Genomic DNA, 57,671 nt, shown 5'->3' on the forward strand with positions numbered 1-57,671 from the left:
CCCTACGCTTCAGAACGTCCGGAGGAACCAGAAGAACCAAGCCCCCAATCGGTCAAATACCCTCACGTTCGTGGCAGGGGTCCGGTGGATGCGTCCGTCGCCTGCTTCCAAATGCTAGCTGAATACTGGGGAATGCCGTTCAAGCGAGATGTCATCAAACGTGCCTTGGTCAACAACTTTCAGCGCACGGGTGGCATTTCCATTCAACTGTGCGGTGCGCTCTCCGAACTGATGGGACTCACCTCTCAACTGGTACAAGTTCCAGCCCTCAGTGTCAGTCGCCTACCAGTACCAGCACTCCTCCCCTGGCAGGACAGTTTCGCCATTCTCTACAAAGCCACTTCTAAAGAATTGGTTTTAGCAATACCAGAACAGGGCATTAGACGTTTAAACCCCACAGCATTTGCCGATATTTGGGGAGACGAAGGTCAAGCTTTACTGCTGCAACCTACAAAAGAAACGCCCAAAAGCCGCTTTGGTTTGAGTTGGTTTCTTCCTGCTATCAAAAAGCATCGCACGGTCTTAATTGAAGTCTTTATTGCTTCCTTATTTGTACAACTCTTGGGACTGGCTAACCCCCTCATTACTCAAGTCATTATTGACAAAGTTATTATCCAAAACGGTGTCAATACCCTTCATGTGTTGGGATTTCTATTGATAGCAATGGCTGTGGTGGAAGGGGTTATCACTTGGCTGAGAACCAACCTCTTTGTCGATACCACCAACCGCATCGACTTAAGCTTGGGTTCGGAGGTGATCGACCACCTGTTGCGCTTGCCCCTACGTTATTTCGAGAAGCGCCCTGTCGGTGAAATCTCAAGCCGCATCAACGAACTGGAGAACATCCGCTCCTTCCTTACGGGAACTGCCCTAACCGTAGTTTTGGATGCTATCTTCTCTGTCATCTACATTGCGGTGATGGTCATTTACAGCTGGTTGCTCACAATAGTAGCACTTGCAACAGTACCCTTATTTGCCCTGCTGACATACATCTTTGCTCCCATCATCCGCAGTCAAACCAGAACCAAAGCAGAACGCAATGCCGAAACTCAATCCTACCTAGTAGAAGTGGTTTCTGGCATTCAAACTGTCAAAGCACAGAATATCGAACTCAACTCCCGATGGCAGTGGCAAACCCGTTACGCACGTTACATTAGTGCTTCTTTTGAGAACGTGCTGACGAGCAATACCGCAAGTTCCCTCAGCAACTTCCTTAACAAACTTTCTAGCTTGCTCTTGCTGTGGGTTGGTGCATATCTGGTACTTGAAGGTCAACTTACTTTAGGAGAATTAATCGCATTTCGTATTATTGCAGGTTATGTCACCAGTCCTCTGTTGCGATTGATACAACTGTGGCAGAACTTCCAAGAAACGGCATTATCCCTGGAACGACTTGCTGATATTCTAGATAATCCTACCGAAAGCGAGATAGCTGGGCGTAACAATATTCCAATGCCAGCTATTCAAGGTAATGTCAAATACGAGAATGTGACCTTCAGCTTTAGCAAGAGTCCCAATCCCCAATTGGTCAATATCAATCAAGACATTGGAGCAGGAACGTTTGTTGGAGTGGTGGGACCTAGTGGTGCTGGAAAAAGCACGCTCACCAAACTCATACCCCGCCTGTACGAACTCGATTCCGGTCGGATTAAAATTGACGGCTACGACATCAATAAGGTCGAACTCTACTCCTTACGCCGTCAAATTGGCATGGTGCTGCAAGATACTCTGTTATTTGACACTACAGTACAAGAAAATATTGCCCTGACTATGCCTGACGCTACTCCAGAAGAGATTGTAGAAGCAGCCAAGATTGCTTGTGCTCATGACTTTATCATGAATTTACCCAACGGTTATGAAACCCGTGTTGGAGAGAGAGGTTCTGCCCTATCCGGTGGACAGAGACAACGGATTGCGATAGCTCGTACCGTACTGCAAAACCCACCACTATTGATTCTAGATGAAGCGACCAGTGCTTTGGATTACGATACCGAACGCCAAGTGTGCTTGAATCTAGCACAAGCATTCAAGGGAAGAACAGTATTTTTCATCACCCACCGTCTTGCGACTATCCGTAGTGCCAATGTCACATTGATACCTTGGCAATGAACAAAGGCATTTTGGATAGCGTGACTCCATTGATGCAAGATGGAGCGATTTCCAAAATTCAATACTTCAAACAGCAACAGGAAGTGAGAAACGGTCAGTCTGAAATCGACCAACTCGTTCAGGAACGGGCGCGTTTAAATTCAGCTATTTTCCAAGCACAAGCCAAGCTACAAAATACAATCGCGCTCTCTCGTCAGGATTGGCTACAGCAGATTGCAGATAATAACAAACGCATTGCAGAAATTGATTCTCAGTTGACAAAAGCCATGGTTGAGAATCACAAAAAGATAGCAGAAATTGATTCTCAACTGAGTCAAACTCAGATGAATTTGAAATATCAAGAAATCAATTCCCCAGTAGCTGGTACAATTTTTGAACTCAAGGCACACACTCCGGGATTTGTTGTCACTTCTAGCGAACCAATTCTTAAAGTTGTTCCTGATGATGCACTTATTGCTAAGGTATATATCACCAACAAAGATATTGGTTTTGTTAAAGAAGGAATGACAGTGGATGTGCGAATTGACTCGTTCCCCTTTAGCGAATTTGGTGATATCAAAGGTCAGCTCATTTCGATTGGCTCTGATGCTTTGCCACCAGACCAAATTTATCCTTACTACAGATTTCCTGCTAAAGTGCGATTGTCACAACAGTCGCTTTTGGCGAACGGACGCAAAATACAACTGCAATCGGGGATGTCGGTCAGTACCAATATTAAGATTAGGGAGCGCACCGTCATGAGCATTTTTACTGATATGTTTAGCTCTAGTGTGGAGAGCCTCAAAACCGTGCGTTAGCAGTGATTGTCAATAATTGCCCATCGCCAAACGATAGAACAGTGTAGATATAGTCTAATAAAGCACAGTTGCTTACAGAGATATAACAGTTATTTATTAGAGATAGTGCATATTATGGACTCGAGGGGATAGATAGGGCAGCCAAGGATAAAAATTCGATTGAGCTAGCACGGATTAGGATGTTTTGTCCCATAGGTGTAGATTCCATAAGTTCGCTCTACAGTAGCAACTGATATAGCAAATTGCAGACGGCGCTCGCCCAATTGATGCAGGTAATTATGTCACACTACGAATTTGAAAGTTTGAGGATTTGGTGTTAGCGTTAGCGCCGCTTACCGTAGGTATCGCCATCGAAATTTCACACAGTCACATCAACACCTGCGGGGTTCACAGCAGCAAGAACAGTCTTCTGCCTCCCCTGCTTGTCTTAAACCGTCAATTTTGGGTTGACAGAGTACTCTTAACGCTCTTTCATCACTCTAGCCAGAGAATAACAATTGTGTTCCCAATTTATCCAGAGTCGAATCTCATGTAACCACGAAATTGATTCATCATATTCTGTAGTGACAAAAATCCGTTCTCTAAGCCAGGAATCTCAAAAATATCTAACCAAGGCTTGAGTCAATTAAAAAATACACATGGCTGAATAATTAAGCGCAAGTTATTTAAGGTTGACTTCCATCCCAGCATAAAATCCTACCACTCATGCTGACTGTAAATTTCAGGTTCTTTGTCAGATATTGGAGGGCTCTTTTTAGTTTCTGTTTGAGTTTGGTTCGCTACATCTCGTTCAATAGCGTGCCAACTTATCATCAAATACACGCAACAAATAATCTCCCACCCTTCGGGTTCGCCAGTCGCTACAACGGGGGGAACCCCCGCAACGCGCTGGCTCACCATCTTTCTATTTGATGAGAATTAGGTTTCATCTATTACTAACAGAAATTTTTCTCCTTTCAACATTGATAACGTTAGAGATAATCTCCGCTTTTCCAAGATTTTCATATCCCAAGGTGAATCTGTTAAAAAATGATGCAAAGGCTGTTCATTGTCTAAGCCTATAACTTTAGCGTTAGCGAAGCTCCTCCGCCAGGAGGCTCGCCGGGAGCGACTTTCGCTTAATTTCTGACATTATTCCCATCTGAAGATATTTAAACACTCATAACTTCTGACTTCTGGAAAGATATCTTCATACTTCGCACAATAATCGTCCACAAAGCCGACCGTTGCAACGGGTTTTCTGGGCGCTATCATGGCTAAACTCCAGAACTAGGTAATTTTTTGATTATTATACTCTCCCCAGAGTGATGAAAGAGCGTTAATTACCTGAGTTCGGCGTAAGAAAAAGTCTGAAAACTAGACAGAGTAAACTTTACCTGCAAAAAATGGAATAATCACACAATCCATCTTGAGCGATCGTCAAATAAAAATGGAGGTTTTTTGAATTTCTTTAGATAATAGTAAGCGCCCTTTTCAAAAAGATATTGAATTGCCATCTTGGTTTGGCATTCAATATTGGCGTTATCAGTTAAGATCGATTGGATAGATATTAATTGCCTCTAGCGAATATTTGTTCAGCAGCTAGCTGTAACTCTTTGAATGTAGGTGAGATAATACGTTCGCTACCTCGAAATTGAGCAGGTTTTTGGTATCGATTTCCGCTAGATGATAATAGGTAAATTGATATTGTTGGTTGCTTTGGATTGCCAATATAATCTCGACCTCCTAAGCCCAAATAATCCACAATCCAGTATTCTGGGATGCCCAATGTGCTGTAATCTTCGACTTTTCGCGCACAATCATTTTGCCAATTAGTACTAACGACTTCTACCACGAGTTTTACAGAAGTTCCTAAAGTGATAACAGGTTCATCCTGCCATAAAGGTTCGTTAGCAATTGCAGCTTTATCCAACACAACGACATCAGGACGGAAAGCTGTTGTTGTTCCCAGAGGTTTGATTAAACAACGTGTAGGTGTAAACCAACCAACGCTTAACCGATCTATTTCAACATTAACTTTTCTTAAGATAAAAGCAGCTACCTCTTCATGCGGTCCCGTTGGTTCCATATCAATAAGTTCTCCATCAATTAATTCGTAACGTTCATTATCTCCATATTTGGTAATGAAGTCATTAAATGTCAAAAGTTTCGGAACAGCTTTTGTCATCGCGATGGGACCTCCTCATTTGTTTTGTCGTTCGCACTAAGTCTACCAATACCTATCTTCAATACCTAATCTAATAGTTGGGGAAGGACAGCGCCAATTCTGTCTGTTAGAACTGACAGGAACACAACCTTGCGATCGCATTTCCTCTGATGAGATATCTTTGGGTTTGTAAAATAACCAAAAACCTCTTGCATCTGGTCCTGACTCAGCTTGTAACACTATTTCATTGTCAGGTGTGTCCTCATAGGGATCGTAAGGATAATCTTCATCATACCAATCCCTTTCACCATAGCGCTCCTCAGGAGGATATCTATCTGGGTTTCCATCTTCCCTTCCCCATCGAAGCATTCTTGAAGGACAACTCCAATTTGGTCCTGGAGAATTTATGCGAACACAGCGTTGCGATCGCATTTCTTCAGATGATATATCATTAGGTTTGTAAAATAGCCAACGACCTCTTTCATCCGGTCCCGACACTGCTTGTAATGCTTCCTCAGAAAAGACCTCGCCCCTTTCTTTGCGTGAATCTCCACCATCAACCTCTACTCTAATGGTTTGACGGGGACAACGCCAATCAGGTGCGTCAGAACCAACAGGTATATTCGTCGGGACACAACCTTGCGATCGCATGGATTCAGATGAGATATCACCGGGTTTGAAAAACCACCAATCTCCCCTATTCTCCGATCTTGATACAGCAGTCAGTTTTCGTGTAGGGTAGACCTGCTTGTTATAAAAACTTGATGCAACGCTTTCTTGTAAACTATTGATGCCAGGGTTTATTTCCTGCGCCAAGGTACAAGATGCGTGAATATTCCATAAAATAGCAGTAGCTATAAAAGATAAAGTCGTAAATTTATTTTTACCCATACTTATGGTTTAGCAGAAACTTTCAACTTCACGTCTCTAAATAGTAAGCTTAAGGACATTTATATCAATTTTCTGATTCATAGACCACATCTTGTAGGGCGGGTGTCCTTGCCTGCCATATGAGGAGTGTACGGGTGGAGACGCATTACCACAAGAATACTCACTAGAATATGTAGAAATTATAAATAATTTATAAAAAATTTTAAGTACTGTAGGTAGGGTTATGCCGCACAAACGTCTCATGTGATGGGCTGACTTAACTTGCAACTTACAAATTGCTTACTCTCTTTTCGTTCTCAAATTCTCTTCTTGTAGAGTGGGCATTACCGCAGCCTAACGTATCTAATAGCTGCGCGAGGCGGAGCCTCTAGATTTGCATTCCCAGGCTCCGCCTGGGAACGAGAGGAACGATTTAGACATTATTACTCAAGCACAGCCAAGACAGATTTCGGTAACAATTTATCCTTAAACCAAATAATACGAGCAGGTACATCATTTAATTTAACACCTGCTTTTTCCAAATTCAATCGCTCAGAAATAGCCAAAATCAAATTATGAGATTGGGCGCGACGAACCTGTGCAAACTTTTTTTGTAAATACTCCGGTCTCCAATATCCCACAATCTCTAATAAAAACGAACGTCCATCAGGATGAACCAATCTAAAATCTGGAATCATCACACTTCCTGGGATCGGAATCAAGTCAACTTCTCGCTCCAATACCCAATCCGTTTTTAGAGCATCCCACTTATCAGCAAAAGACTGTTCCAACATACTATCATAAGGCTTCCCTGGGGGATAATGCGTCACCAACCCGCAATCAGAATTCAGAGTAAACCGCCCTGTTTTCCAAGTATTCGTGTAAAAATCCCGAATTTGAAGCGTAGCAGAAAGACTCCATTTTGTAACATGAAGTAAAGCAGGTATGAGTTTAGCAATTGCCAAACCATACCGCGTACTAGGAGTAAACAAACTTGTAGGACCATCAATCGTAATTGTAAACCCGTGGTCAGCATCCCCCTCTATATAAGACATTAATTGAAACAATTTAAGATATCGAAACAAAAGCTTGTACTGTCCCGGAACATTTCGATGAGCATTAATTGTTAATTGGCTGGCTTTATAAAATACCCCCTGCACCTGAGATAAATTGTAGCGATGTAACAAACCCTCAGGCTGAGGAGCATCAAAAGCAGTCAAAATTTTATTCTCAGATAGATCGGCATACAACCCATTACGAACTTGTTCCGAAACAACTTCCCGTTCGAGTTCGCGACTTAACTCCAATGCAATCGTTTGCAAAGTTACCTCAGTCAATTCACGACTCGGAACAGACTTAGCCGCCAAAGCAAACACCTTTTCTCGTAACATTTGAGGTTCCAAAGGACTAACCACCTCAAACGTACAAAAACTGCTTTTCAAAATATAAGCCAACCCCCGCTTCACCTTATAATCCGGAGTATCGCCCTCAAACTCCAACAGCTGACGTTCAAGCACCCCCTGAGAACTACTCACCGCCTTCTGAAAAAACCCAATCAACTCCGCCGCCATCCCCAAAGTCTTATCATCAACCTTCAACCTCTTAGGAACAATCTCCTCCCCATTTTGTCTGTGACTGAGCAAATCACCTGGTAACATCTTCTTGATTTTGGATTTTAGATTTTGGATTTTAGATTTTGGATTACTCCCTTTCCGGTCTAAGATTACCTATCTTCTTTTTCTTCTTCCTTCGTGGTCTCCGCGTCTTTGCGGTTCATTAAATTAGGTATTCTTCTAAGGGGAAGGGATTAATCGATTTAAGATTTTGGATTTTCACTATTATAATTCAAATCCAACTGTTCAGCCGCCCTATAACTTTTCTCCTGACCGCTGCCATAAACCACACGCAAATTCCCCTCTCCCTCATTCTTCTCTTCTCTGCGCCCTCCGCGCCTCTGCGGTTCATGTTTCCTATCAACACCGCGCCTGCGAGCCGAAGTACCCTCCTCAGTCGTATTCTCCGCCACCACCTCATACAAAACCGCCTGCTTGTTCCCCTCCTTACCCCTTCTCAAAACCCTTCCCAAACGCTGAATATACTCCCGCGCCGAACCAGTCCCCGACAAAATAATAGCAACAGAAGCAGCAGGCACGTCTACACCCTCATTCAACACGTGAGAAGCCACCAAAGTCCTATAAACCCCCTCCCGAAATTTCGTTAATATCTCATGTCGTTCCTTCACAGGAGTTTGATGAGTAATTGCAGGAATCAACAAGTCTTGAGAAATTCGATAAACCGTTGCATTATCAGCAGTAAAAACCAAAACTCGCTCCGGATAATGCTGTGTTAATAAATCTATCAAAATCCGCAACTTCCCATCAGTTCCCAAAGCAATTTCCTTAGCTTCACGATGTGCTAGCATTGCCCTACGTCCCGCCTGAGAACGAGCACTCATCTGCACAAATTTTTGCCAACCTTCCATACTACCCAAAGAAATCTTTGATTCTTTCAAAAAATCATTGCGAGTTTGAATCAGTTGATTGTACTTTTCCCGTTCTTGTTGTGAAAGTTTGACTTTAATTTGAACAATTTCGTGTTCTGCTAACGCCTTCCCCGCGAGTTCCTCAGCCCTTTTACGATAAACCTCCGGTCCTATTAAGATATTTAAATCCGCATGCTTACCATCAGTCCGTTCCGGTGTAGCAGATAACCCCAAACGATAGGGTGCGATCGCATATTCAGCAATGACCCGGTTAAAATCTGTTGGTAGGTGGTGACATTCATCAAAAATCAGTAAAGCATAGCGATCGCCAAGGGATTCTGCGTGAATAGCAGCACTATCATAAGTTGACACCAGGATAGGTGTTTTATCGCGAGAACCCCCTCCCAACAGTCCCACCTCAGCGTCAGGAAATGCCGCCTTTAAATGAGCATACCACTGGTGCATTAAATCCAGAGTCGGGACAACAATCAGAGTTGTGCGAGGCGTTGATTGCATTGCCATTTGCGCCAAATAAGTCTTTCCGGCTGCTGTTGGTAGTACCACTACCCCCTGTCTTCCCGCCAACTTCCAAGCTGCTAGCGCCTCACTTTGGTGGGGATAAGGCTCCATTTCCAGACTGGAAGCCAACTCAACTGGGTAAAACTCTTTAGCCTCGTCAATAAAACTGGTATTTTCTGCTTGTAGAGCTTCTACCAAAGGACGGTATCGAATGGCTGGAATGCGAAATTTTTCTACCCTGTCATCCCACGTAGCAAAATCCATCCAAGCTTTACCGCGAGGTGGTGGATGCAAAATTAATGTGCCACGATCGAAAGTTAATGTAGGGGTGCGACCCATATAAGTGCTTTTTCCTACTTTTGGGACTGGGAGCTAGGGACTAGAGACTGAGGATTGGGAAACAATCCAGTTACCAGTCTCCTGTACCGAGTTCCTTCATTAAATATTAATAACGTAATTATCCGTATGATAAATCGGAACGGCTTAGATAAAACACAAGTTAATGCGTTTATCAACCAGATCAAATCACATTGGAAAAGACCGCCCAGTCTTTTTGACTCCTACAACGCCCAGCGCCATCGCTTTACCCTCAAGCGGCTGCAGCTACAAGCGCAGGTTATGCTAATTGTTGGTTTAACAGTGATTGCGTTTTTCTTGTGGCTTAACGTACAACCCTCAGGTAAATTGTCCGCCCTCACTCTCGGAGTTTTTATAGAAATAATCATCGGCACTTGTTGGTTTTTATCCAAAACTCAATTCGGTTACCGCCATCCTCACTTTATCTTTTTGACTTTAAGTTGGTCTGTAACTTGTATCAATCAAATTGGAACTGCATTACTTTTCCATGCTGTTGAGCCAAGAATAGGTATTTGGAATTTAATGTTTCTCACTCAAGCAACAATCGTTCCTGTTCTATGGCATCTCCATACGATCTCTCAAATAGGAACTATCATTTGTTACTTGACATTGTACGGGCTGTTTCAGCCTACTTTAAAATATCCATTTTCCTATTATACCGAACAAGGACTGTATTTATTTTGGACTTGCGTTATTTGTAACGTGTCTATTTATTTTTATGATAAGTTACGAAAGGAAGAATTTCACACTCGCAAAGATTTAGAAGTTGCTCGGGAAAAGTCCGAGAAGTTATTACTCAATATTTTGCCAGAAACTATTGCAGCAAGACTCAAGCACCAGCGCACCACAATCGCCGATCATTTCCATGAAGTGACAGTTTTGTTTGCAGATATTGTTGGCTTTACAGAACTTTCAAGTAGTACCTCTCCAACAAAATTAGTCGAGTTACTCAACGAAATTTTTTCCAAATTTGACAAATTAGCAGAACAGCATGGAGTCGAAAAAATTAAAACAATCGGAGATGCTTACATGGCTGTAGCTGGATTACCCATTCCACGTAGCGACCATGCAGTCACAATGGCTAAGATGGCATTAGATATGCAACGTAGCATACAACAGTTTAACAAAGAAAGAGATTTGTCGTTCCGCATCCGAATTGGTATTAGTACCGGACCTGTGGTAGCGGGTGTAATTGGTTTGAAGAAATTTACTTATGACCTTTGGGGAGATACGGTTAATACAGCGAGTCGAATGGAGTCTCACGGAATAGCCGACTGCATTCAAGTTTGTGAAGCAAGTTATGAGCGCTTAAAAGATAAATTCTTGCTCGAAAAGCGGGGTTTAATCCCCGTGAAAGGCAAAGGAAAGATGATGACGTATTTACTGAAAGAAGAAAATAGGGAATGGGGAATAGGGAATGGGGAATAGGGAATGGGGTTGACAACGTACTGAAATTGATTGTTAAGAAATCATTATTTTTTTAAAAGTATTTATAAATATACAACAAAATTCAAGCTAATTTGTCGCTAAAATTTATACAAACTTAATGTTATAACTAGTGGTCCACCGCATAAGTTTTGATGGGCTGTCACCTCGTTCCCAGGCTCCGCCTGGGAATGCCTTACTAGAGGCGGAGCCTCTGCTCCACTACAGAGTGCGAGGCGGAGCCTCCTGTGCTCCACTACAGAGTGCGAGGCGGAGCCTCGCTGTCTGCGTTCCCAGGCGAAGCCTGGGAACGAGAGTCGGGGATCTACCCATCAAAATTAATGTGGTAGACCATTAGAGAGGCAAAAAAAACACAAATGTATAACAAAGTATAAATTCTTGCTTTCCGTTCGTAGTTGCGCTTTAGCGCTAAAGCGCAACTACAAACCAGTAATTATTATCTGCAAAAATTTAAATATGAAAAAGTTAACTTGGCTATCTGCAACAAAGGAGAACCGACATTGAAAGGAACTAAGCCTTATTTGATGACCACCTTGGCTGTAGGTAGCGCTTTAACACTGACATTACTACTACAGTCAATGTTAACGCCAACCTTGTTCCAACTCTTTTTCGCAGCTGTCGCAATTAGTACCAGGTACGGCGGAATGGAATCAGGTGTGTTAGCTACTGTATTGTCAAGCTTAGCTATTGGTTATTTTTTCATCAAACCTATATATTCACTAGATATTTTAACCGTTGACAATCTTTTTCAATTAAGTACGTTTATTCTTGTTTCAATACTGATTAGCTCGCTCAACTTAGAGTTACGTAATGCAAAACAGCACCTTGAGATAAGCGTTCAGAAGTTACGCTCAAGTGAGACAAGGTTTAGACGGCTCGTTGAATCTAATATATTTGGTGTTGCTTTTGGCGATTCGAGTGGCGGTATCCACTATGCCAATGATTATTTTCTAAAAATGGTGGGATATACTTCAGAGGATTTACACTCAGGAAAAGTGCGTTGGGACTCTATGACACCCCCAGAATATAGGCAAACAGATGCAAAAAAAATAGAAGAATCAAAAAAAAATGGAATTGCTACTCCTTACGAGAAGGAATATATTTGTAAAGATGGCAGCCGCGTACCAATTCTTATTGGTGGTGTGATAGTTGAGGAACCAGAGACACATGAAACAGAAATGATAGCATTTGCTCTGGATTTAAGCAATGTCTACGACGAGCTTCGCTTACGCAAACAGGTAGAAGAAGCGCTGCAACAGCGAGAAGAACAGATGCGTCTGATTACAAATGCTGTACCCGCACTCATTTCATACGTTGATGCTCAACAAAGATATCGTTTCAATAATAGAGGCTATGAAGAATGGCACGGAATTTCCGCGTCAGATATTTATGGCAAAACAATTCAAGAAGTTGTGGGTGAGTCAGTTTATGAATCAATTCGTCCGTATGTAGAAGCTGTTTTGTCAGGAGAATACGTAACTTACGAAAGTAAATTACAGTACATAGATGGTGTAAGCCGTTATGTAAACATCTCTTATGTTCCCCAATTCAATTCTCATGAAGTCGTAGGATTTGTTGCCCTGATTCAAAATATTACAGAGCGCAAGCAGGCAGAAATTGCTTTGAAAGAAAGTAAAGAACGGTTTCGCCAACTTGCAGAAAAAGCCGAAGCCACCAACCGGATAAAAGATGAGTTTTTAGCCACACTCTCACACGAACTCCGCACCCCTCTAAACGCCATGCTTGGTTGGACGCAACTTCTTAGAACCCGAAAGTTTGATGAAAATACGACGGCTATTGCTTTAGAAACAATCGATCGCAATACTAAATTATTAGCAACACTGATTGAAGATGTTTTAGATGTATCAAGAATTATTACAGGGAAACTGCGCTTGGAGGTTCGTCCAGTAAAACTTGTACCCGTGGTCCTTTCAGCGATCGACACAGTACGTTCAGCGGCTGTTGCTAAAGACATTACGATCGCATCTTTTTTAGACCCCTCTGTTGGTGTCGTTTTAGGTGATAGCAATCGCTTGCAACAAATTGTCTGGAATTTACTTTCCAACGCTGTTAAGTTTACATCTCGCGGTGGTAAGGTTGAGGTGAAATTATCTTTAGAAGAGAGTCAGTGGGGAAAAACTCAACAATCAGCGCTGATTGAAGTTAAGGATACAGGAGAAGGAATTGCTCCCGAATTTTTACCTTACGTCTTTGAGCGCTTCCGTCAAGCTGATAGCTCAAGTACGCGATCGCATGGGGGACTGGGATTGGGTTTAGCGATCGTTCGCCATCTGGTAGAATTGCATGGTGGTACAGTTCGCGTCGAGAGCCTCGGAATTGGGCAAGGTGCAACATTTATTGTGAGTTTACCTCTGAAAGCAGGGGAAGAAGGGGAGAGTGGGAGAGTAGCGGAAATAGAAAAATTGCTATCCACTCATCCTCCTGTTCCCCAATCACCCCATCCGCTCTATGGTTTGCAGGTTCTAGTCGTGGATGATGAGCCAGATGCGCGTCAGCTAATTACCACAGCATTGGAACAATATAAAGCAACCGTCATGGCAGTAGCAACTGCTACAGAAGCATTTGAGGCGCTGCAACAATTTCAACCAGATGTACTGGTGAGTGATATTTCTATGCCACAAGAAGATGGCTACTCCTTGATTCGTAGAATTAGAGCATTAAGTGAAGAGAGTGGCGGGCGAACTCCTGCAGTAGCGCTAACAGCATATGCTAGAGCAGAAGACTGCGATCGAGCACTGCTTGCAGGTTTTCAACTTCACGTTCCCAAGCCAGTTAACCCAGATGAATTAGCAACAGTTATTGCTAATCTCGTTGGGCAAATGTAATTTTCTTTAATTATGTACAATGGGACTAAAAGTAAAAATATTGTAGTACAAGCTTGTAACCTACTGAATTTTGAGCAAGAGGAAAACATGAGCATTGTCATATCAGATGAAACTTTGCATGCTAGTGGAATGACAGAAGCCGAATTTAAACAGGAAGTTGCACTGTTGCTGTTTGAGTCAGGCAAACTTTCCCTTGGATACGCTAGCAAGTTAGCAGAAATGGATAGAATAAGGTTTCAACAATTGCTTCAAGAGCGCAAAATTCCCTTATATTCTTATGAGATAGAAGATTTTGAACTCGATTTGAAGAATTTACGGGAGTTAGGTAGATTGTGATTGTTATCAGTGATACTTCGCCAATCACCAGTCTTGCTGCTGTTGGTCAATTAGATATACTTCGCCGATTATATACTAGAATCCTAATTCCAGATGCCGTTTATCGAGAACTAACAGATACATCTACAATTGTTCCAGGTGCTACTGAAGTAGAGACGTTGGATTGGATTGAGGTACGACAGGTAACAAACCGTTCTTTGATCGCAACTCTGTTAGAGCAACAATTGGACGAAGGTGAATGTGAAGCCATAGCTTTAGCGATTGAACTTAATGCAGAACTGCTACTTATTGACGAACGGCGAGGAAGATCGCAAGCTGATAGATTAGGATTGCGAATTACTGGGTTGTTAGGCGTTTTGATTGAAGCCAAACAAAAAGGTTTGATTGTAGCTGTTAAACCTGTGATGGATGGGTTGATCGCAATAGCGGGATTTAGAGTTGCAGATGCTTTATATACTCATATTTTACAAATTGTGGGGGAGTCGTTGAGGTGAAAGGAGAACTTTATTAAATTTTTATTAAATAATAAATATGAAAAAATTTTGTAGAAAATGCATTTAATTTAAATTCGTAACCTTCGCTCTGATGCTGCACGATATTCCGATGTCAAAAAGCAAATTGATGACTGGTATGCAACGATTAAGAAGGCTGAGTGGCAAAACTTAGAAGATGTTCGTACAATCTACCGGGAGGCTGAAGCTGTTAGCAATTTTACTATCTTGAATCTTAAAGGAAATGAATAACGCTTGATTGTTGGTATCGACTATGAAAACCAAGTCGTTTACTACAAATATTTTCTAACATATGCTGAGTACAACAAAAACAAGTGGAAAAATGACCCTTACTTTTGACCAAACTGCTTATCGCAATCTATTGGCTGAAGTCGCTTCGGGAGCGATTGAAACAGAAGAAGAATACGAACGTGTTTTGAAAGTAGTGGAGCAGCTAACCTTTAAGAAGAATCGCACGACTGAGGAACAAGCTCTACACAAGCTATTAGTAATACTGATTGAGGCGTATGAGACACAAAACTACCCTATGGATCGATCTGCGCCTCATGAAATTCTCCAACACATTATGGAAGTCAGTGGAATCAGTCAAGCTGACTTAGTCAATATTATTGGTTATAACTGAGATTTTTAAAGTATATGAAAAAAGGTCTTAAGATTAAACACAAAATCTGTTAAATTTCCTTGTCATCTGATTTGTGGTGTCGAAGTCGAAGATACCAGTGGTACAGAAAGAGGAATAGCTTTTTATCCCAGGTTGATTCTAGCATCTGTCTACTGGCGAATTCCTCTGAATTCTGATGGTCAATATCAGAGTGCTATAAGAATTGCTGAAATAATGGCACAATTTCTAGAAATTCCTTATTTTTCTGCAAAATCCAAAGCACGACCTCAAAAAATTGATTTGGGAATGTCATACCAATCCTAAAATTGGCTGTTTTCTTGGCAATATCTTGAGGATAAAATTGAGCGTTTACGGCAACAGTTAAACATAAATCCTCATGATGCAAACACTTAACAAGATTTAGCGATTTCGCTATAATACTTGATTATACGACTACTCAATCGTCGTCTTGGTGAGATTGAAGCCCCAGTTGTTGAGCAAATTCGCAAATTACCTGTTCAACAGTTAGAAGAATTAGTAGAAGCATTGCTGGATTTTTCAACTGTAGCTGATTTAGAACAATGGATACAAAATAGACCAATGGCTATAGAATCACAACCAGGTGAATAGCTTGATGCTTTGTCAGTGATGGGCATTCTACCAAGATGCCCGATTCCTTTTCCCATCAGATAGAATATCATAAAACATGGAATAAATCAGTATTCTGCTATTCTATTGATGGAGAGTACTTTTATGAGTGTTCAAACAGCATACGATGATTGGTCAGACACCTATGACACTGACGAAAATCTAACACGAGATTTGGATCGAACGGTCACTAGAGAAACCTTGATTGGTTTGAATTGTAGATCGGTGGTTGAGATTGGCTGTGGTACAGGTAAAAACACTCTTTTTCTCTCACAAATTGTTGAAAAAGTCCATGCTATCGATTTTTCAGCATCTATGCTTGAAAAAGCTAAAGCGAAAGTGAATTCAGATAATGTGATATTTTCGGTAGGGGACATCACGAAGCAATGGTCTTGTGAGAATGAGTCGGCTGATTTGATAACCTGCAATCTTGTTCTAGAACATATAACAGATCTCTCTTTTGTATTTTCAGAGGCATCCCGTGTATTGGTCAAAGGAGGGTACTTCTTTATATCTGAGCTACATCCCTTTAAACAATATGGAGGGACAAAAGCTAATTTTAAAAGGAATCAAGAAAGAGTTGAAATTTCAGCATTTGTGCATCACATATCAGATTATATTAGTACGGCAAAAGATTGTGGTTTCATTCTTGAGGACTTCAAAGAATGGTGGCACGAGCAAGATCTAGATAAACCACCAAGAATTGCTTCATTCTTATTCAAAAAGTAAAGGCAATGCAAAAAGCGCGATTGCACAATCCAATTTCTACAAATTTCTTTGGAATTTTCAGTTATTGAACGCCCTTAATCTCTTATTGTACTAGTGAATACACTTTACAGTGAAAATGCAAAAAAACATATGGGAACATACAAGCGTATTGGCATTCTTACAAGTGGAGGTGATTGCTCCGGCTTGAATGCGGTCATCAGAGCTGTAGTCCATTGTGCTTGTGGCAAAGGTTGGGAAGTCCTGGGAATTCGGCAAGCAACTCTCGGATTAATGGCGCGTCCCGAACAATTTACAAAACTGGAAATTGACCAAGTAGACCCCCTGTTAACTTCTGGTGGGACAATGTTGGGCACTACCAACAAAGGCGATCCTTTTGCTTTTCCTATGCCAGATGGTAGTGTATGCGATCGCTCGGAAGAAATTATTGCTGGTTACCATCGACTGGGTTTAGACGCTTTGATTGGGATTGGCGGCGATGGTAGCTTGGCTATTCTCCGTCGCTTGGCGCAACAAGGCGGTATTAATTTGGTGGGTATTCCCAAAACCATTGATAATGATATTGGGATTACCGAGCATGCAATTGGTTTTGATACAGCAGTGAATATTGCCACGGAAGCACTCGATAGGTTACATTTTACTGCTGCTTCTCACAGTCGAGTCATGATATTAGAAGTGATGGGTCGTGATGCGGGACATATTGCCATTGCTGCGGGAATTGCTGGAGGCGCAGACGTTATTTTAATTCCAGAAATTCCCTACACCATTGACCACATTTGTCACAAAATTAAACAGCGCCAAGAAAAAGGCAAAAACTATTGTTTAATTATTGTTTCTGAGGCGGTTCGTACTGTTGAAGGTGAAGCTGTCACAATGACAAATCGTTTGGGTCAATCTCGATACGGCGGTATTGGTCAGTACTTAGCCGATCGAATTAGCGAATGCATTCATGCAGAAACCCGAGTCACAGTTTTAGGACACATCCAACGGGGAGGAACTGCTTCACCACTCGATCGACTTGTAGCAGCTGCTTTTGGTGTAGAAGCAGTCAATCTCATCGCCGAAGCAAAATATGACTATATGGTGACATGGCAAAATCGCCAAGTGGTTGCTGTGCCAATTGCTGAGGCGATCGCTCAGTATAGAGCTGTTAACCCAGAAGATACCTTGGTAAGAACAGCTCGCGGTTTGGATATTTATTTGGGAGATTAACCGCAGAATTCGTAATTCGTAATTATTACGAATTACGAATTGTGTTGACAGACTGATGGCGATACAGCTTAAGCCATTATGCTTCGCTTATCGGACCTTGTGGAAAAATTCGGTTCAAGTTCAATAGAGTATCTTCAAATCTAGGTATTGGAATTACCTGGTTAGATAACAAAATTTGCTTGTTGAGATAGCCAAACTTACCCTGAATATTTTGGTATGGTTGACTGTAACACTCAAGTTGCCGCTCCTGCAAATTTACGATCCAGTAGTTAGAAATACCTGCTTCTGCATACAACGACAGCTTTGTTGTCTGGTCGTAATCTAAAGTTTTGTCAGAAATTTCGATAACTAATAAAGTATCTTCGGGATAGGGATGATGGGCGAGATAGTCCTCATCTGTTCCTCGTGCAATGACGACATCCGGTTCAGGCTCACTCTGATTGGGTAGGGTGATGGGATCTTGACCGCGAATGACTGCTCGGTCACCCAAAAGCCGATCTAATTGGCGACACAGAATGGAAGCACAAACTGTATGAGGTGTTCCTTTTGCAGTCATTGAAATCAGTTCTCCTCGAATCAGCTCGATCCTGTCTGTTTCAGTCAGAAATCCGAGTTCAATGAGCCGATGGTATTCATTGATTGTGAATCGCTTTGGTTTTGCAACAGTCATGGCATCCATTAAAATGGAATTGCTTCTATTTTAGATTTTACGTCAATTTTATTAAAAATAAAGCTAAAAAATTTTTCATCCCAATCCGGAATGCTACGAATAGTGCCTGTAGTATGATTCAAGCAAAACGAGAGACACATTCAATGACAAACTGGTTAAAGTCTCACGCTTAGCTGATGTTGTTAAAGGTTTTCCCTCTAATCAACATAGTTTATTTACATCAAGGTTTCAATCACGAGTGTATTTGTGAGTGAACCTGAACTTACCTTACTCAATCACACATCAACATCACAATTTACGGAGAAAATCAAATGGCTATTTACGGTACAAATTACAACGACAACGGTACCTGGCAAAACGGAAAATACTACGCTTCAATTTACGGTACTAACGGTTCTGATGTTATTTATGCCTTAGATGGAAATGATAACGTTTACGCTTTAAATGGAAATGATGACATTTACGGTGGAGATGGTAACGACTACATTGTAGGTGGAGATGGTTACGATTACATTTTAGGTGGTAACGGTCATGACGACATCTACGGTGGAGATCATAGCGACACCATCTATGGTGGAAATGGTAACGACTACATTGTAGGTGGGAATGGAAGTGACTCCCTTTATGGTGAAGCTGGTCATGACATCATTTATGGTGGCGACGGTTATGATTACATCAATGGCGGAACTGGCAATGACTGGCTCTCTGGTGGAGATGGAAACGATACCTTAATAGGTGGTTCTGGGGACGATACCATCTGGGGTGGCGCTGGAGCAGATAAATTCTACTTCTACTCTAAGTTTGAAGGTGTTGATACCATCAAAGACTTCAAATACTCTGAAGGTGACAAAATATACATTGACAAGTCTTCCTTTGGTGCAACTTCTACCAACCAGTTCTTCTACAATTCCAACAATGGTGGGTTATACTTTGATGCTAAAGCTAGTGATGGTACTAGTAGCGTTTATCAAATTGCCATTCTTGAGAACAAACCAGTTGGCTTCTCTACTAACCTAGATATCGTTCTCGTTGCATAACAGTACCGAGCGTAGAGACATTAGTCAAATTGTAGTTGCGATGCATTCGCATACATCGCAACTACGAACTAGTCTATGTGTTTGAGCAAAAACTTATCTTTATAGCAGTTTTCACTTGAATGAAGTCAGTTTTATCCGCGTTCATCTGCGGTTCCATAACTTAGACTGCGCTAACTGAAGTATAAATTGTTGTAAGGGTGCGGCGGTCTTACGCTCCTACTGATGCAATACTGCTTGGATAAGGAAATTATAGGTTGGCATCGCACCCTTCTTTGCCATATCTGTATCTTTTGTTAAGAAGAGCTGCATTAGAGAATAATTTTTAGCCAGTTTGTTTTTTCCTTACTTAATTACCTTTTCCCAAAGGGAGAGAAATTCAATTTCTTCTCCCTTCTCCTCTTGGTATAAGGGTTGGGGATGAGGACAGCTTTTTAGGACGTACTCAAAAAATTTTAATTAACAAATGTGAACTTCTTTAGATTGTTGCGTAATGTCACCTAATAATGTCGATTAATTATATGACGGTTTAATTCAAGTTTTACGTCTCTAAGAAGGTTCATATCAGAGGAAACCCTCTGACAGAACCAGAACTTACCTTAGTACACATCAACTCACACTTTTTTCAAGAGGAGCTGATATACCTAAGAATATAACACATTACTTTATTTAGAAACCTGAGTATTATCCGCATTAAATTGTAATTTTTTAACAAAGCTTGAGTTATTTTGTGCATTTTTTCAATAAATCATACAGTAGCTTGTTAGGAATCAATCACAAACACTTAAGGAGTTTTGCAGGGTATGGCTTATGAGATAGAGATTGCCGATCGCATTATAACTAGCGAAGAACTGATGGCTTTGCTGACTCAGTACAATATAGTGCCACAACTCTTACGAGAGATTGTTATAGATAGAGCGATCGCACAAATAACCTGCACGCCAGAAGAAATTTCCGCAGCTAGCCAGCAATTTTTCAAACAACATCAAATTAGTAATCCTACCGAACATGAAATATGGCTGAAACGTTACAACCTCAACCAAAACCAATTTCAAGCCCTTATCACTCGCAAGTTGAGAATAGAGAAATTTCAGCAAGCGACTTGGGGAAACAAACTAGAGTCTTACTTTCTCCATCGCAAACCACATCTAGATCAAGTTATATACTCTTTGATTCGCACGCAAGAACTAGGCATTGCCAATGAACTGTATTTTCGCATCCTAGCTGGGGAGCAAACCTTTGCCGAAGTTGCGCGGGAATATTCTGTAGGACCGGAAGCAGACAAAAGTGGAATCGTTGGACCTGTTGACCTTGGATCTTTGCACCCTGGTTTGGCAAAGCAACTTCAAGTCAGTCAACCCGGACAACTCTGGCGTCCCGTACCTTTTGGGGAATTGTTCGTCATTATACGCTTAGAAAAACTTCTGCCCGCACAACTCGATAAATTTATGCAACAACGTTTGATAAAAGAATTATTTGAAAGTTGGTTGCAAGAACAAATGAATCAGTTATCAGATACAGATAAAGCTTGGATCGTGGTGACACGCAAACAGCCGCAAGAAAAATCCACTAACGCCGCATAGGGAAAGATGAGAACAATTTGGTGCAGCATATGATGACAAATACTTCTATTGATATTAAAGAATTTTTAACAGGTACATTCCCTTTTTTACACTTATCAGAAAAGACTCTAGAAAATTTACAGAAAAAACTACAATTTTTGCGCTACAGGATGGGTCAAACCATTGCAACACGGGAAGCCATACCCGAACAAATTAGCATTATCTATCAAGGACAAGCCCGTCTTCTAGCATACGAGCCTCGATCGGACAAACCCGACACTCTGATGTTGCTACAACCAGGAGAAGTTATAGGTTGGATAAGTCATGTAAGGGATGTGGCTTGTGAAACTGCGATCGCATCTACAGAAGTGATTTGTCTGAATTTACCCGCTACCGATTTTCTTTCTTTAATCAAACAAGAATCACCCTTCGCTGAAGCATTACAAAATCGAGTTTCCTTAATAGAACTGTATGAATTATTAGGAGAAGAACTCAATCGGCGGGCTGATGGCAATACCGATTTACTCAAACTAACACGAACTGCTTGGGAAACAGCCGTTGTCCAAACATTACCCATGCGACGCTCTTCCTTAACTTTTGGAAAGGGAGAAGATCGTCTGTGGTTAGTCAGCGGTAGTTCTCATGCTGCATTTCCAGTAGGCAGTTGTATAGACTTAGACGCCAACACAAAACTACCCCTTCATGGAAGTCTGCGTTTAGTTGGTGTGCCACAGTATTTGCTACCAGCATCCGTCATTCCTGCAACCACATCTACAAAAACAGATTCCTGGCAATCGGATATTCCCTACGCCGCAGAAATCGTTGCCAAACCAACCACAGCCAAGCAATCCCAAAGAGAAAAATATCCTTACATTCGGGCTAGAGGTCCAATTGATGCAACCCTGGCTTGCTTCCAGATGTTGAGCCAGTATTTTAATATGCCCTTCCGGCGAGATATGCTGCGGCGAGTTTTGAACAAACAACAAGAAAACGCTGGTGGTCTATCCCTGCAATTTTGCGCTGCAGTCGCAGAGTTGATGGGATTGACAACCCAGATAGTCAAAATTCCTGCATCTGCTGTCAGTCGGTTGCAACCTCCTGTGATGATTTCCTGGCAAGATACTTTTGCCGTAATCTACAAAACCAGTCCTCAGGAGTTACTTATTGCCGTTCCTGAAATGGGACTCGTGCGCCGTAAGTCACGAGACTTTGCTGAAACCTGGGGTACGGAAGGGGAAGTTTTACTGCTGCAACCCACAAAACACACACCCAAATCTCGATTTGGTCTTTCTTGGTTTGTCCCCTCCCTGCGACGCTATCGAAAAGTCCTGATTGAAGTCTTGATTGCTTCGATAGTGGTACAGATTTTTGGCTTGGTGAATCCTCTTGCAACACAAGTCGTTATTGATAAAGTGATTGTAGGCAATAGCCCCGATACCCTGGAAGTTTTCGGTATCTTTTTAATAGTAGTCTCAATCGTAGAAGCCATACTTTCTAACGTTCGCACCCATTTATTTGTAGATACGACAAACCGCATAGACTTATCGTTAGGTTCAGAAGTTATTAACCACCTGCTACGGTTACCACTATCTTATTTTGATCGCCGTCCCGTCGGTGAACTAGCAACGCGGGTTAACGAACTCGAACACATCCGTTCCTTCCTGACAGGTACGGCTTTAACAGTGGTGATGGATGCCGTCTTTTCAGTGATTTACATTGCTGTCATGGCGATTTATAGTTGGGTGCTAACCTTGGTGGCTTTAGCGACAGTACCCCTATTTGCGCTATTGAACCTTTTAGTATCACCAATTATGCGGCGACAATTGCATGAAAAAGCCGAACGCAACGCTGAAACTCACTCCTATTTAGTAGAAGTGATGGCGGGAATGCAAACAGTCAAAGCGCAAAATTTAGAATTACGTTCCCGTTGGCAATGGCAAGAACGCTACGCCCGCTACATTAGTGCTGGGTTTAAAACGATTTCTACCCAAACAACTGCTGGATCTCTCAGCAACTTCCTTAACAAACTCTCTACTTTGTTAGTTTTGTGGGTTGGGGCTTATCTGGTTCTCAACGGACAACTCACCTTGGGACAACTTATCGCTTTCCGCATCATTTCCAACTACGTCACCAGTCCCCTACTGCGCTTAGTCCAACTCTGGCAAAATTTCCAAGAAACAGCTTTATCCTTACAACGTTTGAGCGATATTCTCGATACACCCCAAGAAGAGGAACAGGGAGAACGTCAAAATATCCTCATGCCTGCAATTGAAGGTCATGTTCGCTACCATAATGTTTCTTTCAGTTTCCGTCCTAACAGCCCCATGCAACTGTGCAACATCAATGTTGAATTCCCTGTAGGTTCGTTTATAGGTGTTGTCGGTCAAAGTGGTTCTGGAAAAAGTACTCTGTTAAAATTATTACCCAGACTTTACGAGCCTGCCTCTGGAAAAATCTTGATTGATGGTTATGATATCAGTAAAGTAGAGCTTTATTCCCTCCGCCGTCAAATTGGGGTAGTATTGCAAGATACTTTACTGTTTGATGGGACCATTCGAGAAAACATCGCTTTAGCTTATCCGGATGCTAGCGATGAAGAGATTATTGCTGCAGCCAAAGTCGCTTATGCCCACGACTTTATCATGTCATTGCCCAATGGCTACAATACCCAAGTCGGCGAAAGGGGTTCGGGTTTATCTGGGGGACAAAGACAGCGAGTTGCGATCGCCCGCACAGTCTTGCAAAATCCGCAATTACTGATTTTAGACGAAGCCACAAGTGCCTTAGACTACAATGCAGAAGCACAAGTGTGCCGCAATTTAGCAGAAGCATTCAAAGGTAAAACAGTCTTTTTCATCACTCACAGACTGACGACTATTCGCAACGCCGATGTCATTTTGATGATGGATAAAGGCGCGATCGTAGAACAAGGAACCCATGAAGAATTGATGTCTCTCAAAGGTTACTACTACTGTTTGTATCAACAACAAAATTTTGCTAATAGCTAATAGCTAATAGCTAATAGCTAATTGTTCATTGTTTGCCATTAGCTATTAGCCATTAGCCGTTAGCCATTAGCCATTAGCCAATAACAATATTATGAACACAGAATATAAATTCGATCAACCTGTTATATTAGAACAATCTCCAACCTGGTCGCGGACAATTGCTTGGGTAATTATTGGTGTTACTGCTTTCACAATTATTTGGGCATCAATCTTTAAAATTGATGAAGCAATTCCTGCAACTGGTAAGTTAGAACCCCAAGGTGCTGTGACTGATGTTAAAGCTCCTGTCGGTGGTGTTGTTAAAGTTATTCACGTTAAAGATGGTCAGCGAGTTAAAAAAGGTGACCTTCTCGTGACTCTCGAGCAAACTACGGCGAAAGCACAGCTGGTATCATTGCAAAAAAATCGCGCTGCTTTAGTGCAGGAAAATGATTTTTATCGCCGTCATTTAGCAGGGAATATTTCACCAAACCTCAAACTGGGAGCAACACTTAACATTCGTCCAGAAATTGCTTCTTTAACTCAGAGTCGTGCTGCGATCGTTGCTGAAAATCAAGTTTATCGTACTCAGTTAAGTGGTTCAATAGCTGGAGTTACCTTGACTCCAGACCAAAAGTTACGCTTGCAGAGTCGTGAATCAGATTTGAGGTCTCGCTTAGCGGATATTCGGCTGGAAAAAGAGAAAACTATTGAGAAATTGAGCCAAAATCAGCTTGAGCTAAGTAGTGCTCAAGATGTGCTGGGAATTAGTCAAAGAATTCTCAAAGATATGGAGATAGTGATGAAGGAGGGTGCTTTTCCACGCTCGCGGTATTTGACTCAACAGCAGGAAGTTGTTAGATCTCAAGCAGAAGTTGCTCGTCTGACGAAAGAACAGCAGCAATTAAAGTTAGCGATCGCCCAATCAAATGAAAAACTTCGCAATACTGAAGCACTTTCTAAAGAAGATTTACTCTCACGCATAACAGTTAATGAAAAAAGTATTGCTGAAATCGATAGTCAACTCACTAAAATTATTTTGGAAAATCAAAAGAAAATTAATGAAATTGACAGCCAAATCAGTCAAGCTCAGGAAACTCTAAAATATCAAAGAATTAGCGCTCCTGTGGATGGAACTATTTTTGAGATGCAACCCTCAACTTCTGGATTTGTTGTGAATACGACTGAGCCAATTGTAAAAATAGTTCCCAATGAAGACTTAGTTGCTAAAGTTTATATTACTAACCGCGATATTGGCTTTGTTCGACAAGGACAGAAAGTAGATGTCAGAATTGATTCTTTTCCTTTCCAAGAGTTTGGTGATATTAAGGGGGAACTTATTTGGATTGGTTCAGATGCTTTGCCTCCCGATCAAGTTCATCCTTTCTATCGTTTTCCTGCAAAAGTGCGTTTGGATAAGCAATCTGTCGTGGTTAGCGATCGCTCTTTGTCCCTACAATCAGGTATGTCCATCAATGCCAATATCAAATTACGCCAGCGTACTATTATGAGTATCTTTACTGATTTCTTAGTACAGAAAGCAGAAAGTTTGAAATCAATTCGCTAATTCAAACCCTTCAGCTGCTCCAAACTAAAGTGGGTGATGACTTCCCATACCTTAGCATTGGAGTAGGTTCTCTCGTATACATCTTGGCTTAATTTATAGTAGCCATGACAAATACTATTGTTTCATTGTGGTTAGTGCCTGTGTATCCTGTACCCCCAGCAATTATTCCTAATTCTTCATCTGATAATTCAATGATTTTTGGCAAATGCTTGATGAGAATAGTCGTTGTAGTAATTTGGGGTTTTTGCAATTTTTTGTTGTGGGTTCATGCGCTTATACGTACTTGGTAATTTCCATTATTTAATGTATCTAACGTAACAGTATACTTGCAGTTTGATACAAATGTAGTATTTATGTATTAAAATTCTGTTTTATCTTCCAAATTCCAGACGTTGAGAGTACTATCACGTGAGGCAGTAACTGCTACTCGTCCATCAAGTGTTACTGCAATCGCTAAGATTCCTGTCACCCAGACGATAATTTGTCTGGGTGACAGCGCCATTCGCTACTAACCCTCACCTTGCTAACCTAAAAGCATAGCTTTTTTGAATTCGCCAACAAAGTCATTTCTCGATTTGCTGCTAAATACGTATAAAATTTTACTTGAACGAATTCGCCGACAAAGCCATATTACACCCGAACTCGCTTTTTTGTCCAAAGTCCAATCATTCAAAATCCTTAATTTGTCTAGTTTATCGCTTAGCTTCCGATACATCAGCAAGCTTCCGATGCTTGCTAATTGCTTCCGATAAAGTTATACTATCAGTGGCTTCGGAAGCCGTCAAACTTTATCGGAACCATTCTGAAGCAATACCAAATCGAAAGCTTCTGTTGTTTACTGGAAATATTAGACATCTTCAGAAGCTATGGCAGCGACTAAAAAAGCTAAGATTACTTTTACTTGTCCCCACGAAGTTAGGGACAAGCTTGAATCTTTGGCTAAACGAGAAAATCGGACTCTAAGTAATCTTGTAGAGAAATTAGTTATGGACGCTATTTTGGACTCAGAACAGAGTAGGGAGACAACATGAACATCACAACAATTGATCCGCTTACGCTTTCATCGCTACCACTGGGTGAGCGTCGGCAGATGTCCATTGAAATGAAAGACCAACACAAACAAAAGAGGAGTGCAACATGACCCAAGACCAACCAGATGATATTGAAAGATCGGATGGTGAAAATTGGGACTGGAAAACAGAAACAAGAGAGTGGTCAGCAGCTGAGACAGAATTAGCTTGTTTTGCACTTGCCAGACGCAAAGGTAAGCAATTGATTAAAATCATCAACACCAAAAAACCGCCAATGCAATTCATTTGTATTTTTAAGGATTACCCAGAATGACCGCAGCTACCCAAATTTCAATTACCGCTATCATTCCTATACTTACCGCTATCGGTAATCGTCAATGGCAGCAGTTCAAAGACCTAGAAGCAGATTTTGTCAACCAGCATGGGGTGGAAGTGTGGCAGGAAGTATTTAACTTTCGCGTTCTGCCTGCTTTGGATAAAGATTCTAATCGCTGGTTATTGATTCAGTGGTGTTCTGAAGGAATCAACTGGGTTAAAGACGTGGCTTAAGTCCAATACCCCAGTCACCCCGATCGCGATCGCGAAACCATCTTTTTTGAATCCGATCGCTCGGACAAAAGCTTGCTCACTCGCCATCGCTCTCAAACCTTCAAAGCTTTACTACACAAGTATTTTAGCGCACAGTGATTTTCAAAATTAGTCGGGATTTGTGGTGTTGGGGTGGAGCTGTTCGGGAGCGGTCGGAGCGATCGCAAAATTATTTTATGTCCTTCTAGGCAATTTACCGACCAATATAGCAATTTTGACTACTCAAAATTAACCGAAAAAAATCAATTTTGGACTGGTTTTCGTATTGATTTCGTTTGATTTTATGTCGGAGATTTTTTTGCTCCCCCTGTTAACGGTTACTGCAAAATGTTGGGTTTCGTTCCTCAACCCAACCTACTAATATTTTTCACAAATGGGTGTCTAATTGTACAAAATCTAGAAAAGCTTTATTACACTGTCAACTAAATTTTTGGTAAATTTGAATATATTAAAGGTTTGAGAAGACTGAAGTTCACCAACCATAACGCCGCGACCAAGTGTAGCGACATAAACAATATTCCTCTGGCGCATATCGCCTTCCATCCAATAGCCTGCTGGAAATTGTAGTGTCTGTGGATCGCTAATAGCTTTCCAGGTTTTTCCCATGTCTGCTGATTTATAGAGAGTGTCTTTCTGTGCCCCATTCACACGTCCAAACAGATAGATAGCAGGAATATCTTTGTCTCCTTTACCAAAAGCAATGAGCTCGCTAGAATCGACGGATTTAACCTTGCTAAAAGTTTGACCTCCATCAATAGATTGATACAAAGGATTGGGTTGTATATCTTCTGGATTGCGTTGAAAGCTGAGCCAAACATCTCCTGGCTTAAGCGGATTGGAGAGAATAATGGGGCGCAATATCAAGCTGGGAAAATCTCCGGTCTTGCTTTTAGTCCAGGTTGCACCGCTATCTTTACTATAGTAGAATGCAGTGCCATCAAAGTAATAAAATGTTTTTCCTTCAGAATCAGCTTTGTCGGCTGTCAAAATGTAGGAAGTTACATATGGATGAATCCTATTCCCCCAAGAGTTAGGCAAAGTTTCTCCAGTATTTGTCAAGGCAGGTTTCCACGTTTTTCCACCATCCATCGTATAATGTGTACTCGGTCCCCAGCTCGGTGCCCACACCATATTAAGTGGATTGGTAGGTGAGATAGCAATCTGACCTCCGGAAGGATATTCACTAGAGGAATTTTTCCCAACAGGAAATGATTCAAAAGCTTTCCAAGTTTTTCCATTATCGGAAGAATATCCATGAATTGGCCAATATCCTTGCCAATTATGAAATCCTACTATTGCCATGTAATTGGGTTTGGTGTAGGCGTAGTCTAAACTTGTTCCCGTTGCTACATGAGGAAATGGTACCGGATAGACATCCCAGTTAGGATTAGCCCAAGATTTTGTAGCTGGGTTGACAGGAATCCCTACAGGATTAATTTTGTTTTTAGGAACTTGGTTGCGAGATGATACCCGAAACCCTATCATATCCTGAGAAGCAATGACCAGTTCTGCCCCACCGTCTGACAGTGCTTTTGGCGGTACCCGTACCATCGTAGCAGCCAACTCGTTCAAATTTTCCTGCACCCAAGTATAGACTGGCTTTTCACTATCTGCATTGTCTGTGCGAGCAACTCCCCAGCCATTTGTCCACCAAACTTTTTGTGGATTAGAGGGATCTATAACGATGGATGCTGCTCCCTCACTGGCATAGGATAAGAAGTATTCGGGCGCTGATGAATTAACAGGAGCATCTGGGTAATTAGGGTCTTTACTTCCCATAGCCATCTCAATATGTTGCCAAGATTTTCCACCGTCTTTTGTTCGATAAACCATCCGATCTGATATCGCCATAGCCACCGTAGGGCGATCGCTTTGCACACTAACAGCCGCGTAAACTCTGTTTTTTGTATCGGGCGTGATATCCCAGCATCTTCCATTTTGGAATTTCGCTATACCACCAGTCTTGTTATTCTCGCCATAAGTTCCATAATTAACGTAAAGTGTTCCATCAGAAGCAACTATCGCACGTAATGGATCTTGACGACCGCCAATATTTCTCCAGGATTTTCCGGCATTTTTACTTTGCCAAACACCACTACCGTGAATACCAACGTATAGAGTTGGTGTTGGATTCCCAGGTTTACCTGTTGTCTTATCAAAAACGACAAAGGTAAAGCCGGGACTGGGGTTTTCCTTTTTATTGTTAGTACTGCTAGAAGCTGAAGGCTCGGAATTACATGCGCTTTTTTCAATATTGGTTACAGTCATGGGTAAGGAGCTTGGATTGGGTAAACCTCCTTTAAGAGCTGTCCAATCCTTCTGTTTTTCCTTTTTCCATAATCCGTGTCTGCGGGAAGCAAAGTAAATAATGTTAGGATCGTTGGGATCGATCGCTAACCGTTCTCCTGTTTCATTACGGTATTCATCATTTGGACCAACATAAATACCATGTTTAACCAAGCCAGTTGGATTCCAAGTTTTACCCCGATCGTTTGAAACTAAAACCTCCCCTGCATAAGTATTTACTTTTTTACTTCCGTTATTGCTAACACCTGATACTGATTTGACAACAGCATAAACTCGAGATGGGTTGACCGGATCGGCAGCTATACTTTCAACACCAACAGATCCCCCTGAGAAGCTGGAAGAGAACATATCCATCAAGGGTATCCACCTTTCATTCTTTCTATCATAGCGATACGCGCCTCCTATATCTGCCCTGATATAGACATCGTATGGGGCAACTGGAGAAATAGACATGCCAGAAATATAGCCCATGCCGTTTAGTCTGACATTACGCCAAGAAAAGAGATTCTCTTTCTTAGGACTCTTCATGCTCTCAATTGTCTGCTCTGTTGCTCGATCTGCTGTGTTTCCTATAGATAAAGCTAACAGAACAGTTGTCAGCAGCATTTTACTTCTCATATTATCTGAGAAAATTTCAAATCCTGCTCTTTGTAAAATTCTCAAAAGCTCTTGGTTAGAATTCGCTTGAAACTTTGTTCCTTCCACAGGGGCTTTCTTGTCCTCTGCAGCAATCGCTTTTCTTGCTGGCATCACACGGAAATCGGCGATCGCAATCCCAGGTAAGATCGATGAGACAATAAAAATACTCAGTAAGGCGGCAGGTGCAGCCCTAAGTTTGTTCTGAGAATAGAACATACATCAGGAGCGGGATAAGGTACAGCTAAGTGACTACCCGGAAACATCCTTAATCATACCAGATTAATTAGATACAATTCGTCAAGAAAATCTTTAGCCCCCATTCCGCACCTAAAAATACGAAAACGTGTAGGTTGGGTTGAGGAACGAAACCCAACATTTACAGACATTTGTCGGGTTTCCCCTTGGAGAAAGCCCAACCTACAAAAATTCTTATCCCTTGCAGTATTGAGACTTAAATAAAATATCAAATATTTATCTGATTTTCTTTTAGACTATCTTAAAAAAATGGTTTGCTGAAGTGTTGCTGATAGATGGTGTTGGGCACTGTAAGATAAGGAATGCGATCGCGTAGCATCTAACATTGCAAGTAATTGGTATTGGAACTAACCGCGTTATTATGCCATTCTCGGTAAATTTTCGAGCGCTAGCTCTCCTATTATTTTAAGTTCTAAAATACGTTTATTATAGTGGCGCTTGAAATACCATCGCATACAGTAAATTTTCACAAAAGTATCAAGACGCGCCATGGCGCGTCTCTACAAAAAAATTATATGTATGCTGAATCAATAATAAAGCATTCTATGCAGGACGTAGGTTTAGCAGTTCTTGAGGAGATGCCAACATATCGATCGCTACAAAGAAAATTTTGCCTTCAGGATTGATTAAGAACCGCCACGCGATGTTCATACCTAGCTGGACACCGAACCAAGGAGTTTGAACTCTCCCTGTGATTTTTATCTGTTTAGAACCATCGACTAAAACTTCGGATATCCCCGTCTCTGGCATGATATTGAGTCCTTGCGCTTCTGCACGCAGGTAAGCTGCAATTGCTTGAGGACCAACAATCGGCTTTTGAAAGGGAGGTTGCAAAGCACCATTCGGAGTAAATAGAGCAACAGCAGCGTCAAAATTATCTACATTTAGAGCCTCAATATAGCTCAGTACAGCAGGCTCTGTAACGCCCTCAATAGTGATTTTAGTGGGAGATGGGGTAGTGCGCGGAAACATGGGTTCCATAGCCGCTTTGGCGTAATTACTGGAATCTGCTCCCGGATCGTATCCCATATCCACTACAGTATTGCGAAGTACTGTAATTTGCTGTCCTGGATCGAGTTTTTGAATAGCTTCTAACACGACTTTGACACCAGCGCCCATTTGATAGCCCGGTGGAACAGGAGTAACAATTCCCTGCTTCATCAACTCCCCTAACTCATACCAAAAAGCGAGTTTGGTGTTGACACTGAAGTTTGCATAAGAACGACTCAGGGGAGTGTCAACATGGTCAGTCATCTCTCTCATGACTTGCATTTGCTCGTCATTGGACATCTTCTTAATTTGGTTGAGCAGCCCTTCTGCTAGTTGCAAACGCGCTGCTCCTGGAGCCGCAGGAGTGATTGTACGACCGAGCTCGGTGTAGGCAAACCAGAGTAATGCCAATTTATCGTCAACGCTAAGTTGCTCGAATAGAGCTATGGTTGCTGGAATTGGACTGGGAACTTGAGTACCAGAGAAAATTTTTTGCGCCGACTCAAGAGATAAGGACATATTAAAATCTCCACGTTTATCTGTTAACTGATTCCGCTGATTATTTAGAAGTCAATGTCAAAACACGAGCTGCTCTGGCTTTTGAATGAATCGACAGGGAACCAGGCGATCGCCCGCTTCAGGCTGCCCCATCTTTCATAGAAAACAACATAATGGTTTATGCTGCTTTGTAAAATAATGTAACAGTCATTTGAATTTTTGTAAAGATATTTTAAGAAACCATGACCAACAAGGTGTTGAGTCATATCAGAAGCAAAAATAGGCTCAAACAGAAAAGCGTTGGGATGAAAGCCGATTTAGTTTTGACTTGAAAGTGGGTTAATGAGTACAAAAGAGGGAAGAATAGAAACCTTTTGGGATACCGAGATAACCCTCGCCTCGTAAAGCGACAACTAGAACGATTATACGATGTTTTGAAACAGTCAAATCACGAGCTGAAAGACCGTCGGCAAAGTTTACATCCCAAAGACCGCACCAAGTATGTGCAACAGACTTTAGAAGACAGACTCATATTAATGTACTAATCGCAACTACCTTGGGTAGTGGATCTTCAAGAGAACTAGAATTTTCTGGTTTAGGTTGCTCGCTATTGACAAGCGTCTTATCCCTTAAAGCACTAATACAATAGTAATGTTTACTCTAACTAGCTAAAGTTGAGCCTAGAAAAGGCAAGGTGGTTTTATGTAAGAAAAGAAAATATATTGAAATCTATAGCATGGCTGTTTATGCCTGATGTTGTCTCTCTATTACCTGAGCCGCAAGGCGACCTGTTTGAGCTGCGCCATTCATATATCCATAGAACTCGTCGCTCAAATGCTCGCCAGCAAAAACCAAATTCCCGAAATTAACATCTTGGCGTTCTTCAGGCTTATCAGCTTCAACATAGAGAAACTCACTAAACTCTGTCAGTTGTCCTGGCTTAAAGCTGGTATAACCTCCTCTAGTGAAGGGATCTGTTGTCCATCGCGTTTGCAGAAACTTGCCCGTCGCAGCATCTTTAGCCCCAGGGATAAAATCATCCAACTGGTCTACAAACTTCTTTCCTTGTAACTTAGCATTGCCCGGTTGAGCCCTTCTAACTTCATTCCCACCTAGAAAGAAGACTAGCTCTCCATTCTCTCTGTCTGTTTGTCGCAAGCTTTCATCCCAAGCTAGGGAGAATTTTAAATCGCTCCAAACCTCCTTAACAAACCCATTTTCCTGTCGCCACACTTTTTGGTTGAATCCAGCGATTACCTTTTCATTTGCGCCCAGATCGACTTCGTGGATGAAACGCCTGAAATTGTTTGGCAAGTTAACTTGGATATCAACTTTTCGTAGTACAGTCAAAGGAATCGCGATAATTACGTAGTCTGCATCTACTACATAATTGTGGGAAAAGGTCAAGAGAAAACCACTACCCCTTGACTGAATCCGTGTTAGAGGCATACGGGTGTAAATTTGACCAGATAGCGCTTGGACAAGACTGTCGATAATCATGCCGCTACCACCTTCAACAACAAAGGCTTCATCAGAATTACCCAATAGCTCTACCTTGTTCCCGTCTACTGTAGGCAGGTTAATCAAAAGTTGCACTGCTGAGGATTCTTCTGGCTCGACACCGTACTCTGAGCGAATCGTATTTTCGATAAGTTCGCGAATAAAAGGCTCTGGAATTTTATCTGCATATTTGTTTAGATAATCGGCAACGGACATCGAATCAAATATTGGTGCATACTGCTCGAAGCTTTGGTCGAGCAAGCCAGCATCATAAGAAATTGCAAGAGCGAGTGGACGCAACTTGTCTGCAATTTCCTCTTCCGACTGAACTTTACCATTAAAGTAGTACGCTGTTCCTGGAAAGAGGAACCTTTGTTGTTCTTCTATAAGACTGAAAAGTTTTATATTGAACTCTTTGGCCAGTTCCAACACATCGGTGTGATCTGTATTAATGAAATGACCACCTAAATCAGTCACCGAACCCTCGCCTATGGCACCAGTGACTGACTGTATGCGCCCTCCCAACCGCTCTCTAGCTTCATAAACGGTAGCGGTTAAGCCTATTTTCTTGAGTTGGTATGCCGCATTCAATCCCGCAATCCCACCTCCTACAACAGCAATTTTGGGGTTAGTACTACCGCTAACTCTGCGCCAAACCCTTTCTGGATGAGATAACCCACTAGTGACAAGTGCCGATCCTGTAGCAAGGGATGTCAATTTGAGAAAGCGCCTTCGCGACCATTGAGCTTGCTTTTTTGTAAGCGGTAAAGGTTTACCTTCAGCTTTGAGGTTTTTCCTCTGGCTTAGCTGCCCTCTGCCCTCTGCCTTTCTTCCGGTAAATGGTTTTACAAGTTTAGTATTCCCCAGTAAAGTTTGAAATTTAAGCTGCTGCTCAACCTTTAATGTACGGGCGAGGACGTCCGTACCATAAGAACCAAGAACATAGTGTGGTTCATTTATTTAAAAACTACTGTCATTCAACGATGACTTTCTACTGGTGTTTTTTCTCGTGAATTCACCTTTGACTTTTTGGAGCCTTTAGATCGATCGCGGTCTTTTTTCAATAAGCGATCGCCCAGCGTCTCAATAACAATGTACAAGACTGGCACGACAAACAGAGTTAAAAAAGTAGCAATAAACATACCACCAAATACTGCTGTACCAAGTGATTGGCGGCTACCTGCGCCTGCTCCCGTAGCAAATAACAATGGAGCAATCCCCAATAAAGTAGAAATAGCAGTCATGAGAATTGGGCGGAGGCGTTCTTGTGATGCTTGAATAGCTGCTTTAGTAATTGAGTAACCTTGCTCTCGGAGTTGATTTGCAAATTCTACAATCAATATGGCATTTTTACTTGCCAATCCAATCAGCATCACCAAACCAATTTGACAGTAGACATCGTTGGGCAAACCACGCAATGATTGAGCCGAAAGAGCACCTAAAATAGCTAAGGGTACAGCTAAAAGAATAATCAAAGGATCGATGTAGTTCTCGTACTGCGCTGCCAGAACTAGGAAGACAAACACAAGTCCGAGGGCAAAAATAATTGGTGCTTGACCCCCAGACTGCAATTCTTCCGCAGAAATACCAGACCATTCATAGCCTAAATTAGGTGGTAAACTTTCTTCAGCTAGCTGTTGCATCGTCTGAATTGCTTCTCCAGAACTAGAACCAGGAGCGGCTGAGCCAGTAATTTCTATTGCGCGGAACAAGTTATAGCGATTGATTGTTTGTGCTCCGGTGGTGGGAGTAATCTTCACTAAAGTACTTAAAGGAATCATCCTATCCTGTTCCGAACGAACGTATAATTGGCGGATATCATCAGGATTAGAGCGGAACTGAGCCTCTGCTTGGACATACACCCGGTAACTGCGTTCCTCTAAGGTGAAGTCATTCACATACTGTGACCCTAAAAGGGTTTGCAGTGTACCGAAAATATCTGCTATGGGAATTTGTAAGGCTTTGGCTCGGTTGCGATCGACTTCTACCAGTACCTGTGGTGTATTCGCTGTAAAAGTGGTGTACACACTTTGCAATCCAGGTCTTTGATTGGCTTGCCCAATTAACTGGTTTGCTGCTTGAACTAAACTCTCCAAACCCAAGTTTCCTTGGTCTTGCAACTGAAATTGGAAGCCCCCAGTAGAACCCAAACCTGGAATTGCTGGAGGATTATTTGGCAGAATTCTAGCTTCTGGAATTGCCGAAAATGATTTTCTTAACTTGCCAATAATTGCTGGCGCTGACTGCCCCTTTTCAGTTCGCTCATCCCAAGGTTTAAGAGATGTAAAAACAACACCACTATTAGCAGTATTTCCACTGAAACCAAAACCGCCAACAGCAAAAGTGCCTCTGACTTCAGGGAATTTTAATATTTCTTGTTCTACCTTCCTCATCACATCACTGGTGTAGTCCAACGAAACCCCTGGCGGTCCTTGTATGAGAGTAATAAAGTAGCCTTGGTCTTCTTCAGGTAAAAATGCTGTAGGGACGCTTAGGAACAACCAAGCTGTCAACCCCAAACTAGCAACAAAGAGTGCTAGAATAATGTACCTAATCTTAACTATCAAGTTGAGAATACGTTGATAACCCCGGCGCAACCAGTTGAGAAAGCCATTAATACGGTCAAAAATCCATCCCAACCATCCGCCAGTTCTTTGCCTTTGACGTAACAACAAACCGGAAAGTGAAGGAGTGATAGTTAATGCTAAGAACGTAGAAATTGCAATTGAGAAGGCGATAGTTAAAGCAAATTGCCTGTAAAGTGCTCCCGTTGTTCCTGGGAAGAATGCAACTGGCACAAACACTGCCATAAGGACTAGTGAGGTGGCAATGACTGCTCCAAACAACTCTTGCATTGCTACAGAAGAAGCCTCACGCGGCTCCATCCCATCTTCTTGAATGCGGCGCGAGATATCTTCAACAACAACGATCGCATCATCAACAACCATCCCTGTTGCTAGAGTTAAACCAAACAACGTCAAGCTATTGATTGAAAACCCAAAAGCTTTGATAAAAGCAAAAGTCCCAATCAAGGCAACTGGGATTGTAATCGATGGAATGATGGTGGTACGCCAATCTTGCAGAAAGACAAAGATAATCAGTACGACTAAGGCGATCGCAATAAACAGCGTGACAATCACTTCTGTCAGTGAAGCTTGCACAAACAAAGTTGAGTCAATTGACACTTCATATTTAATGCCAGGAGGAAATCTCTCAGAGAGCTTCTGCATTTCAGCTTTGACTCCGTTAGCAACATCCAAAGCATTACTGCCTGGTAGTTGATAAATCCCCAACCCCACAGCATCTTTGCCGCGAAATCGCAAGAAGGAATCGTAATTTTCTGCTCCCAGTTCTGCCCTACCAACATCTTTCAGCCTAACTAGTGTACCATCTGCGCCTGTTTTGAGGACAATATTCTCAAATTCGGAAGCATCTTCCAACCGACTTTGCGCCCGCACGTCAAGTTGATATCTTTGCCCTTCCGGTGCTGGCTGCTGACCCAATCGCCCTGCACCGACTTGTAGGTTTTGTTCTTGCAGTGCTGCAGTCACATCCTGAACTGTAAGATTGCGACTGGCAAGTTGGTTGGGGTCTAACCACAGGCGCATGGAATACCTGCGTTCTCCAAAAATAGTAACATCACCAACCCCCTCCACACGTTTGAGGGCGTCTACCAGGTATAGGTCAGCGTAATTACTTAAGAATATAGTATCATACTCGTTGTTTTCAGGATACAAACCGAAAGCTAATAAAAGCGAGCTAGAACGCTTAGTTACAGTGACACCTGTTTGCTGTACTACATCTGGTAGCTGAGCCTCAGCCACAGACACCCGGTTCTGGACATCAACCGCAGCAATATCTTGATTCCGGTCTGGGTCAAATGTGACTGTAATTGAACTCGTACCAGAGTTACTACTGCTCGAACTGATATACCTCTGACCGGGAACACCGTTAATTTCTCTTTCTAAAACAGTCGTCACCGTGTTTTCTACAACCTCTGCACTCGCTCCAGTGTAGTTGGCTGTAACGTTAACTTGAGGAGGACTGATTTGAGGATACTGAGCAACGGGTAGTGTGGGAATGCTAATTGCCCCTAGTAGCAAAATAACTAGGGTGCAGACGCTAGCAAAAACAGGTCGCTTAATAAAGAAGTCAACAAACATAGGAAAATTGTTAGTTGTTGGTTGTTAGTTGCTAATCGCTAATTGCTAGTTGCTAATTGTTAATTGATTAACTATTAACTATTAGCTATTAGCCATTAGCCATTAGCCATAACTTATGATGCAGGGGTGATAGGAGCACCATCTCTTAGGTTAAACAAACCTGCAACAATGATTTTTTCTCCTGGCTTCAATCCTTCAAGCACTTGATAACTATTACCTTGGATATCTCCTAACTTGACGAGCTTTTGCCTAGCTATCAATTGAGCTTGTCCTTGTTGGTTTTGTTCTTGCTGTTGCGCTACATAAACAAAAGTTTGTCCTGCTACGCGAGAGATTGCTTCAGTGGGGATGAGAACTCCAGGTCGCTGTTCCCAAATGACTCTTGCTCGTACAAAAGAATCAGCCCGTAATTGACCTTTGGCATTATCAAAAAGAGCTTTAATCAGCACAGATTGGGTGTCATTAGCTGTCTGAGGAGAGATAAAAAATACCTTACTGGTTCCAATATTCTGACCTTGAGGGTTAAGCAGCTGTACTGGTGTACCTACACGCACTCTCGGAGCTTGCTGTAATGGAATAGAAATATTTACCTCTAAAGGTTGATTTTGGGTGATAGTTGTTAGTTGAGTGGAAGTGGTGACAATGTCTCCTACCTTGACTGGAATATTGCCAACAGTACCAGCAAAAGGTGCTGTGACTCGATAGTTCTGGAGTTGAGCTTGCGATTGCTGAGCATTAGCTTGTGCTTGCTGTACGGCTTTTTCTGATTGAGCCACAACAGCCCCTTGAGCTTCAATCCGTTTGTTGATGGCAGCAAGGCTGGATCGGGCAGCTTGGAGTTCATTAAAGTATTGGTCTCTTGTTTCCCGCGAGACTGCTCCTTGAGTTGCAAGGTTAGAGTATCTTTGATACTGTTCTTGGCTTAATTTCAACTGAGATTGGTTGGAAAGCCGTTCAGCTTCAAGAGAACTCAATGTCGCTCTAGCACTTTTGACTTCCGCTTGGGCTGCAGCTACAGCAGCCGTTGCACCACTGAGAGCGGCTTGTTGTTCGTCAGGATTGATTTGGATAATAGGTGTTCCTGTTTGTACTTGATTCCCCGGTTTGACAAAAATTTGGGACACTCGACCTTGGGTTTCTGGTTGGAGCGTGACGGCTCGACGTGACTCTAAGTTAGCAACAAACTCTGCACTATCTCTAATTGTTGCTGTCTGTACCGTGGATATTCTTACAGGTACTGCTTGCGATTGGCTTTGACCTGGTGGTGATTGTTCTTGAGCATTGTTATTCTGCCACCAACGCCAACCAAAGACTCCGCCAATCAGCAATGCGATCGCGCCTAGAGTTAACAACCAATTCCGCTTCTTTGGTGAAGGGGGTTTTCTGTCAGTTTCAGGAGAAGTATCATCAATATCAGCTTCATCAGCCGTGCTAGTCTGTTGGTCGATCTCTTCCTGTGTTTGCGGAAGGACGACAACGCTAAAGCGGCTATCTTTGCCGTCTTGTGTTCCCGCTCTCGTTTGCTTTGTGTCCTCAAAATGTTTCATATGCGTAATTTCCTAATTCCATAACCTCTTATAGACTGACGATTTCAGCCCTAAGGAAGATTTATTGCTGATATTTAATTGTTAAGTTATTTGTCTTTTCCCACGCCAAATTAATAATGAATAAGTGGATTTAATAGGTATTTTTTGTCATAATATTGATATTTTTCCTCCTGTAACCAGAAACATTTTAGACTGAATTTAAAATTATTCATAATACTTATTAAAGCCATTTTGCTTCTGTCTTGTAACTGCTACAAGAGGGATATAATTGTATTTGTGTGACCCTCTTACTCTCCATAAAGACATACTTGCGGCATGACATATGCTTTTCCGATGAAAGCAAATTTTAGTTAAACGCCTCGCATTTGTCTCAAAGATTTCAGGAATTGGTATGACTCAGCTTGCTTCAGTGTGTTATTCTTAAATTAGATAAAGAGCTAGCCACGAACAAGTCAACAAGCAAGCCAAGAACAAGCTTAGAAGTGTTGTACGCTCCTCAATACAGTGCGTGCTATTTATATGTAATTAGCTTTTTTCTTCCCAATCTGGGCATTCATTGTTTTCATATCCATAAGGATGCATGGCACAAAAAAAGGGTACGCCATTATAAATAATTCCATGATAGTGCTTACACCCTTCACAAGCTATTGGAGTTTTTGAAGCAATTACAGCAGTAACAACTGGAGTTTGGATTTCTGACTCTGCCTTTTCCTGACGAGTTTTTCGAGAAGTCCCAAGTAAAATTATTCCCACTCCTATTGAAATTCCGCCAACTCCAATAGCTTTTCTAAATAAAGATGCTTCGGACTTTAGCGTTTTGTTCGTGTTAATAGCGATTTTTCCAGTGATTCCTGCAATGAAAAATATTTGTCCAACAGTCACCGCTAAAACCCCTAAACTCCCTATCCCTAATATTCCTACAGCTTGTCCCAGAACCTTCATGACGTTTAATTGACTGCATTTCATAAAATCTTCACCGTATTTACTCATTACATCCTTGTAGAAGGAATAGACATCGGTTCTTATGAAACACCCTAATAAGCAAAAATCGTTTTGATTGTGTAAACTCTTTGTCCGATAAATCTCTTAATTCACTTTGTTAAAGTTGGTAAAGACACAAATATTAAAAGTGATATGTACAGCTTTTTATGATATCAAAAGATTTTTTATATATCATGAGACTTTTCTCATTATTTTTTCAGATTTTTTTCATGTAGCACCCTACACTTACACTTTATTATGTTTCTGAAGCGTCAGAAACTTCTTTCAAAAGCTTGTACGGCAATATTTTTCATTTATAAAGAAGTGGTCGAACAAAAACCAACAAAATGTAAAAAAAGTTAAGAAATTAAAATAAATGCGATCGACCACAGTGCAATAAATTAGAAAAAGTCTAAAAACTTATTTCCTTTCAGCGCAACCTTCAAGAACTTTAGTACCTAAAATAAGCGTTGCTGAATAGGGGTATTCTTTATCAGACATACCATCGCTACATTTATCTGCTTTTTTAAGAATGAGAGTATTGTTTCCTTTCCCCTTTAGCTGATATACCCTGACAAAATCCTCAGGACGCCCTTCTGCTTTTAAGGGCGCTACGTAAGGAAAGGTTTGTTTCTTAACTTCTGGAGAAGAGTAAACAATCCCACTTTTGCTAACACTTACATTCCAAAATGGTTCCGTACCAACAACATTAAATCTCTCAGCAGCAATATTTTGTGCAAGATGAGAATGATTGTTCTTAATGTATGGCGTATTATCATTAGCAGCAGTGCGCTCGCTAGCCAAGAAAAGGCTAGTTAATCCCAAGAAAATCACACTAGATATTAAAGTTTTCATTGATGACGTTTATCGAAGTCTTACCTGTATAGTTGCTCCGACGTATTTCATTGCTAACAGTTCCGTATCTTGGATGTAGTAACAGAGTGTTTGAAGTAAACCTATTAAAATTTAACAATGTCAAGCTACGTATAGATAAGCTTTCGCTTAACTGTCAAGTTATTTAGTTGATGCTGTTGAGCCAGCATTCTTGGTAGTAGAAAGACGTTACATCGAACAAGACAGCCAATCTTTTTGAGGAAGCAGATATCTTTAAGATTGCTGAAAAGTTAGGTTTGATTATAGCCGTAGTCAGTGCAGTAGTAGGTGTTGTATTTTACGTGGTAGAGTCCAAGGACCGCAAGGAAAAATCAATCCATAAATGGCGAGCATCTCTTTATACCCGTACAACAACCGACATCCTAGGATAAGGTTTTGGAATAAACGGGAATAATAGGTAGAGACATAGTTGGAGACACAGATGAGTAGAAGAAAAATCTTAATATTATCGGCTAACCCACAAGATACAACTAGCTTGCGATTAGAACAAGAGGTGCGAGAGATTCAAAAGGCAATCAAACGCTCTCAAAATCGTTCGGAATTTGAAATTGAAATTGAGGGGGCAGTCCGAGTGGATGACTTGCGTCATGCGCTATTAGATTACAAACCCAATATTGTTCACTTCTGCGGTCATGGTTCTGGGAGCGGTGGGTTGGTCTTGGAAAACAGTTTCGGACAAGCAAAGTTGGTCAGTACGGAGTCTTTGGCAGGGTTATTTAAGTTTTTTCAGAAAACAGTTGAGTGTGTTTTACTGAACGCTTGCTATTCAGAAGTTCAAGCAGAAGAAATACATCAGTATATTAACTATGTTATCGGAATGAATGAAGCAATTGGAGATACAGCAGCCATTAAATTTGCTACTGGATTTTATGATGCATTAGGTGCAGGAAGAACATACAAGCAGTGCTTTGAGCACGGCTGTAATTTAGTAGACTTAGAAGGGATTCCAGAATCCCAAACTCCACAACTGAAAATTAGACCTTATGTACAAGCAAACTGGCAATATTACGAGCACCCCTTTTATAGCGAAGGAAGAACATTGTCAGAAATGGAGCAAGAAGCAGCAGATCTCCATTGCCGTCAAATCTATGATGAGTTAGTTGCACAAGGTGTTGTAGAAGGTGGTGCTAGGCATATATGGGCACATTTGGATTTTGGGCAGTGTGTGTACAACAAGTGGATATAAACGCAAGCTGTAGACCATGGTGAAAAATCCATTCTACATCCGTTATGTAAAGATCTGTATCGGTACTGTAACCGGGCAACCGAAAGCTATTCAAAACTTTTGAAAACCTTATCAGGCAAGCAATTGCGGCAACCAATGACTTGTTTTTCATAAGAGTGCTTATTTGACGCTTGGGAAAATTTTAGGGGCGATCGCGAAAAAGGACTGCGTATAGACAAGTCATTTTAAATACGTTGTTTACCTCATTCCCTACATCTTCCCGGCTTAGTTCTTCATGATTTAAATCTTCCTTGACAATATTTTCTTCACCGCAGCTAATTTTCTGTGATTGGTTTAGGCGATAATTTCATGTTTTCTGCCATTATATTGATTAAAGATTGAGCGATGGGATGAATAACCGAATTCATCATCTCGGGATGAATATTGTTGAATCCAATTCTGGAGAAACTCGAATGTTTGTGCCTGTTCCTCGGACGATTTGAATTTGTGCGGCTCCCAAGAACGATTGCGGTTATTTTCAAGACACTTACTAACGCCAGGATTCAGAAAATAGATTTCAGTTGAGAATTCGATAGCAGCTTTGATTAGCGTACTGTAGCAGCCTTCAATTACCCAAGAAAAATTATTTTCTATGAAGTCCAGTAGATCCTTCACTGAATCTTCTTGAGGACGGCGTATCGCAATTTGGTTGGGTTCCCAAACGATAGTATCGAGATCGAGAATTGGAATCCTTAAGTCTTTAGCAAGCTTGTTTGCAAGAGTACTTTTTCCAGAACCGGAATTGCCAAATATTAAAATTCGATACATAGTGGTGATTTAATTACGGTGCAGCCGAGCCATTTCTCAATTTTCAAACAGTTCAAATTATTCATTCCACATTCTTACTTAAACGTCAATCTTAATTCTGCCAGTTTAAGGTGCGTTTGTCCCGATTGACAGCCTTTATAAAGCCGCCATTTCTTCACAGATTTTCTGAGTTGGGTATTGACTGTACGTTCGCTCATTTTTAACCGCAAGATTTAATTAAGCCTTACAGGGGTTGTAATTCAGGCTGTGAAATGGATTCAGGCATTTTTAGTCCCATAGGAGCTTTTGGTCATTTTATGATTTATCCTATGCCTACGGCTTAAATAACCGCCTCTCTTAGCCTTTTTGAATGGTCACAAATTTTACACAAAAATAATGGTTCACGTAAAAATCCTCTTTTTCCTTTTACATTAAGGCTTTAATTCCCCTTTGGATCTCAAAATAAGCGAACGTACAGTATTGAACCAATATCATCCACTCCAAGCTAAAGAGGCTCGAGCCCCAGCTATATGTTCAACATTCCAGTTAGCAAGGCGAATAAGGCGTATTCTACGGGATTAGCATTCCAGAGTTCTATGATGTGTTCTTTCATATAAGACCATACGATCCCACCAGCAGTTTGGTAATGCTCAAGCACATCTTGGAGAACTTGCTCACCGAAAGTGGCATAGAAACAGACGAAATCCTTCGCAGGATCGCTGACTGCGGCTTCTGTCCAATCGATTAGTCCCATCAAATTTCCGTCTTTGTCCACGAGCGTATGACCGGGGTGAAAGTCTCCGTGAATCAAAGCCGAATGCTGAGGCCACAAGGCATCATTGGCAATCCAGTCCTGCCAACGTGCCCAGCGTGTATCAGAAACACCAAGCAGTTCTCTAGTCTTCTCCATATTCTCTGCCATAGATTGCCGCACTTGATCGACTGTTTGAACTCGGATACTGAATTGTTTCACTACCTCAATGCGTGTTCTATGGAGTTGCGCCAGTGTTTTTGCCACAGAAGAAATGTATACAACAGGTGCGGACTTCGGATTAATGTACCATACATAATCGCCGATATCTGGATCGATGGTTCCAGCAGGAATTCCCTTTAATAGCGGATAGGCAACTAGTTCATCCGAAACAATTTTCCAGATGGGAACGCTCACATCGACTTGGCTTTTAACCAGTTCAAGAACTTCTCTTTCATAATACATGCGCTCAAGAACATCAAGTCTTCTGGGAAAACGCAATACCCATTTGGTATTATCCTCTAGGGCAGTAGCAAAGGTAGTGATGAAGTCCATTCCGGATTTGTTAATATTTAAGTTGTCTGCGTCCAAAATGAAGCCATTTTTGTCGGCGATGCTGAGTATTTTCCTGATTTGGTAGTCTTCACTAACAGATTGACTCATTTTAAATTCGCTCCTTCACGAGCATTGGCTAACATATATATCAGGCGTTCACCTCAAATTAGCCCAACGTAACATCAATAATATATCCCACATTCCCCTAAAACGAATTGTAAAGTCGGCAAGAACTCTTACTTGTTTGGACAAGTCTTTGGAAAAATATAATATGAACTGCTGTTTTTCCCTTGACAACAAATGTCAAATACTTTTCCTTTTAATTTCAATTATGGCAGATTTTTTCATGGGACTACTCGAAAGTTGTGTGCGAGTGTGCGATTGCACTTTGCTGTTGTGACCATTTTTCCCATAACGGGTGTATTTCGGAGGGTTGGCCGTCATAATTCAGCATAGAGTCGGGAATTATTACCCAAGGTTGAGCACTGCGAGTCCAGAGGTTACCCACAGGACGCAACCAACTCGTATCGTCTAATGTTCCGGCTTTGACATTAATTGTCTGTTGATTGTAACTTCTCTCGTGAAACAATCGCGTTCCACAATTGTCACAAAACAGGCACTTGACCTCACGTCCGCTATCAGCTAAACGAGTCCAGGTTTTCGGATGTCCTTGCACAACAACAGCATCTCGCGGTACGGTAAGAGACATACCAAAAGCACTGGATGATTGTTTTTGGCATTCCGTGCAGTGGCATAAGTAGAGTGTTAAAGGTTCGGCACGAATTTCATAACGAATCTGCCCACATTGACAGCCCCCAGTGTAGGTGGTGCTCATAACTTTTCTCTCCTGTTTGGTTTAAATAAGTACAGATTCTAACGATAGAACTCTTCTGTTGTTGCAACACGAGTAGTGTTAGTTTTACAATACCTCAATTATGTAGCGTTACAAGTAGAAAGGAGATTGCTCTTAAACTAAGGTTGCTGTAACCGAAGGGGAATACAGGCAAATATACGATGCGATCGCTGAAAAAGAAAAAATAATATTAGCTGTTTTTCAAAATATAGGTCTACTCAAATTATGCGAGCTAACGCTATCTGGCAAGGCATCCGTGAAAGTTGGCACTTAAATGAAATTGTAGCAGCTCAATTTGTGTCTCTACCTGCAAGTAAAGTCATCGAAAAAGCTCATCAATCCTCTTTATTAATAGTAGGAATTGTCTTTGCGATTTTTATAGCGGTTATCCTTTTAGTCAATATCTTTTTGAATCGACAAGTTATTCTTCCTCTTAAGCGCATAACTCGTATCGCCGAAGAAGTGAGTACAGGACATTTAGACGTTGACTTCGAGGAGGTTTCTAATGATGAAATTGGGAATCTTGTCAAAGCTTTCAGACGAATGAAATTAAGTTTAGAAATGGCAATGAAAAGAATTAGGCGTACTCATGGTGTCTAGTAACGGGTGCTAATTGGGTGATTTCGCATTTTGGTACTGAATTCTTCCCCCTCCATGCATATTCCTCAAACACTTTAAACTTACAGCAATAAGGAAGATTTAAACGAAGTTTCAGTTTTCCAACCTGTACTTGCTTTTCAGAAAAAACTCCAGTTCTCAAGATGAATGAGGTTTACATCAAATTTTGATTTTTTGTCTTCACTCTCTGATATAATTCCTCCATAGCTGCAATAAAGGAGTTATCCTTTTGCCAGAAAGGTAGGAAATCTCCTTGTTTTTTAATTAAGATTGCCGATACACCTCCCGTAGTTGGAACATCAATTGTTTGGGGTAATCGCTTTGTCCCCAACCAAAACTCTCTAGGACTTGGTTGTGTGACAACTAATTTCTTTTGGAGTTTTGTATAGAATGAAGTAGAAGCTTCAACAGGAATTTCTTCAATGTTAAGCTCTTGAGACAGGGCTTTACCTAGCGGTGTTTGAGCTAATTGGGTTTGAAGTTCTGTCTTTGATAACCCCCGCAATTCAAATAAAAGAAATGGATTGTGGTCTAGTTGAGAAGCAACTAGATAGTAAACTCCAGCAATATGTTTGCAGGGATTGGCATAGTCCGGACAAGAACATTTTGTTTGAAAATCTTGTCGGCTGTGAGGTAATAAATGCAATCCAAAGTCAGAGAAAGTATCCTCTATGTTTTCTGGAACTTCGTTTATTAAGAGCCGGGAAACAATACTTGCTTTGGATGAAAGTTTGTTAATTGCTTCTTTCCAGCGTGTTTTTGCAATAGGTGTAATTTCAATAGAAATATTGTATGTAGGCTCTTTATAGACACCAAAGTAAGGATTGACAGAGCCTCTCACTTGGGCATTAATATGATTTTTGTCAATATCAAAACTTAAAACTTTACCTCCACTTGCATAAGCACGCCCTCGTTGAAGCCTGCGTTCATCTGTAAAAGATTCCAATGCTTTAATAAAGCGATCGCCCCACCAAGTTCGAGTAAATTTAGTCATAATATCACTCCAAAACTGCGCTTTTATTCAAGGCAATGAGTTGCTTAAATGCTTCGTTATCCAATTCCGTTAACCAGGACTCATCTGAACCAACCACGCTAGCAGAAAGTTTTTTCTTATCTTCAATCATTTGGTCGATTTTCTCTTCCAAAGTCCCAATTGCCACAAACTTATGGACAAAAACATTTTTATTTTGACCGATACGAAAAGCACGGTCAGTTGCTTGGTCTTCAACGGCTGGATTCCACCATCGGTCAAAGTGGAAAACGTGGTTTGCTTTCGTCAAAGTGATACCGACACCACCTGCTTTTAAGGAAAGTACAAACGCAGATGGTTCTGTTTCTGGGTCTTGAAATTCACTAATCATACTTTCTCTCTTCTGACGGCTAGTACCACCATGCAGGTAGTAAGTGTTGCAGTGCAGAGAGTGTTTTATATATTTTTCTATCGCTTCACAAATTTCGGTAAACTGACTAAAAATGAGTAAACTTTCTCCTGCTGAAACTGCTTCTTCCACCATTTCTGCCAAACGACTGAATTTATGCGATCGCTCAACAGAATACTCACTACTATCCTGCAAAAATTGTGCCGGATGGTTGCAAACCTGCTTTAATTTCATAAGAGTTGAGAGAATTAATCCCTTCCGTTGAATCCCCTCCGCTTCTTGTAGTTTTTCCTCAACATCTCGAATGACAACTTCATACAGTGAAGCCTGTTCTTTTGTCAAATTCGTGTATAACTTTTGTTCTACCTTATCAGGTAAATCATTAATAATAGAGCGATCCGTCTTCACCCGACGCAGAATTAAAGGTTCAACTAGCTTTTTAAGATTTTACCTTGTCGTTATTCTTCTGAATGGGAATTTCAAACGACTTCCGAAACTGTGCTTCTTTCTCCAAGTAGCCAGGATTGAGAAAGTTAAAAATTGACCACAAATCCAACAAACGATTTTCTACAGGAGTCCCCGTTAAAGCAAGACGGTGTTTTGCCGATAGTTTCAAAATCGCTTTCGTTTGGGCAGCTTTAGGGTTCTTAATATTTTGTGCCTCATCCAACACAACCCGTTGCCACTGCAGGCTACCTAAAAGCTTCTCATCTTTACGAGCCAGGGTAAAGGAAGTAATCACGACATCATGTTCTTGACTTGCTGCTTTAAAGTCAGCAGAATTCTGAAAGCGACTGCTACCGTGATGCACCATGGTTTTTAGATGAGGTGCAAACTTAGCAATTTCCTTTTGCCAATTGCCTACAACAGAAGTGGGGGCGATGATGAGGGTGGGTGATAAGGAGTGAGGGAGTGAGAGAGTGAGGGAGGGAGAGAAGTTTCCTTCCTCTTTCTCTTCTTCTTCCCTTTCTTGCACAACTCTAGCAATAACTTGCAGGGACTTACCCAAACCCATATCGTCCGCCAGACAACCGTTAAGTCCCAAACGTTCCAAGTAACTCAGCCAAGACACACCACGTTTTTGATATTCTCGCAGGTTACCTTGTAAGGACATAGGATCGGAAATTGCTTCAAGCTGGCTTTTGTCTTGCAACTTAGCCATCATTTCTGATAAAAATTCATCGTGCTCAACTTCCCACTCATCCCCAGCTTCCGCACTGCGTTGCAGAAATTCCAACACAGACATTTCTTGTTGTTCTTTTGTCTGCGACTCCCAGAATTCAAGTAACTCCTGCATTTTATCTCGGTCTAGTTCCATCCACTGACCGCGAAAATGCACGAGAGGTGCTTTGGCGTTAATCAGTTGTTCCCACTCTTGTGATGTAACAACTTGGTCACCAATAGCTAGCTCGTACTGATACTGTACGAGTGAGTCGAGACTAAAATAGCCTTTTGTTTTGGTTTTTCCTGCACTTTGCTTGGAAGCAGACGCCTTGAGACGAATCTTAGCGCGACGGCGACCTACAGGAGTATACCAGGCTGGTACAATCACTTTAAACCCTGTATCTTGCAATACCCAAGCAGTTTCCTTAAGAAACTTAAAGGCTTCTTCTAATGTCAGTTGCACTCCTGTGGGATGTTCGGTTTCCATTCCCTGCCACAACTGAGGATACATCCGTGCAGCATATCCCAGATTAAGTAGCAAATTGGTTTCAAAATCTTGACCGAATTGCTTGTGTACTCCAGCTTTAGTTTTTTGACTCATTGTCCAATAGTCAAAAAGTGCCAATTTTAAAGAGGGGTCTTGTTTGCTAGCTACGAGAAACTGAAGAAACCAATTATCCAAAGCATCTGGGGAAGGGGAATGCAATTGAAAGCAGAGGTTAAAGGGGGAGTTAGTTTGAGTGCGGGTAATTTTAGTTTTCCACGCCAGCCATTGCTTATATTCTTCTAGAGAAGTCTTAGTGGAAATTGGGTTATGTTTGCTGCGATCGAGACACTCTTGAAGCAAAGAATCGGCGATTTGTTTGTCAAAAGAGGCTGGAAACGGTGTGTGAGTCACTATGTTATCAAGTAGGGACTCAGAAAAGTGGCGTAACAGTGTTTCGTTATCAAAAAACTCAACTGGATCGTTGGATGTCATTGAACCTGCCACACAAATAAGCGGCATATACTCAATGTATTTTTTTATATTTGATTCGTATTGTTCGGAGATAATTTCCCAAGTGGGGTAAATTTCAAAGGATGGCTTACTGGTTTTTGGTTGTTTTCCTTTTTTCTTAGAAACTGTAGCTTCTAACTCTCGGTATTTTAAAGCTGGAATATATTGGTCTTTCAAAATAACTTGCTTAAAAGCTTGCGTGTAGTGATACCAAAATAAAAGGTCTGAACCCAGTTGAATTTCTTGAGAATTGTAGAGTGCTAAAAAGTGGATATCGTTAATAATTTTAATAGCGTTAATGGCTTTCGGCGTTTGAAAATTATCAGTTTTAGTCGTTGTCACAAGTTCGTAGCAATCTACCTGCCAGTATTGAAAGCCATCATATTCAGCAGGGATTTCTTCCTCCAAATACTTAGTTAATTCTGGTGATGGTAAGGGCCGATAGTTGTTGGTTGGAAGGGCAAAGTATTTAGGTGATATGCGTTCTCGCAGTTTAATTGCTGGTTCTTGGATGCCCAACGCTTGTATTAAGAATGTTTCTAATTCATCTCCAGTCAGATGTCCGGGGTGGAGTGTCTGTTGAGTGCGGTATTCTTTGAAGAAAGGGGTTTCTACCCACAAGTAAAAGGAACCTGACTGCAAAAAGCCAGTCTGTGCATGAGGTATCCATGTACCATGAATAACTTTCATAACTCAAGCCTCTAGCGTGCCATCATTCTGGAGGACTACAGTTACTTTACCATTTAGTTAGGGAGTAGGGAGTAGGGAGTAGGGAGTAAGGAGTAAGAAATTTTCATTATCTCGTTGTGAGCTATGGTCTGTGGGTAGCTATCTTTTAATCCCCAATCCTCAATTCCTAGCTCCTAATCCCTAACCCCTAACCCCTAACCCCTAACCCCTAATGAAAGCTTTGCTTCTAACGTTACTTGTGCCATGTGCGATCGCGCTGACGAGTTGCACCACCTTAACCACCACTCAGTACGAAGCTACAGCACTTACTAAGTATACCTGGCAAGTTAAATATGCCAACGACCTAACTAATGAAACATCACCGCGTATTGAAACCTTTGGTACTACCTCTTTACTCAATCGTAATGGTATAAAGCCAGAAGGAGCAGTCACTGGTCCTGATGACAAAGGACTGTGGTGGGCTGCTTTACCGCCAAGACCTTCAGTGGATGAAGTGGAACAAAAACAGCAGGGACAAGAAGCAGGTCAGATCGAATTGTTGAAATCTGTTGACTACCAATTGACGTATACAGTGGGTGGAGAACAAAGGACATTGCCTGCTAACTATCAAGTGTATAGAGAAGTCGTCAAAGCATATCCATCACGCACTCCTTTACAGTTGACGTTAGGGGTGAACGATGACTCCGTTGAGAAAGCAGAACCATCTAGCAACTGAGGTTCTTCTCTTAACGTTTTTGCTATTTTTCAAATACTCCTTTCCTGCCTGAAGATTACTGATTTCAATGAACCGCAAAGACGCAAAGGACAAGAAGAAAGAGGAAAAGAAGAACGGGAATCTTATAGTGAGAAGGGAGTCAATACTGCAAGGGCTGAGCGTAAAAATCCGAAAATACGTAGGTTGGGTTGAGGAACGAAACCCAACTATAATTTTTGAGTCTTATCGAAATGAAGTGTTACCACCAAACGAAATAGAGTTTTTTTGATCTGCGCTCGCGCACCTGTGGTATTCATAAAATAGTGTGACACTTAGATGAGTGGATGTATTGAGACAAAATCTTGTGTTTTCTGTGCTACCTTTTAGCCAATAAAGGCTAGGATAAGCGGGGTGGCTTATGAGACGTAAGTTACTGACTATACTCATCAGTTTAATCATTTTATTATCAATTCAAATACCATTACCTGCTTGTGCTCAAACCAACTTTCACGATTTAACTTCGAGTCAAGTTCAACAGCTAACTGCCATTAAGTATAGTCTTACAACAGTTGATGACCTAGAATCGCGAGGTGTCTTGAGTGTGGATCTAGCTAACTTGCAAAGAAAATATTACTTAACAAATGCACAAACTCTGCTTAGTTCTCCAGTAGCACCAGAGCAATTAACGGCTTTGTTGAAGAATTATGACAAGCTGCATGATGTTCAAACTTTAAGCATTAAGCAGCGTATCGCGGGCTTTTTCACCTTTGTCAATATTATATGGTTCGCTTCTAGCATCTTACTGGTAATCGCAATTGGTTGGCTTGTTGCACTTTATTTGCTACCGATTCTCTTTGCAATTCCTCCTGGAGTCTATGAAATTATCATTTATGCTGTCTGTTTGACGTCGATTGTTGGGGGTCGAGAGTTTGCTTCTGGAATCGCTGAATTTATTGCTCTACCCGGTTGTTTGGGCTTAATTGGAGCATTGACTTTTAGTGAATATTTGCACAGAAAGGCACTTCAACAGTTTTACGAGGAAAGCAAAATCGATAGATTCTCTCTATATTCCCTTATTCTCTTCTGTATTTGGGCGGCAGTAGCAATTGCTTATAACAGTGTTACGATCGCGTTCCTATCAGTCATTTCTCTAGAGACTTTCTTGGGCTTCTCGGTATTAGTCATGCCATTATGTTATTTTATTGGCTTTAGAGAAAGAAAAGTTATTCCTCGGACAACAGCCGCTTCTTTCTTGCTTTTAGTGTTTTATGTAGGACTGAAAATAACCCAAACAGACATTGCCTACCTTAACATTTTCTCCTCTGGCGCACTGTTTATGGGTGCGTTTGTGTATTTCATAGGTTTATTGATTCTCTCATCGAAGTGGCACGGTCACAACAATCTATGGCACTACGTGGGACTCCAAATATTAACTATTGTTTCTGGTGTTGCAGCAATATTTATTGGTTCAGTGTGGCACATTGCCCAACTGCAAGGTATCGGCGGAACATTCTTGTTTCTGTATCTCTTGGAAAAATATTGGGAACTGCCTTGGAAAAAGCAAAGCTGGGCTTGGGCTACTTTGGGTTTAGCGGTTTTGCTCTATCTTTCATCGTTAATTGTAAGGATGTACCCGCAGTATTTTCTTTTTTCGGTCTAACGAAGTTGTATCAACTCCATGATAATCTAGCAAAAGCGGATGAAATTCTGAAGATGTCTTTTGCAAATTCTCTGATTTCGCGTGGATAGCTAGGTGGATAATCTTGTGTTCTCCAGAGTATACTATCTGTAACAATGCGATCGTAACCACCAGATAGTATTTTTACTGTTGTTTAAGTAAGAAACTGTTACACAAAGCTTTCCACAAATTTTTACATTCAATTAGCACGCTAAGTACGGAAGAGCCGCTAATGGACGTTCCAGTATTAAAGACTTTGAAGATATTGTTCGTATGGATCTCAACTACCAACAACATTGGTCTATCACCTACGATCTTGGTTTGATCTTAAAAACTCTCAAGATTGTCTTGAATAAAAGCGGTGCTTGCTAATAACTTAAGCTATAGTGATAAAGTTGGAGGAGAAATCATCCCCACAAAGAAGGAAAAATAAATTGATTTTCTATGTAAGCGAGAGCACACGTTGGCTCATTCATCACCTTTGCTCTCTTTGGTACTTTCTTTTTGTGCATTTGCACAATTGCAATTGTACAAAGCAAAAAATTCTTTGGTCATATGCCTAATGAACTGTGATGTGCGGCAGAGTATGTTTATATTAGTCGCCCAGGAGGTATATGCGTGTTACAAGAAAATCGACTTAGCAAGCATCTACCCATTGCTCGAATCGCCATTATGCGATCGCTTCCCGGCTTGGGCGATTTACTATGTGCTGTACCTGCTATGAGAGCAGTAAGATTTGCTTTCCCAGAAGCCAAAATTACCTTAATTGGTCTTGTATGGGCGCGAAGTTTCGTAGAGCGGTTCAGCCATTACTTAGATGATTTTTTGGAATTTCCCGGTTACCCTGGAATTCCAGAAGTTGCACCACCAATTCACAAAATCCCGCAGTTTTTTGCGAACGTCCAGCAACAATGCTTTGACTTGGCATTGCAAATGCACGGTAGCGGTATTGTTAGCAATTCCTTCAGTGTTTTACTTGGTGCTCGCGTCAATGCTGGTTTTTACCAACCTGGGCAATACTGTCCAGACCCAAATTATTTTTTGCCTTACCCTGCAGATCAACCAGAGGTATCGCGTCATCTACGTTTAATGGAATACTTGAGAATTCCATTGCAGGGAGACAATCTAGAGTTTCCTCTATGGCAAGAAGATTTTTTAGCTTTACAGCAAATAGAGGCTATTCAAGCCCTAAAGAAAGGTCACTATATCTGCGTTCATCCGGGTGCAAGCGTACCAGAAAGACGTTGGTCAAAAGAGTTGTTTGCAGCTATTGCCGATACCATTGCTGCTCGTGGTTTTCAGGTTGTATTGACCGGTACAGCCCCAGAAGCTAGTTTAACGCAGTCAATTGCAGAAATGATGCAGACCAAACCAATTGATTTGGCAGGGCAAACCAGCTTGGGTGCAATGGCAGCCCTTTTAAGTCAAGCAGTCTTACTCGTTTGTAACGATACAGGTGTCTCGCATTTAGCAGCCGCTTTGCAAGTCAAGAGCGTTGTTATTTTCTCCAACTCAGAGCCAAATCGTTGGGCTCCACTCAATCGCGATCGCCATCGTATTGTGGTAGACAAGGGAGAGGGGGGAGACAAGGGAGACATGGTAGATAAAAAGGAACTTTTTACCATGTCTCCCTTGTCTACCTTGTCCACCTTGTCTCCCACTCTAGAAAAAGTCATGGCTCAAGTAGACGAACTACTGCCTAAGGGAGTTTTAAATGCTACTAGATAATTGGCAGAACGTGCAGAATATTCTTGTCATACACAGCGGGAGCGATCGCAACGAGACACAAATTCTTCTGACACTAGAAAAGTTACGTCAATTGCAACCCAATTCATATATCACTTTGATGGGGTCTTCACACAAAATCAATTCCTATTCATCTTGGGTAGATGAGGTATTTATTTATGAAGAAATTGGTGAAAAGTTTGTCAATCCCGAACATGAATTAGCTCTAATTTCTAAACTTAGCCAGGGTAGTTTTGATGCTGCTGTCATTTGTACAGAGCCAGGAGAGTCACCATATTCTTTAGCTTATATTTGCTATTTGGCAGGAATTCCAATACGTATTGGTCGCTCGCAAGAATTTGGTGGTAGCGTTCTTTCTAAATCGATAAAGGATAATTCATAATTCATAATTCATAATTTTTTATGCGTATTTTAACTTGGCACATCCATGGTAGCTATTTGTACTACCTAACTCAGAGTTCTCATGAATTTTATTTGCCCGTCAAGCCCGAACGTCCAGAAGGATATGGTGGTCGTCTTGGTGGCTTACCTTGGCCAGATAATGTTCATGATGTCCCTGCTTCAGAGATAAAAAATCTTAAGGTAGACTGTATTTTGTTTCAGTCACGCAAAAACTATCTTGAAGACCAGTACGAAATTCTCTCCGAGTCCCAACGACAACTCCCAAAAATTTATTTGGAACACGATCCCCCACGGGAACAACCAACAGATACTCGCCATGTTGTGAACGATCCCAATATTTTACTCGTTCATGTAACCCACTTTAACCAATTGATGTGGGATAGCGGTCAAACTCCTACTTATGTTATTGAACATGGCGTAACTATACCAGATGGTATCTGTTATACGGGTGAGCTAGAACGAGGATTGGTTGTTGTTAATGGATTGCGATCGCGAGGTCGTCGTTTGGGTATTGATGTATTTGAACGTGTTCGCCAAGAAATTCCTCTGGATTTAGTTGGTATGGGTGCAGAAAAACTAGGTGGACTAGGTGAGATACCACACCATCAAATACCAGCATTTGCTTCACGTTACCGCTTCTTTTTCAATCCCATTCGCTACACTAGCTTAGGGCTTGCTGTCTGCGAAGCAATGATGGTGGGATTGCCAATTATTGGGTTGGCAACAACTGAAATGGCAACAGTTGTAGAAAACGGAGTTTCTGGTTACATCAGTACTGATGTAGACAAGTTAATTCTTCAAATGAAGCAACTTTTAAATAACAAAACACAGGCGGAAAAACTGAGCCTAGGAGCAAGGAAAACAGCACAAAAGCGGTTTAATATCAAGAGATTTATCCAGGATTGGGATAAAGTTTTTAAATTAGTCATTTGTCCTTCGTCCTTAGTCCCAAGCAAATGACAAATGGCTAATGGCTAATGGCTAATGGCTAATAGCTAATAGCTAATGGTTAATGACAAATGACACTTGACAAATGACAAATAATAAATGACTAAATCCATTGCCTTAATTAGCGAACATGCTTCACCTCTTGGTTCTTTTGGAGGTGCAGATAGCGGTGGTCAAAACGTATATGTAGGACAAATAGCTAAACATTTAGCTGCATTGGGTTATAAAGTAGATGTTTTTACCAGGCGGGACAGTCACGAACTACCAGAAATTATGGAATGGATGAATGGTGTTCGGATTATTAATGTTCCTGCTGGTCCTGCTGTATACGTGCGAAAAGAAGATATGTTGCCGTATATGGAGGAATTTACAACATATGTTTTGAATTTTTGTCAAAATAACTCTTATGGGAATAAATATCGATATAATTTGATACATGCTAATTTTTGGATGTCAGCATTGGTAGCTGCAGAAATTAAGCGAATTTTGGGTATTCCTTTTATTGTTACTTTCCATGCACTTGGTAGAGTCCGCCGTTTTTGGCAAGGTGATGCAGACGAATTTCCTGACGATCGCTTTACCATTGAAGACCGCATTGTGAAAGAAGCTGACCACATTATTGCTGAGTGTCCTCAGGATGAGGAGGACTTGCGAAAACTTTACTGTGCCAAAAAAGAGAATATAACTATTATTCCTTGCGGCTTTGATGCAGCTGAGTTTTGGCAAGTTAATAAGATATCTGCTCGTGAAAAGCTAGGCTTATCTCCCAATGAAAATATCATTCTTCAGTTAGGGCGTCTAGTTCCTCGTAAAGGAGTAGATACAGTCATTCGAGCTTTTGGACGTGTTTTGCAGCAGTATCAAATCCCCGCACGACTGTTGATTGTAGGAGGTGAGTCAGAAGAACCAGACCCCTGTATTACACCTGAAATTAATCGGTTGCAGGCTGTTGCTCTTGAAGAGGGTGTTGAGTCACAAGTGACATTTGTTGGGCGTCGCAGTCGTGAAATACTTAAATATTATTATTGTGCCTCAGATGTATTTGTTACAACACCTTGGTATGAACCATTTGGTATTACACCCTTAGAAGCCATGGCTTGCGGAACTCCTGTCATTGGTTCTAACGTTGGAGGAATCAAATTTACAGTCAAAGATTCTGAAACAGGGTATCTTGTACCACCAAACAATCCAGATACAATTGCAGAAAAAATTGCCTATCTGCTCAAAAATCCTGAAATACGCGATCGCATGGGCTTTCAAGGGATAGATCGTGTCGCTCGCTACTTCACTTGGAAAAAAGTGACAAACTCTATTGCCTCTTTGTACGAAAAAGTTTTGCATCACAAGCAAAAAACAATTATTTCTTCTCTCCCACCTTCTTCCTCAGCCTCCCTCATTGATGAAAGTTTTACAGCAGCAATTGCGGTGATGGAAAAATCCAGACACACTCTAAAAACTGCAATTCAAGAAGCCGCAGAACTTCTCTTTTCTTGCTTTTCTTTGGGCGGTAAAGTGCTAGTTTGTGGTAATGGAGGAAGTGCAGCAGATGCCCAACATTTTGCTGCGGAGTTTGTTGGTAAATTACGATGTTCAAAACGGTCGGGATTGCCAGTAATGGCATTGACAGCAGATTCAGCTTTTTTAACGGCGTGGGCTAATGATGTTGGGTACGAGCACGTTTTTGCCAGACAGGTAGAAGCATTTGCTCAACCAGGAGATGTATTACTCGGTATCAGTACGAGTGGGCGATCGCGTAATATCATTGAAGCATTCAAAACTGCCCGTCACCTTCACATCAATACAATTGCTCTTTTAGGTGGTGATGGTGGAGAAGTATTAGAGATGGCAGATTCAGCAGTTGTTGTACCAGCAACTGATACTCAACGTATCCAAGAAGTACAACATATTGTTCTCCATATTTTATGTGAGTTAGTAGAAACTAGGGGACTGGCAACAGGGGAAAGCGTGAATCCTCAAAGCCGAATCCCCAATACTGAATCACGAATCATCAATCGCAAAGCTTTAATCATTTAATACCAGTTTGAATAAAGAATGTGACAGATGGTTGCTCTAATTCAAGTCTAGATATGACTTTCTCAATCCAAAATCTAAAATCTAAAATCCAAAATGGTAAAAGGAGTCAAAACTATGCAAGAACTACAAGGAAAAGTCGTTTTAGTGACAGGAGGCGGACGCGGACTTGGAGAAGCCACCTGTCAGACATTATCTTCAGCAGGTGCTAGTGTTGTTGTTGCCGATATTCGAGATGACTTAGCAAATAAAGTCAGTGGAGAAATTCAGTCTAATGGCTTTCAAGCACAGCCATTAGTGCTAGATGTGACGAATGAGGAACAAGTAGAGACTGCGATTCATAAGATAGTTTCTCAGTACGGACGCTTGGATG

45 protein-coding genes and 5 pseudogenes (1 of these 50 running past the window's edge) are annotated in these 57,671 nt (G+C 41.4%); 30 read left to right on the top strand and 20 right to left on the bottom strand.

Features of this window, described 5'->3' with window-relative positions; all coding sequences use genetic code 11:
* Both F7734_RS13095 and F7734_RS13100 read left to right on the top strand, forming a co-directional pair.
* The coding region (locus F7734_RS13095) for a peptidase domain-containing ABC transporter (protein WP_155745143.1) at window positions 1-2,109 on the top strand (2,109 nt) is incomplete at its 5' end.
* Window positions 2,091-2,906: pseudogene (locus tag F7734_RS13100) on the top strand (HlyD family efflux transporter periplasmic adaptor subunit); the annotation flags it as partial. The gene F7734_RS13095 and the pseudogene F7734_RS13100, both read left to right, overlap by 19 nt.
* Before the next feature lie 696 nt (window positions 2,907-3,602).
* Here the strand turns inward: F7734_RS13100 and F7734_RS13105 are convergent.
* The 5 genes from F7734_RS13105 to F7734_RS13125 form a co-directional block, all read right to left on the bottom strand.
* The gene (locus tag F7734_RS13105) at window positions 3,603-3,806 is read right to left on the bottom strand and encodes a hypothetical protein (protein WP_155745144.1); all 204 of its coding nucleotides are present in this window, start codon (window positions 3,804-3,806) and stop codon (window positions 3,603-3,605) included.
* 649 nt (window positions 3,807-4,455) lie between these two features.
* Complete coding sequence (locus F7734_RS13110) at window positions 4,456-5,073, bottom strand: Uma2 family endonuclease (RefSeq protein ID WP_155745145.1); 618 nt, start codon at window positions 5,071-5,073, stop codon at window positions 4,456-4,458.
* Window positions 5,074-5,115: 42 nt separating this feature from the next.
* The gene (locus tag F7734_RS13115; protein WP_155745146.1) at window positions 5,116-5,943 is read right to left on the bottom strand and encodes a hypothetical protein; all 828 of its coding nucleotides are present in this window, start codon (window positions 5,941-5,943) and stop codon (window positions 5,116-5,118) included.
* 422 nt (window positions 5,944-6,365) lie between these two features.
* Window positions 6,366-7,580, bottom strand: coding sequence for a DUF790 family protein (locus tag F7734_RS13120; RefSeq protein ID WP_155745147.1), 1,215 nt, complete (start codon window positions 7,578-7,580; stop codon window positions 6,366-6,368).
* A 158-nt stretch (window positions 7,581-7,738) separates the two neighbouring features.
* Window positions 7,739-9,262, bottom strand: coding sequence for a DEAD/DEAH box helicase family protein (locus F7734_RS13125; RefSeq protein WP_155745148.1), 1,524 nt, complete (start codon window positions 9,260-9,262; stop codon window positions 7,739-7,741).
* Between the two features lie 126 nt (window positions 9,263-9,388).
* On the opposite strand from F7734_RS13125, the gene F7734_RS13130 reads away from it, so the two are divergent.
* The 10 genes and pseudogenes from F7734_RS13130 (at window position 9,389) to F7734_RS13175 (ending at window position 17,607) form a co-directional block, all read left to right on the top strand.
* Window positions 9,389-10,708, top strand: a complete 1,320-nt coding sequence (locus F7734_RS13130; RefSeq protein ID WP_155745202.1) for an adenylate/guanylate cyclase domain-containing protein — start codon at window positions 9,389-9,391, stop codon at window positions 10,706-10,708.
* Window positions 10,709-11,226: 518 nt separating this feature from the next.
* On the top strand, window positions 11,227-13,572 hold the full coding sequence (locus F7734_RS13135; RefSeq protein ID WP_243146856.1) for a PAS domain S-box protein: 2,346 nt from the start codon (window positions 11,227-11,229) through the stop codon (window positions 13,570-13,572).
* An 87-nt stretch (window positions 13,573-13,659) separates the two neighbouring features.
* Entirely contained in the window at window positions 13,660-13,908 is a 249-nt protein-coding gene (locus tag F7734_RS13140; protein WP_155745149.1) for a UPF0175 family protein, read from the top strand.
* Complete coding sequence (locus F7734_RS13145; protein WP_166481884.1) at window positions 13,905-14,402, top strand: DUF3368 domain-containing protein; 498 nt, start codon at window positions 13,905-13,907, stop codon at window positions 14,400-14,402. The genes F7734_RS13140 and F7734_RS13145 overlap by 4 nt, the downstream gene beginning before the upstream one ends.
* A gap of 72 nt (window positions 14,403-14,474) precedes the next feature.
* A pseudogene (locus F7734_RS13150) lies at window positions 14,475-14,759 on the top strand (type II toxin-antitoxin system HigB family toxin).
* On the top strand, window positions 14,743-15,042 hold the full coding sequence (locus tag F7734_RS13155) for a transcriptional regulator (protein ID WP_243146857.1): 300 nt from the start codon (window positions 14,743-14,745) through the stop codon (window positions 15,040-15,042). The pseudogene F7734_RS13150 and the gene F7734_RS13155 overlap by 17 nt, the downstream one beginning before the upstream one ends.
* Before the next feature lie 132 nt (window positions 15,043-15,174).
* Window positions 15,175-15,345, top strand: a complete 171-nt coding sequence (locus F7734_RS13160; protein ID WP_155745150.1) for a hypothetical protein — start codon at window positions 15,175-15,177, stop codon at window positions 15,343-15,345.
* Window positions 15,346-15,462: 117 nt separating this feature from the next.
* On the top strand, window positions 15,463-15,651 hold the full coding sequence (locus tag F7734_RS13165) for a DUF4351 domain-containing protein (RefSeq protein ID WP_155745151.1): 189 nt from the start codon (window positions 15,463-15,465) through the stop codon (window positions 15,649-15,651).
* 123 nt (window positions 15,652-15,774) lie between these two features.
* Window positions 15,775-16,398, top strand: coding sequence for a class I SAM-dependent methyltransferase (locus F7734_RS13170; RefSeq protein WP_243146858.1), 624 nt, complete (start codon window positions 15,775-15,777; stop codon window positions 16,396-16,398).
* Between the two features lie 129 nt (window positions 16,399-16,527).
* Window positions 16,528-17,607 (top strand): ATP-dependent 6-phosphofructokinase, encoded by a 1,080-nt coding sequence (locus tag F7734_RS13175; RefSeq protein WP_155745153.1) that lies wholly within the window; start codon window positions 16,528-16,530, stop codon window positions 17,605-17,607.
* Between the two features lie 76 nt (window positions 17,608-17,683).
* On the opposite strand, the gene F7734_RS13180 is transcribed toward F7734_RS13175, so the two are convergent.
* Window positions 17,684-18,277: a Uma2 family endonuclease gene (locus tag F7734_RS13180; RefSeq protein ID WP_155745154.1), complete on the bottom strand. Its 594-nt coding sequence runs from the start codon at window positions 18,275-18,277 to the stop codon at window positions 17,684-17,686.
* A gap of 311 nt (window positions 18,278-18,588) precedes the next feature.
* Here F7734_RS13180 and F7734_RS13185 point away from each other — a divergent pair, with 311 nt between their 5' ends.
* The 4 genes from F7734_RS13185 (at window position 18,589) to F7734_RS13200 (ending at window position 25,427) form a co-directional block, all read left to right on the top strand.
* Window positions 18,589-19,314: a calcium-binding protein gene (locus tag F7734_RS13185; RefSeq protein WP_155745155.1), complete on the top strand. Its 726-nt coding sequence runs from the start codon at window positions 18,589-18,591 to the stop codon at window positions 19,312-19,314.
* Window positions 19,315-20,114: 800 nt separating this feature from the next.
* A complete protein-coding gene (locus F7734_RS13190; protein ID WP_155745156.1) occupies window positions 20,115-20,894 on the top strand; it encodes a peptidylprolyl isomerase in 780 nt (259 codons plus the stop codon).
* A 32-nt stretch (window positions 20,895-20,926) separates the two neighbouring features.
* On the top strand, window positions 20,927-23,881 hold the full coding sequence (locus F7734_RS13195; protein ID WP_207714093.1) for a peptidase domain-containing ABC transporter: 2,955 nt from the start codon (window positions 20,927-20,929) through the stop codon (window positions 23,879-23,881).
* Window positions 23,882-23,972: 91 nt separating this feature from the next.
* Complete coding sequence (locus F7734_RS13200; RefSeq protein WP_155745158.1) at window positions 23,973-25,427, top strand: HlyD family efflux transporter periplasmic adaptor subunit; 1,455 nt, start codon at window positions 23,973-23,975, stop codon at window positions 25,425-25,427.
* A gap of 358 nt (window positions 25,428-25,785) precedes the next feature.
* Here the strand turns inward: F7734_RS13200 and F7734_RS13205 are convergent, their stop codons facing one another.
* Window positions 25,786-25,929 carry a hypothetical protein gene (locus tag F7734_RS13205; RefSeq protein ID WP_155745159.1) on the bottom strand — a complete coding sequence of 48 codons (144 nt, stop codon included), beginning with the start codon at window positions 25,927-25,929 and terminating at the stop codon, window positions 25,786-25,788.
* Between the two features lie 364 nt (window positions 25,930-26,293).
* Here F7734_RS13205 and F7734_RS13210 point away from each other — a divergent pair, with 364 nt between their 5' ends.
* From F7734_RS13210 to F7734_RS13220, 3 genes are all read left to right on the top strand, one after another.
* Window positions 26,294-26,458: a hypothetical protein gene (locus F7734_RS13210; protein WP_155745160.1), complete on the top strand. Its 165-nt coding sequence runs from the start codon at window positions 26,294-26,296 to the stop codon at window positions 26,456-26,458.
* A 106-nt stretch (window positions 26,459-26,564) separates the two neighbouring features.
* Window positions 26,565-26,771 carry a hypothetical protein gene (locus F7734_RS13215; protein WP_155745161.1) on the top strand — a complete coding sequence of 69 codons (207 nt, stop codon included), beginning with the start codon at window positions 26,565-26,567 and terminating at the stop codon, window positions 26,769-26,771.
* A complete protein-coding gene (locus tag F7734_RS13220) occupies window positions 26,768-27,007 on the top strand; it encodes a hypothetical protein (RefSeq protein WP_155745162.1) in 240 nt (79 codons plus the stop codon). The genes F7734_RS13215 and F7734_RS13220 overlap by 4 nt, the downstream gene beginning before the upstream one ends.
* A gap of 435 nt (window positions 27,008-27,442) precedes the next feature.
* Here F7734_RS13220 and F7734_RS13225 read toward each other — a convergent pair whose 3' ends face one another.
* From F7734_RS13225 to F7734_RS13255, 7 genes are all read right to left on the bottom strand, one after another.
* Complete coding sequence (locus F7734_RS13225; protein WP_155745163.1) at window positions 27,443-30,208, bottom strand: sialidase family protein; 2,766 nt, start codon at window positions 30,206-30,208, stop codon at window positions 27,443-27,445.
* 582 nt (window positions 30,209-30,790) lie between these two features.
* Complete coding sequence (locus F7734_RS13230) at window positions 30,791-31,756, bottom strand: orange carotenoid protein N-terminal domain-containing protein (protein WP_155745164.1); 966 nt, start codon at window positions 31,754-31,756, stop codon at window positions 30,791-30,793.
* A 723-nt stretch (window positions 31,757-32,479) separates the two neighbouring features.
* Window positions 32,480-33,952 carry an NAD(P)/FAD-dependent oxidoreductase gene (locus F7734_RS13235; protein WP_207714091.1) on the bottom strand — a complete coding sequence of 491 codons (1,473 nt, stop codon included), beginning with the start codon at window positions 33,950-33,952 and terminating at the stop codon, window positions 32,480-32,482.
* Between the two features lie 260 nt (window positions 33,953-34,212).
* Entirely contained in the window at window positions 34,213-37,398 is a 3,186-nt protein-coding gene (locus F7734_RS13240; RefSeq protein WP_155745166.1) for an efflux RND transporter permease subunit, read from the bottom strand.
* A 113-nt stretch (window positions 37,399-37,511) separates the two neighbouring features.
* A complete protein-coding gene (locus tag F7734_RS13245; RefSeq protein WP_155745167.1) occupies window positions 37,512-38,945 on the bottom strand; it encodes an efflux RND transporter periplasmic adaptor subunit in 1,434 nt (477 codons plus the stop codon).
* 525 nt (window positions 38,946-39,470) lie between these two features.
* On the bottom strand, window positions 39,471-39,935 hold the full coding sequence (locus F7734_RS13250; RefSeq protein ID WP_243146859.1) for a hypothetical protein: 465 nt from the start codon (window positions 39,933-39,935) through the stop codon (window positions 39,471-39,473).
* Window positions 39,936-40,346: 411 nt separating this feature from the next.
* Entirely contained in the window at window positions 40,347-40,781 is a 435-nt protein-coding gene (locus F7734_RS13255) for a hypothetical protein (RefSeq protein WP_155745168.1), read from the bottom strand.
* A 460-nt stretch (window positions 40,782-41,241) separates the two neighbouring features.
* Between F7734_RS13255 and F7734_RS13260 the strand changes: the two genes are divergently transcribed.
* Entirely contained in the window at window positions 41,242-42,006 is a 765-nt protein-coding gene (locus F7734_RS13260; RefSeq protein ID WP_155745169.1) for a CHAT domain-containing protein, read from the top strand.
* Between the two features lie 333 nt (window positions 42,007-42,339).
* On the opposite strand, the gene F7734_RS13265 is transcribed toward F7734_RS13260, so the two are convergent.
* The 4 genes from F7734_RS13265 to F7734_RS13275 all read right to left on the bottom strand — a co-directional run bounded on the left by F7734_RS13265 (window position 42,340) and on the right by F7734_RS13275 (window position 44,933).
* Window positions 42,340-42,813: an AAA family ATPase gene (locus tag F7734_RS13265; protein ID WP_155745170.1), complete on the bottom strand. Its 474-nt coding sequence runs from the start codon at window positions 42,811-42,813 to the stop codon at window positions 42,340-42,342.
* Window positions 42,814-42,887: 74 nt separating this feature from the next.
* Window positions 42,888-43,010, bottom strand: coding sequence for a hypothetical protein (locus F7734_RS65245; protein ID WP_279239708.1), 123 nt, complete (start codon window positions 43,008-43,010; stop codon window positions 42,888-42,890).
* Between the two features lie 308 nt (window positions 43,011-43,318).
* Window positions 43,319-44,206: a macrolide 2'-phosphotransferase gene (locus F7734_RS13270; RefSeq protein ID WP_207714092.1), complete on the bottom strand. Its 888-nt coding sequence runs from the start codon at window positions 44,204-44,206 to the stop codon at window positions 43,319-43,321.
* Between the two features lie 244 nt (window positions 44,207-44,450).
* Window positions 44,451-44,933, bottom strand: a complete 483-nt coding sequence (locus F7734_RS13275; protein ID WP_155745171.1) for a GFA family protein — start codon at window positions 44,931-44,933, stop codon at window positions 44,451-44,453.
* 279 nt (window positions 44,934-45,212) lie between these two features.
* Between F7734_RS13275 and F7734_RS13280 the strand changes: the two are divergent.
* Window positions 45,213-45,551: pseudogene (locus F7734_RS13280) on the top strand (HAMP domain-containing protein); the annotation flags it as partial.
* A 172-nt stretch (window positions 45,552-45,723) separates the two neighbouring features.
* Here the strand turns inward: F7734_RS13280 and F7734_RS13285 are convergent.
* Window positions 45,724-46,563: an SWIM zinc finger family protein gene (locus F7734_RS13285; RefSeq protein WP_155745172.1), complete on the bottom strand. Its 840-nt coding sequence runs from the start codon at window positions 46,561-46,563 to the stop codon at window positions 45,724-45,726.
* Between the two features lie 4 nt (window positions 46,564-46,567).
* Window positions 46,568-49,799, bottom strand: a pseudogene (locus F7734_RS13290) (DEAD/DEAH box helicase).
* 211 nt (window positions 49,800-50,010) lie between these two features.
* Here F7734_RS13290 and F7734_RS13295 point away from each other — a divergent pair.
* The 9 genes and pseudogenes from F7734_RS13295 to F7734_RS13335 form a co-directional block, all read left to right on the top strand.
* Window positions 50,011-50,514 carry a hypothetical protein gene (locus F7734_RS13295; protein WP_155745173.1) on the top strand — a complete coding sequence of 168 codons (504 nt, stop codon included), beginning with the start codon at window positions 50,011-50,013 and terminating at the stop codon, window positions 50,512-50,514.
* Window positions 50,515-50,581: 67 nt separating this feature from the next.
* Entirely contained in the window at window positions 50,582-50,782 is a 201-nt protein-coding gene (locus tag F7734_RS13300) for a hypothetical protein (RefSeq protein ID WP_155745174.1), read from the top strand.
* A 129-nt stretch (window positions 50,783-50,911) separates the two neighbouring features.
* On the top strand, window positions 50,912-52,153 hold the full coding sequence (locus F7734_RS13305; RefSeq protein WP_155745175.1) for a hypothetical protein: 1,242 nt from the start codon (window positions 50,912-50,914) through the stop codon (window positions 52,151-52,153).
* A 246-nt stretch (window positions 52,154-52,399) separates the two neighbouring features.
* Window positions 52,400-52,543: pseudogene (locus tag F7734_RS13310) on the top strand (sugar transferase); the annotation flags it as partial.
* A gap of 246 nt (window positions 52,544-52,789) precedes the next feature.
* Window positions 52,790-53,899 carry a glycosyltransferase family 9 protein gene (locus F7734_RS13315; protein ID WP_166481885.1) on the top strand — a complete coding sequence of 370 codons (1,110 nt, stop codon included), beginning with the start codon at window positions 52,790-52,792 and terminating at the stop codon, window positions 53,897-53,899.
* Window positions 53,886-54,299: a hypothetical protein gene (locus tag F7734_RS13320; RefSeq protein ID WP_155745176.1), complete on the top strand. Its 414-nt coding sequence runs from the start codon at window positions 53,886-53,888 to the stop codon at window positions 54,297-54,299. Before F7734_RS13315 ends, F7734_RS13320 begins: the two co-directional genes overlap by 14 nt.
* 20 nt (window positions 54,300-54,319) lie before the next feature.
* On the top strand, window positions 54,320-55,279 hold the full coding sequence (locus tag F7734_RS13325) for a glycosyltransferase (RefSeq protein ID WP_155745177.1): 960 nt from the start codon (window positions 54,320-54,322) through the stop codon (window positions 55,277-55,279).
* A gap of 87 nt (window positions 55,280-55,366) precedes the next feature.
* A complete protein-coding gene (locus tag F7734_RS13330) occupies window positions 55,367-57,301 on the top strand; it encodes a glycosyltransferase (RefSeq protein ID WP_155745178.1) in 1,935 nt (644 codons plus the stop codon).
* A 114-nt stretch (window positions 57,302-57,415) separates the two neighbouring features.
* Window positions 57,416-57,671: the beginning of an SDR family oxidoreductase gene (locus tag F7734_RS13335; protein ID WP_155745179.1), read on the top strand. The gene runs 470 nt beyond the window's last position; only the first 256 of its 726 coding nucleotides appear in the window; its start codon is at window positions 57,416-57,418; its stop codon lies beyond the right edge, outside the window.

The organism is Scytonema sp. UIC 10036 (assembly GCF_009725235.1).

Bases quoted from the DNA above. Each gene is read 5' to 3' on its own strand.
- F7734_RS13105 (WP_155745144.1), bottom strand. From the start codon at position 3,806: ATGGTGAGCCAGCGCGTTGCGGGGGTTCCCCCCGTTGTAGCGACTGGC.
- F7734_RS13110 (WP_155745145.1), bottom strand. From the start codon at position 5,073: ATGACAAAAGCTGTTCCGAAACTTTTGACATTTAATGACTTCATTACC.
- F7734_RS13115 (WP_155745146.1), bottom strand. From the start codon at position 5,943: ATGGGTAAAAATAAATTTACGACTTTATCTTTTATAGCTACTGCTATT.
- F7734_RS13120 (WP_155745147.1), bottom strand. From the start codon at position 7,580: ATGTTACCAGGTGATTTGCTCAGTCACAGACAAAATGGGGAGGAGATT.
- F7734_RS13125 (WP_155745148.1), bottom strand. From the start codon at position 9,262: ATGGGTCGCACCCCTACATTAACTTTCGATCGTGGCACATTAATTTTG.
- F7734_RS13130 (WP_155745202.1), top strand. From the start codon at position 9,389: ATGATAAATCGGAACGGCTTAGATAAAACACAAGTTAATGCGTTTATC.
- F7734_RS13140 (WP_155745149.1), top strand. From the start codon at position 13,660: ATGAGCATTGTCATATCAGATGAAACTTTGCATGCTAGTGGAATGACA.
- F7734_RS13155 (WP_243146857.1), top strand. From the start codon at position 14,743: ATGACCCTTACTTTTGACCAAACTGCTTATCGCAATCTATTGGCTGAA.
- F7734_RS13170 (WP_243146858.1), top strand. From the start codon at position 15,775: ATGAGTGTTCAAACAGCATACGATGATTGGTCAGACACCTATGACACT.
- F7734_RS13175 (WP_155745153.1), top strand. From the start codon at position 16,528: ATGGGAACATACAAGCGTATTGGCATTCTTACAAGTGGAGGTGATTGC.
- F7734_RS13180 (WP_155745154.1), bottom strand. From the start codon at position 18,277: ATGACTGTTGCAAAACCAAAGCGATTCACAATCAATGAATACCATCGG.
- F7734_RS13185 (WP_155745155.1), top strand. From the start codon at position 18,589: ATGGCTATTTACGGTACAAATTACAACGACAACGGTACCTGGCAAAAC.
- F7734_RS13190 (WP_155745156.1), top strand. From the start codon at position 20,115: ATGGCTTATGAGATAGAGATTGCCGATCGCATTATAACTAGCGAAGAA.
- F7734_RS13195 (WP_207714093.1), top strand. From the start codon at position 20,927: ATGACAAATACTTCTATTGATATTAAAGAATTTTTAACAGGTACATTC.
- F7734_RS13200 (WP_155745158.1), top strand. From the start codon at position 23,973: ATGAACACAGAATATAAATTCGATCAACCTGTTATATTAGAACAATCT.
- F7734_RS13205 (WP_155745159.1), bottom strand. From the start codon at position 25,929: ATGGCGCTGTCACCCAGACAAATTATCGTCTGGGTGACAGGAATCTTA.
- F7734_RS13210 (WP_155745160.1), top strand. From the start codon at position 26,294: ATGGCAGCGACTAAAAAAGCTAAGATTACTTTTACTTGTCCCCACGAA.
- F7734_RS13215 (WP_155745161.1), top strand. From the start codon at position 26,565: ATGACCCAAGACCAACCAGATGATATTGAAAGATCGGATGGTGAAAAT.
- F7734_RS13220 (WP_155745162.1), top strand. From the start codon at position 26,768: ATGACCGCAGCTACCCAAATTTCAATTACCGCTATCATTCCTATACTT.
- F7734_RS13225 (WP_155745163.1), bottom strand. From the start codon at position 30,208: ATGTTCTATTCTCAGAACAAACTTAGGGCTGCACCTGCCGCCTTACTG.
- F7734_RS13230 (WP_155745164.1), bottom strand. From the start codon at position 31,756: ATGTCCTTATCTCTTGAGTCGGCGCAAAAAATTTTCTCTGGTACTCAA.
- F7734_RS13240 (WP_155745166.1), bottom strand. From the start codon at position 37,398: ATGTTTGTTGACTTCTTTATTAAGCGACCTGTTTTTGCTAGCGTCTGC.
- F7734_RS13245 (WP_155745167.1), bottom strand. From the start codon at position 38,945: ATGAAACATTTTGAGGACACAAAGCAAACGAGAGCGGGAACACAAGAC.
- F7734_RS13250 (WP_243146859.1), bottom strand. From the start codon at position 39,935: ATGAGTAAATACGGTGAAGATTTTATGAAATGCAGTCAATTAAACGTC.
- F7734_RS13255 (WP_155745168.1), bottom strand. From the start codon at position 40,781: ATGAAAACTTTAATATCTAGTGTGATTTTCTTGGGATTAACTAGCCTT.
- F7734_RS13260 (WP_155745169.1), top strand. From the start codon at position 41,242: ATGAGTAGAAGAAAAATCTTAATATTATCGGCTAACCCACAAGATACA.
- F7734_RS13265 (WP_155745170.1), bottom strand. From the start codon at position 42,813: ATGTATCGAATTTTAATATTTGGCAATTCCGGTTCTGGAAAAAGTACT.
- F7734_RS65245 (WP_279239708.1), bottom strand. From the start codon at position 43,010: ATGAGCGAACGTACAGTCAATACCCAACTCAGAAAATCTGTGAAGAAA.
- F7734_RS13270 (WP_207714092.1), bottom strand. From the start codon at position 44,206: ATGAGTCAATCTGTTAGTGAAGACTACCAAATCAGGAAAATACTCAGC.
- F7734_RS13275 (WP_155745171.1), bottom strand. From the start codon at position 44,933: ATGAGCACCACCTACACTGGGGGCTGTCAATGTGGGCAGATTCGTTAT.
- F7734_RS13285 (WP_155745172.1), bottom strand. From the start codon at position 46,563: ATGACTAAATTTACTCGAACTTGGTGGGGCGATCGCTTTATTAAAGCA.
- F7734_RS13295 (WP_155745173.1), top strand. From the start codon at position 50,011: ATGAAAGCTTTGCTTCTAACGTTACTTGTGCCATGTGCGATCGCGCTG.
- F7734_RS13300 (WP_155745174.1), top strand. From the start codon at position 50,582: ATGAACCGCAAAGACGCAAAGGACAAGAAGAAAGAGGAAAAGAAGAAC.
- F7734_RS13305 (WP_155745175.1), top strand. From the start codon at position 50,912: ATGAGACGTAAGTTACTGACTATACTCATCAGTTTAATCATTTTATTA.
- F7734_RS13320 (WP_155745176.1), top strand. From the start codon at position 53,886: ATGCTACTAGATAATTGGCAGAACGTGCAGAATATTCTTGTCATACAC.
- F7734_RS13325 (WP_155745177.1), top strand. From the start codon at position 54,320: ATGCGTATTTTAACTTGGCACATCCATGGTAGCTATTTGTACTACCTA.
- F7734_RS13330 (WP_155745178.1), top strand. From the start codon at position 55,367: ATGACTAAATCCATTGCCTTAATTAGCGAACATGCTTCACCTCTTGGT.